Genomic DNA, 55,529 nt, shown 5'->3' with positions numbered 1-55,529 from the left:
GACGGGCCGGCGCCGCCACGGCGGCTGGGCGCGCCGGCGCCGGGGTCAAGCAGCCGCAGGCCGTGCGACTGCAGCTGGGTCATCAACGCGCGGGTCTCGGCCGAGGGCGTGTTCATCGGGGCTCCTGTTCACGGGCAAGGGGGCGAGGTCGCCGTCCATCGGCACCACCGGCTGCGCCGGGCGGCGGTTGATGGCCAGGCTCAGCAGCTCGGGCCGGGCGTAGTGGCCCACCGAGTCCATCATGCGTTTGCGCTTGGTGACCAGCGCCAGGTCGAGGTCGGCGACCACCAGGCCCTCGCCCGCGGTCAGCGGCTCGGCCAGGTAGCGGCCCTCGGGCGAGACGATGGCGCTGTGGCAGCCGCCGCGCAGCGCCGCCTGCAGCTTCGGGTCGTCGGTGACCGAGCGCACCTGCGCCTCGTTCAGCCAGGCGGTGGCGTTGACCACGAAGCAGGCCGCCTCCAGCGCGTGGTGGCGGATGGTCACCGCCATCTGGTCGGCGAAGATCTGGCCGACCAGCGAGCCGGGGAACTGCGCGCAGTGGATCTGCTCGTGCTGCGCCATCAGCGCATAACGCGCCAGCGGGTTGTAGTGCTCCCAGCAGGCCAGCGCGCCGACGCGGCCGACGGCGGTGGCCACCACCTGCAGGCCGGCGGCGTCGCCCTGCCCCCAGACCATGCGCTCGTGGTACGTCGGGGTGAGCTTGCGGCGCTTGAGCTTCACGCTGCCGTCGGCGTCGAACAGCAGCTGCGTGTTGTACAGGCTGCCGTGGTCGCGCTCGTTGACGCCCAGCAGCACCACCATGCAATGGCGGCGCGCCTGCTCAGCCACGGCCTGCGTCACCGGACCCGGCACCACCACCGCGTGCTCGTACAGCGCCAGGTGCGGCGCGCCCTGCTGGCAAGGCGGCAGCACGAAGCTGAAGTACGGGTAGTAGGGCAGCACCGTCTCGGGAAAGACGGCCAGCTGCACGCCGCGGCCGGCGGCCTCGTCCAGCGCCGAGCACACCCGGTCCAGCGTGCGCTCGGGCCGCTCCAGGTCGGGTGCGATCTGGACGGCGGCCGCGCGCACCACGGCGGGCATGGTCACAGCGTCCAGGTGTCGAGGATGAAGGCGTTGGACTTGCGGTGCAGCAGGATGATGTCCAGCACGTCCAGCGGGCTGATGGGCTTGACGCCCTCGATCAGCGATCCCTCGCCATGGCCGTACAGCGCCTGCAGCGCGAAGCGGCAGGCGTAGACCTTGCCGCCTTCGGCGATGAACTTGGTGATCTGGTTGTTGAAGTTCTGGTGGCCGGGAAAGGCCTCGTCGCCCAGCGTGGGGAAGCCGCGCTGCACGCCCAGCGTGACGCCGGGGCCGTACAGCAGCACCGAGGTGTCGAACCCCTTGCGCTGCAGCCGGGTGGCCTGCAGCAGGTTGACGAAGCCGATGGAACCCTCGAAGGCCACGGTGTGGAAGGTGACGAGGGCCTTCTCGCCGGGCTCGGCCTTGACGTCCTCGAAGACCTTCTCCTCGTAGTCGACGAGGAAGTCTCCCTTGCGGTTGGCGGGCTTGGTGACCTTGGGCATGGCGGGCTCCTGGGTGGTTGCGATGCCCGTTCACCCTCGCATCGCATGTGCCACCGGCCGGCGCCCGATGCGATCAAGCGGCCGATCAACCACCTGCTGTCAGAGGCGGGCCCGCCACACGCCTGCGCACCGCACCGGCGACGGTGTGACCACACGGGCTCACCACCGGCACCAGCGCAGGGCGCCGGCCTGCTATCAATGCACCCGATCAATGGGCCGGCCGCACCGCCGCGGCGTGCCGCCCGGGCCCTGCGTCGGGTCCGGCGCGGCATGCAACATGCGATCAATCCGCCCATGCCGCAACTTGCCACCCGCTGGCGCCGCCGCCTGGAGGCCTCCGACCAGCCGGCCTATGTCGTCATCCCCGAGCTGATTGCCGAGGACCTGCGCGACGGGCGCCTGGCCGAGCGCGACCGGCTGCCCACGCTGCGCGAGCTGGCGCGCGACCTCGACCTGCACTACACCACGGTGGCCCGTGCCTTCGCCGAGGCGCGCAAGCGCGGGCTGATCGACTCGCGCTCGGGCAGCGGCAGCTGGGTGCGGCGCCAGGCCGCGGGCCTGCCGCTGCGCAACGGCACCGCCGCGGCGATGACCATGAACATGCCGCCGGAGCCCACCGACCCCGCCCTGCTGGCCCGGCTGCGCGAGGGCGCGGCCGCCGCGCTGCAGGGCGCCGACATGGCCGAGCTGCTGCGCTACCACGACTTCGGCGGCTCGCCGCGCGACCGCGACGCCGCCATGGCCTGGCTCAAGCGCCGGCTGTCGGGCATCACCGCCGGCCAGGTGCTGGTCTGCCCGGGCATCCACAGCGTGTTGACGGCGCTGATCTCGCAGCTCGCCCGGCCGGGCGAATCGATCTGCGTCGACGCGCTGGTCTACCCCGGCCTGAAGGCCATCGCCACCCAGCTCGGCGTGCAGCTGCACCCGCTGCCGATGGACGACGAGGGGCCCGACCTGGACGCCTTCGAGCATGCCTGCCGCACGCTGGCGCCGAAGGCGGTCTACTGCAACCCCACCTTCCTCAACCCGACCACGCTGACCATGTCGGCGCGGCGGCGCGAAGGGCTGGCCGACGTGGCGCTGCGCTACAGCGTGCCCATCATCGAGGACGACGCCTACGCCATGCTGCCGCGCCGGCGCCTGCCGCCGGTGGCCACCTTCGCGCCGGAGCTGACCTACTACATCACCGGCTTCTCCAAGTGCCTGGGCGCCGGGCTGCGCAGCGCCTACGTCTGCGCGCCGTCGGAACGCCTGGCGCAGCGGCTGGCCGGCGCCATGCGGTCGCTGCACGTCATGGCCTCGCCGATCACCAGCGGCCTGGCCACCCGGTGGGTGGAGGACGGCACGGCCGAAGCGGTGCTGGACGCGGTGCGCGCCGAGTCGATCGCCCGCCACGCCCTGGCGCAGCAGCACCTGGGCGCGCACGGCCTCGTCAGCCAGCCGGAGGCCTTCCACCTGTGGCTGCCGCTGGCCTCGTCGTGGAGCGTGGTGGAGTTCGCCTCCTACCTGCGCACCCAGGGCGCGGCGGTGGTGGCCAGCGCCGCCTTCAGCACCGACGGCAGCCCGCCCGACGCGGTGCGCATCTGCCTCGGCGGGCCGCTGTCGCGCGAGGATTGCGACGGCATGCTGCGCCTGATCGCGCAGACGCTGGAGCACCCCAGCATCCGCACGCGACGGTGATGTAGCGGCGAGGGCCGTCGATCAGGGCCGCCGCAGCGCGGGCAGCACCTCTCGGCCGAAGGCCTCGATGAACGCCGCCTGCGACAGGCCGACCTGGTGCAGGTCGATCGACGCCGGGCCCAGCGCCATCAGCTCGCGCAGCCGGTCGGCGTGGGCGCGCAGGTCCGCGCTGACGAAGACATGCCGACGGATGTCGGCCACGGGCATCCCGCGGGTGGCGGCGTCGAAGTCCTCGGGCTGGTGCCATTCGGCGGCGCTGACGCGGTCCACCGCGTTGAAGCGCCATTGCGCATGCGCCTGCCGTTCGGCCTCGTCTTCGCTGGGCGCCCAGCTAAGGTCGAACTTGAAGTGCACCGGCTTGTCCTCGCCCCCGCCTTCGCGGAAGGCGGTGACGAGGGCGCGCAACGATTCGACGTCGGGCGCCAGGGTGAGCAGCCCGTCGGCCCAGCCGCCCAGCCAGCGAGCGGTGGCCTCGCTGGTGGCGGCGCCGACGAGCGCCAGCGGCGCCGGCGGCCGCACCCAGAGCCGCGCGTGCGACACCGTCGGCGGCCCGGCCTGGTGCACGCGCTCGCCGGCCAGCAGTGCGCGCATCGCCCGCGCGCCGCGCTCGAGCCGGCGGTTGCGCTCGGCCTTGTCCGGCCAGGGTCCGACGACGGCCTCGTTGACCGCCTCGCCGCTGCCGAGCGCGATCCAGGGCAGGCGGCCGGGATGGAGCTCGGCCAGCGTGGCCGCCGCCTGCGCCAGCAGCACCGGCGAGTAGCGCCAGCCGCCCGGCACGGTGATGGTGGAGAACTGCAGCCGCCGGGTGGCCTGCAGCGCCGCTCCCAGCCAGGCCCAGCTGAAGCCGGAGTGGCCCTGCTGCGGGCCCCAGGGCTGCAGGTGGTCGGAGCTGAACGCGGCGTCGAAGCCGGCCGCCTCGGCCTGCTGCACGAAGCGCAGCAGCGCCGAGGGCGCGAACTGCTCGTGCGAGACGTGGTAACTGAAGCGCGTCATGCCCTGCCGCGGCAAGGCGCGCGCCGCCCAGCCCGAACACCGGTACCGCACCTCGGACCCGGCCACAGGCCGCGCCCGGGAGGAACCCCAATTGCCTCTGGCTGCGCCATGCCCCCGCCCCTTCGTGCTGCGGCGTCCACCGGCCCGGACCCCCGCCGCCGGACCGACGCCTTGACCACCAACCCGCCCGCGGTCGCCTCCGGCGCGCCGCGCTGGCCGGGGCCCGACGCCGGTGCCGCACCGGTGCCGGCGCCGGCCCCCACCCCCGACCTGCCCGACCGCGCCCTGCCCTTCCTGCTCGGCTACGTGCGGCGGCGGCCGTGGCAGTTCGCGGTGCTGGCGGCCATCATCGTCGGCGGGGCCAGCTGCTCGGTGGGCGTGCAGTACGGCATGAAGCTGATCATCGACGCCATGGCCGAGGGCAACCACCGGGCGGGCGAGGTGTGGCGCTGGCTGGCGCTGTTCATCGGCCTGATCGCGCTGGAGAGCGCGCTGTGGCGGCTGGGCGGCTGGCTGGGCTGCCGCACGGTGGTGGCCACCGGAGTGGACCTGCGGCTGGACCTGTTCGCCCGGCTGACGCGCCACCCGATGCGCTTCTTCGCCGACCAGATGTCGGGTGCGCTGGGCAGCCGGGTGACGCAGACCGCCGGCGCCGCGGCCGGCCTCTTCGGCATCGCCATCTGGCACGTGCTGCCGCCCATCGTCGACTTCCTCGGCGCGGTGGTGGTGCTGGTCAGCGTGGACCCGCGCATGGCGCTGGCGCTGCTCGGTTTCGTGGCCATCGTCGGCACGCTGATCACCCGCTTCGGCCGCCGCGGCCGGCCGCACCACCAGGCCTATGCCGAACAGGCGTCGCGCGTCGGCGGCGAGCTGGTCGACGTGATGGCCAACATCTGGACGGTGAAGGCCTTCTCCGCCCGCCAGCGCGAGTACGAGCGGCTGCAGCGCGAGTTCGGCCTCGAGGCCCGTGCCCACCGCAAGAGCTGGCTGCACATGGAGAAGACGCGGGTGCTGCACGACATCTGCCTGTGGCTGATGGCCGGCGGCATGCTGTACTGGTCCATCCGCGCCTGGACGGTGGGCGCCGGCACCGCCGGCGACGTGGTGGTCATCAGCGCCCTGACCTTTCGCATCCTCCACGGCTCGCGCGACCTGGCGCTGTCGCTGGTCGACGCCTCGCAGCACCTGGGCCTGATCGACGAGACGCTCAGGCTGGTCGCCCGGCCGCAGCCGGTGGCCGACGTGCCCGGGGCGTCGCCGCTGCAGGCGCCGGCGGGCGACATCCGGCTGCAGGGCGTGCACTTCACCTACGAGGGCGGGCAGCCGGTCTTCCAGGGCCTGGACCTGCACATCGGCGCCGGCCAGCGGGTGGGCATCGTCGGGCCGTCGGGCGCCGGCAAGTCGACCCTGGTCGGCCTGCTGCAGCGGCTGGAGGACGTCCAGGCCGGCCGCATCCTCGTCGACGGGCAGGACATCGCCTTCGTGCAGCAGGACAGCCTGCGCCAGGCCATCGGTGTGGTGCCGCAGGAGATCGCGCTGCTGCACCGCTCCGTCCGCGAGAACATCCGCTACGGCCGGCCCGACGCCGACGACGCCGCGGTGGAGGCCGCCGCCCGCGCCGCCCACTGCGACGACTTCATCCGCGGCCTGCCCGAGGGCTACGACAGCCTGGTCGGCGAGCGCGGCGCGCGGCTGTCCGGTGGCCAGCGGCAGCGCATCGGCATCGCCCGCGCCTTCCTCAAGGACGCGCCCATCCTGCTGCTGGACGAGGCCACCTCGGCGCTGGACAGCGAGAGCGAGCGCGCCATCCAGGCCGCCCTCGGCCGGCTGATGCACGGGCGCACCGTCATCGCCGTGGCCCACCGGCTGGCCACCGTGGCCACCTTCGACCGCGTGGTGGTGATCGTGCAGGGCCGGGTCGTCGAGGACGGCCCGCCCGAGCGGCTGCGCCAGGCCGGCGGCCTCTACGCCCGGCTGTGGGCGCTTCAGGCGCAGGGGCTGGAGACGGAGTAGCGCCGCGCCGCCGCCCCCGCCGCGGTCAGTCGGGCTTGATCTTGGCGCGCGCGATCACCGGCTTCCAGCGCTGCTGCTCGAGCTCGATGAACTTGGCGAATTCGGCGGGGGTGCTGCCCACGGCGATGGCGGCCTCGCTTTCCAGCAGCTTCAGCGTCGCCGGCTCCTTGATCGCCCGCGCCGAGGCCGCGGCCAGCCTGTCGACGTTGGCCCGGGCCATGGTCGAGGGGGGCGAGCAGGCCGTACCACTGGGTCATCTCGAAGCCGGGGAAGCCCTGCTCGGCCACGGTGGGCACCTCGGGCAGCTGGGCCAACCGCTGCGTGGTGCCGGTGGCGATGCAGCGCAGCTTGCCGGTCTTGATGAACTGCATCACCGCCGGCGCGCCCACCGCGGCCGCGTCCAGCCGGCCGCCCATCAGGTCGGTGAGCTGTGGCCCGGTGCCGCGGTAGGGCACGTGCACGACGAAGGTCCCGGTCGCCATCTTCAGGTACTCGAAGGCCAGGTGGCCGGCGCTGCCGTTGCCCGCCGAGCCGTAGTTCAACTGGCCCGGCTTGCTCTTGGCCAGCGCGATGAACTCTTTGAGGTTCTTCACCGGCAGCTCGGGCCGCACCACGTACAGGCTGGGCACCTTGGCCAGCAGCGACACCGGCACGAAGGCCTTGGCCGCGTCGTAGGGCAGCTTGTCGAAGATGTACGGGTTCACCGCCAGCGTGCCGATGTGGCCGAGGATGACGGTGTGCTCGTCGTCCGCCCGCGCCACCTCGCCCATGGCGACGTTGCCGGCGCCGCCCGGCTTGTTGTCGACGAAGACGCTCTGGCCGAGCAGCTTGGTCAGCTCGGCGGCCGCCCCGCGGGCGACGATCTCGCTGCTGCCGCCGGGGGCGAACGGCACGACCAGGCGGATGGACTTGTTCGGCCAGGCGGCCTGCGCCCCGGCGAGCGACGGCAGCGTGCCGGCCACGGGGCCGAGCACGGCCAGGCGCAGCGCATGGCGCCGGGTGATGAAGGTCGGCATGGCGTTCTCCTCTAGCGGTAGATCGATGGCGGACGGCCGCGCAGCGCCCGCGCGGCCCCGGGGCCCAGGGCGTCGACGACGGGCTGCCAGCCCTGGGCGTAGGGCGGCATGGCCTCGGGGGCGAAGGTGGTGTGCGGCCAGTCGGAGCCCCAGACCATGCGCTCACCGAACCACGCGGCCAGGCGGCGGATGCGCGGCACCAGGCCGGCGTAGGGCGCCTGCGCACCCAGCCGGTACCAGCCCGAGAGCTTGAGCCAGGCGCCGCCGGCGGCCAGCGCCTCGGCGGCCCGCCAGGCCGGGTGGTCGTCGGGCACGGCCAGGCCGAAGCCGGCCAGGTGGTCGAGCACGCAGGTGACGCCGCTGTCGCGGTGCAGCGCGGCGATGGCGGGCAGCTGCGCGGCGTCGGTGTACCACTGCAAGTGCCAGCCCCGCGGCCGCAGCCGTGGCGCCAGCGCGTCGAAGCGCCGCGCCGGATCGGCCCCGTCGCCCACCGGCGAGACCCGGTTCAACCGCACGCCGCGAACCCCGGCGGCGTGCATGGCGTCGAGTTCGGCGTCGGTGACGGTGTCGTCCACCACCACCACGCCGCGGTGGCGGCCGGGCTCGGTGGCCAGGGCGTCGAGCAGCAGCGTGTTGTCGCTGCCGTAGACGCTGGGCTGCACCAGCACGAGGTGGCGCACACCGTGGGCCTCGGCCGTGGCCTCGATCTGCGCCAGCGGCCGGTCGACCGGCCGGTAGTGCCCGTCCCGCACCGGTGCCGACGCCGCGAAGACGTGCACATGGCAGTCCCAGCCGGCGGGCGCCGGTTCAGTCACGGCTGATCCCCCGTTCCTTGACCACGCGCGCCCACAGCGCCTGCTGGGCGCCGATGAACTGCGCGGGATGGCCGGTGAAGACGTCGCCGCCGAGCGCCCGCACGCGGCCCAGCACCTCGGGGTCCGCCATCGTGCGGGCCACCGCCGACTGCAGCCTGTCGCGCACCGCCGGCGCAAGGCCGGCGGGCGCGAGGACCGGGTTCCACTCCAGCACCTCGTGGCCGGCCACACCGGCCTGCGCCATCGTCGGCACGTCGGGCAGCGCCCGGCAGCGCACCGCCGCGGTGACGGCCAGCGGCCGCAGCCGACCGGCCTGGATCTGGCCCAGGCTGGACGCCACGTTGGCGAAGAACAGCGGCACCTGGCCGCCCATCACGTCGTTCATGGCCGGGCCGCCGCCGCGATAGGGCACGTGCGAGAGCTCCACCTTGGCCAGCTGCTCGAACAGCGCGCCGGCCAAGTGCTGCGCCGAGCCGTTGCCGGACGAGGCGTACATGACGCCCTTCGGCCTGGCGCGGGCCAGCTTCACCACGTCGGCCACGGTCTTCGCCTCGAAGCCGGGGGGTGCACACCAGCACGTTGGGGAACAGCGCCAGCACCGCGATCGGCACGAAGGCCTTGTCGCTGTCGTACGGCAGCTTGGGGAACAGCGCCGGGTTGACCGCGAAGGACGAGGCGTCCAGCAGCAGCGTGGTGCCGTCCGGCGCGGCGCGGGCGACCTGCTGCGCGGCGATGGTGCCGCTGCCGCCGGGCTTGTTGTCGACGACCACCGGCTGGCCCAGGGCCTCGGCCAGCTTCGGGCCGATGAGGCGCGCCATGGCGTCGGCACCGCCGCCGGCCGGGTAGGACACCACCAGCGTGATCGGCTTGCCGCCGCCGATGTCGGCCGCGGCACGGACCGGCAGGGCTAGCGCGGCGGCGGACGACGCGGAAGCGGCGAGGAACTGTCTTCGGGTCGTGGGCATGGACGGCATGGAGCGGCCTCCTCAGGTGATCGTGACGGCGTAATGGAAGGCGAAGGCATCGGCGCGCGTGGTGCGCAGCTCGACACAGCGGCCGGTCAGGTCGTAGGCCTGGCGGGTCACCGTCACGCCGGGGTGGCCGGGCGGCAGGTCGAGGTGGCGCGCCTGGGCGGCGGTGAGGGTGGCGAAGCCGATCTCGTCGGTGGCGCGGGTGACCGCGACGCCGCAGCGCTCGGCGAACGCCGGGTAGAGCAGGTCGCCCCAGTCGGCCAATGGCCAATCGAGCAGCGGCGCGAACAGCGGCAGCGGCAGCCAGATGTCTTCGAGCAGGCGGGGCTGCGCCTGCAGGGAGCGCAGCCGGTGCAGGCGAAGGACCGGGTCGCCGACCGCGACGCCGAGACGCCGCGCCACCTCGGCCGAGGCGACCACCGGCTGGCGGGAGAGCACGCGCGACCGCGGCACCTCCCCGTCGCCGCTGCCGAAGCGGAAGAAGCGCAGCATCGTCGCGCCGGCCAGGCCGCCCCGCACGAAGGTGCCCTTGCCGTGGCGGCGCTCGATCAGGCCCTGCTCGGCCAGCAGTTCGAGCGCCCGGCGCAGCGTGCCCAGCGCCACGCCGTGTTCGGCGGCGAGCCGGGTCTCGGCGGGCAGCGGGGTGCCCGCCGGCCATTCACCGGCCATGACGCGATGCCGCAGCGCCGCGGCCAGCGCGGCGTAGCGGCTCTGCCCGGGCTCGGGCTGCACGAGGGTGAGGCGGTTCGGGGCCATCCCCTCATGCTACTGGTCCTCTATAGGACTAGAGCTACGTAGTAACGCCGACGCGGGTGGTCGGACTGCGGCGGCCGCGGGCCGGGGCGGCCGGGCTCAGGATCGGCGGGACGGGCCCTGCGCGGCCGGATGGTGCGGGTCCAGTTCGTCCGGCACCGTCACCGTCGGCGTCGCCGGCATGGCGCCGCGGCCGGCCAGCGCGGTGCGCAGCTGGTAGACGTAGGCCAGCACCTGGGCCACGGCGCTGAACAGCGCGGCGGGGATTTCGCCATCGAGCTCGGCATGGGCGTAGAGGGCCCGGGCCAGCGGCGGGGCGTCGAGCACCGGCACCTTCGATTCCTTGGCCAGGTCGCGGATGCGCAGCGCCAGCAGGTCGGCGCCCTTGGCCACCACCCGCGGCGCGGCCATCGTGGCCTCGTCGTACTTCAACGCCACCGCGTAGTGGGTCGGGTTCATCACCACCAGGTCGGCGGTGGGCACGGCGGCCATCATCCGGCGGCGCACCACCTCGCGCATGCGGGCCTTGATCTTGGCCTTGACCTCGACGTTGCCCTCGGCGTCCTTCATCTCCTGCTTGACCTCCTGCACGCTCATGCGCAGGCGGCGCGCCAGCAGCTGGCGCTGCAGCGGCACGTCGACGGCGGCGAACAGCGCCATCGCCAGCAGCAGCAGCACCAGGCCCGACTGCAGCGAGGACAGCGCGTGCACGAAGGCCTGCGGCAGCGGCAGGGCGAGCGCGGCGGCGAAGTCGGCCAGGTGGCTCTTCAGCCACAGCGCGCCGATGGTGGCGAGCACGGTGGTCAGCAGCACCGCCTTCAGCGTCTCGGTCAGCTGGTGGGCGGAGAACAGGCGCTGCACGCCCGACAGCGGGTTGAGCTTGCCGAAGTTGGGCGCCAGCGGCTTGAGCGTGAAGTTCCAGCCGCCGGTGACCACCGCCGCCAGCACGGCGACCGCCGCCATCAGCGCGCCGATCGGCAGCACCACCAGCGCCATGCGGCCCAGCAGCGGCGGCAGCCGCTCGGTCATCGCCTGCGGGCTCTGCAGCACCTGCAGGTCGAAGCGCAGCCCGGCGGCCACCAGGTCCAGCAGCCAGCCGCCCAGCGGCGCCGCCGCGGCCACCAGCAGCGCCCCGCAGGCGGCCACCGCCGCGAAGTTGCCCAGTTCCCGCGACCGCGCGACCTGCCCCTCCTCCCGCGCCTTGCGCAGGCGCTTCTCGGTGGGCGGCAACCGCTTGTCGGCGTCGGACATGCACCGATCATCCGATCAGCGCGTCGTACGGCAAACGCAGAAAAGCCGGCCCACGGCCGGCTTCTCAACAACTGACTGGAGCCCCCGCTTGGGGGGCTCGGGGGAGCGAAACGTTCAGCCAGGCTGGCTTGCGCTTCTTCAGAAGCCCAAGCTGGCCAGGAGGTCATCGACCTCGCCCTGGTTCTGCACGACGTCCGTGCGCCCTTCCGGGTTCACCACCGGCCCGTTCAGCAGGGTGGACTCGACCTTCTGCGCCTGCTCGGGCGGGGCGGCCTGCACCAGCAGCTTGACCAGGCTGTCCTCCAGGTCGGTCGCCAGCGCGACGACCTTGGCCACCACCTGGCCGGTGAGGTCGTGGAAGTCCTGCGCCATCATGATGTCGGTCAGGTGCTGGTCGATGCGCGCGGTGGCGGCCTCGACGTCGCTGACGAAGTTCATCACCGCGCCGGAGGCCACGGCCTTGACCGGGTCCGAGGTGATGGCCTGCGCGATGCGCCGGGTCTCGTCGGCGATGTGCTGGTGGTCCGACTTGGCGCGGTCCACCGAGTTGAGCACCTTGTCGGCGGCGTCGCCGGTCTTCTTGGCGATGTAGGACAGGCGGCTGCGCGCGTCCGGCAGGCCGTCGGCGGCCTGCTGCAGCTTGGGCATCACGCCCAGCTGCTGCAGCGTGTCGTGCAGCTGGCGGGTGATGTGACCCAGCTGCTGGAAGATTTCGGGCGAGGCCTGCGCGGCCATTTGCGGTGCCAGGGTGGCGAGGTCGTCCATTTTCATTTTCCGGCGCTCCAGGGCGGGGGTGGTGGGCCTCGGCCCTGTCAGGCGGGAGTCGCCAGCTTCTGCAGGATCTTCTGCACCTTCTCTTCGAGGGTCGCCTTGGTGAACGGCTTGACGATGTAGCCCGCCGCGCCGGTCTGCGCCGCCAGCACGATGTCCTCCTTGCGCGCCTCGGCCGTGACCATCAGCACCGGGATGTGCTTCAGGCTGTCGTCGGCCTTGATGGCCTTGAGCAGGTCGAAGCCGTTCATGTTCGGCATGTTGATGTCGCTGACGACGAAGTCGAACTTCTGGCTGCGCAACAGGTTCAGCGCGATGGCGCCGTCCTCGGCCTCGTCGGCGTTGTTGCAGCCCATCTCCTTGAGCAGGCCGCGCACGATGCGCCGCATGGTGGAGAAGTCGTCGACGATCAGGAACTTCAGGTCGGTGGGGTTCATGGCAAGGCGGTCCGGTGGGGGACGGGGCAGGCAGGCAGCGGATGCGTGGGTTGTCTATCGTCAGCGCGGCGGCGGACTTGAGGGTGCCGCGGGCTCGGCCGGCGCGGCGCCGGTCAGCGCCTCGGCAATCTCTGGCGCGGTGCGGAAGAAGCGGTCCTCGGCGTCGCGGTTCATCACGATGATGGAGATGCGGCGGTTGGTGGCGGCGTTGGGATCGTCCTTGACCAGCGGGCTGGACGCGGCCAGGCCCTGCACCCGCAGCACCCGGTCCTCCGGCAGGCCGCCGGCGATGAGCTCGCGGCGCGAGGCGTTGGCCCGGTCGGACGACAGCTCCCAGTTGCTGTAGCCGCGCTCGCCGGCGCTGAAGGGCTGGGCGTCGGTGTGGCCCTCCAGCGTCAGCCGGTTCGGCACCTCGACCAGCACGCCGCCGATCTCGCGCAGCAGCTCGCGCATGGTGGGTTGCACCACCGCGCTGCCGCTGGCGAACATCGGCCGGTTCTGTTCGTCGACGATCTGGATGCGCAGGCCGTCGCGGGTCATGTCCAGGCGGAGCTGGGACATCATGGAACTGAGTCGGGCCGAGGCGCGCAACCGCTCCTCGACCTTGCGCTTCAGGTCCTCCAGGCGGGCGACCTCGGCACGGGTCTGCTCGGCCTTGAGCGCCTGCAGGTTGATGGTCGACTTGGTCGCCGAGACCTCGCCGCGCTTGACCTGGCCGCTGGTGCGGGTGAAGTCCTGGCCGCCGCCCTTGATGACGTGCGAGGCGTCGCCGGAGCCGGAGCCGCCGCCCATCAGCGACACCTTCAGCGGCGACTGGAAGTAGTCGGCGATGCCCTTCTTGTCGCCGTCGGTGGTGCTGCCCAGCAGCCACATCAGCAGGAAGAAGGCCATCATCGCGGTCACGAAGTCGGCGTACGCGATCTTCCAGGCGCCGCCATGGTGGCCGTGGCCGCCCTTCTTGATGCGCTTGACGATGATGGGCTGGAGCTTTTTCGCGTCACCCGCCATGTGACGCTCCCATGCTCACGGGTGCGTTCGCTGCCCGCCGAGGGGGCTGGCTGACGTCGGGAGCGGCCCGGCGCTCAGCCATCACTTCTTCCCTTTGACGTGGCCCTCGAGCTCCGAGAAGCTCGGGCGCTCGGTGGAGTACAGCACCTTGCGGCCGAACTCGATGGCCACCTGGGGGGCGTAGCCCTGCATCGAAGCCAGCAGCGTGGTCTTGATGCACTGCAGTTCCTTGGTGCCCTCGTCGATCTTCTGCTCGAGCAGGCCGGCCAGCGGCTCGAAGATGCCGTAGGCCAGCAGGATGCCGAGGAAGGTGCCGACCAGCGCCGAGCCGATCATGCCGCCCAGCACCGCCGGCGGCTGGCCCACCGAGCCCATGGTGTTCACCACCCCCAGCACCGCGGCCACGATGCCGAAGGCGGGCAGGCCGCCGGCCAGGCGCTGGATGGCGGCCGCCGGCGCGTGCGCCTCGTGGTGGTGGGTGTCGATCTCGCTGTCCATCAGCGACTCGATCTCGTGCGCGTTCAGGTTGCCCGAGACCATCATGCGCAGGTAGTCGGTGACGAACTCGACGACGTGGTGGTCGCTGCCCACCGTCGGGTACTTCTGGAACAGCGGCGACTTGTCCGGCTCCTCGACGTCCTTCTCGATCGACATCAGGCCTTCCTTGCGGGCCTTCTGCAGGATGTCGTAGAGCAGCGCCATCAGCTCCATGTAGCGCGCCTTGGTGTACTTGCTGCCCTTGAAGCACGCGGCGAAGCCGCCCAGCGTGGCCTTGAGCACCCGCGGCTGGTTGTTGGCGATGAAGGCGCCGATGGCCGCGCCCATGATGGTGATCATCTCGAAGGGCAACGCCTTCATCACCACGCCGATGTTGCCGCCGTGGACGATGAACACGCCGAAGATGCAGCCGAGGGCGACGACCCAACCGATGATGACGAACATGGTGTGGAGACAGGTGACCGTTCGCGCCCTGAAAGGCGCTTTGCCAGCCATATCGGCCGGGGCGGCGGGTCACTTGAGTGTGGTCGGGGGGCGCGCGGCCGGGTGCTGCGGACAAGGGGGCGAAGCGCCGGCCATCTCTGCGTTTGTGCGCACCGGCACCAAGAAAAAGGCCCTCCGCGAGGGAGGGCCCGGCAACGACACCGGATGGGCGCCGAGGAGGAGACACGCAACGAAACACGGGAGTGCTCGACGGGTTCTTCGTCCGCGCGAGCGCCGGCTTGAGGCCGGGGTTGAAACGGGTTGTTCAGTGCAGGCAGAGGGCGCCGGCGGCCTTGCCCTTGCCGGCGCGCGCCGGCGGGTTGCACAGGCCGCAGACGAAGTGCTTGGCGATCTCGTGCGGATGCGTCACGAAGTGGCCGCCGCACTTGGAGCACTTGGTCATCGTCAGCATGCCGTTGTCGACGAACTTGACCAGGCGCCAGGCGCGGGTCACCGACAGCAGCGGCTCCAGGCCCTGGGCGGTGGTCTGCTCCAGGTACAGCTGGTAGGCCTTGATGACGACGTCGATCTCGTCGAGCTCGGCCGTCTTGTTCAGGTACTCGTGCACGTTGAGGAACAGGCTGGCGTGGATGTTCGGCTGCCAGGTCATGAACCAGTCGGTGGAGAACGGCAGCTGGCCCTTGGACGGGCTCTTGCCCGCGACCTCCTTGTACAGGCGCAGCAGGCGCTCGTAGGACAGGTCGGTCTCCGACTCCAGCACCTGCAGGCGGGCGCCCAGCTTGATCAGCAGGACCGCGCGGTCGATCTGCTTGGCTTCGGTGAGGATGCTCTTGGTGCGGGCCATGGTCGTCTCCGGCAACGTGCGGTGTGGTGCTTCAGGCGGCTTCTTGATGGCGGCCGGCCATCAGGATCGACGCATGCAGGCGGCTCACCGCGTCGTTGGCGGCGCTCTTGCCGTGGTTGGTCAGCAGGCCCCAGACCAGGTCGTCGTCCATGCGGAAGCGGCACAGCAGGGTGTTGCCGGAGGCGATCTTCATCATCTGCGCCGGGGTCAGCGCGGCGATCATCTGCGCGGTGTCCTCGCTCACGCCCAGGCGGTACAGCGCCTGCTCGAGGTCCGACCGGATGAGGCTCTGCGCCAGCATCAGGTACGACAGGTTGGCTTCACGGATCTCGGCAAGGATTTGATCGGTGTTCATGCGGCGTCTCTCTTCGTGTCGGTTGGCGTGATCGGTTGTCGTCCTGCTGCTGCCCGGTGTTGTCGTGTGCATCAGCGTGGAATGGATTCTGAAGAGCCGATCAGGCCCGAAACATCGGAGCAGTTCCGTCGCTTGAGTCCAGGTTCTTCTGCCGGCCGTGTAGGAAAAAATCTGACACGGCTGTCTGCCAGGGTGGCCGCGGGGCCGGGCGGACCCGGCCTCAGGGCGGCGCCAGCCGGCCCACCACCCGCAGCCGGCCGCCGTCGGGCCTCACCACCACGCCCTCGGCCGAATCGGCGCCGGCGTCGGTCAGGGCGCTGAGGTTGACCTGGTGGCTCACCACCACCAGCGCACCGGGGCCGCGCCAGCCCAGCAGCAGCGCCCGCGCCTCGGCCACCTGCCGCTCGCGCCGCGCGGCGTCGGCGCCGAAGAAGGAGTCGAAGGCGGGCTCGGGCGTCACCGGGCCGACGTCCATCAGCCGCGCCGTCTCCTGCGCCCGGCACCAGCGCGAGGCCCACACCGCGCCGACGGCGACGCGCTGCTCGCGCAGCCGCCGCCCCAGCGTGCGCGCCTGGGCACGGCCGGTGTCGTCCAGGTTGCGCTGGGTGGCGCAGTCGTCGAGCCGGAAGCCGGGCGGGTCGCCGACGCCGGGCGCGCGGGCATGGCGCAGCAGCAGCACCGCGCCGTCGCGCAGCGCCGCCCAGGCCGCCGCCTCGCCCTGGGCCTGGGCCAACGCAGGGACCGCCGGCAGCCCCATGCAGCCGAGGCCGGCCAGCCACAGCGTGCGCCGCCTCACGCCGCCGGCGCCCGTGCCAGCGCGGCGAGCAGCGCCGCCAGGACCACCGGCTTGACCAGGTGGGCGACGAAGCCGGCGGCCGCGGTGGCCGCCCGGTCCTCGGCGCTGCCGAAGGCCGACAGCACCAGGGCGGGCGGCCGCTCCCGGCCCGGGTGTTCCTGCAGGGCACGCAGCAGCTCGAAGCCGGTACGGCCGGCGTCCAGCTGCAGGTCGGTCAGCAGCAGGTCGAAGCCGCCGGCGCGCACGGCGGGCAGCGCCTCGTCGAAGCGGTGCAGCACCGTCAGCCCGCCGAGGCGCGGCACCAGCGCCTCGCGCAGCGGCTCGGCGATGTCGGGCTCGTCCTCGACGTAGAGCACGCGCAGCCGGCGCAGACGCGCCTCCTCGTCGGCGGACAGCGGGGGAGCCCCCGCAGACCCCGCCGGCGCATCCGTCGGCGCCGCCAGCGGCAGCGTGACGGTGAACCGGGCGCCGCGGCCGGGGCCCTCGCTCTCGGCCGTCACCTCGCCGCCCAGCTGCTGCACGATGCCGCGGGTGATGGCCAGGCCGAGGCCCAGCCCGCGGTCGCCCTCGCGCGGCCGGGTGGACTGGCGGAAGGGTTCGAACAGCGACGGCAGCTCGGCCCGTTCGATGCCGTGGCCCTGGTCCGCCACCGCCACCCGCAGCCGGGGCGACGCGGCGGCGGTGGCCGGCAGCACGGCGGCCGTGACCGTCACCGTCTGGCCCGGGCCGCTGGCCTGGACGGCGTTGCCCACCAGGTTCCACACCACCTGCTCGAAGCGGGTCGGGTCGGCCTGCAGCGGCGGCAGGTCGGGCGGCAGGTCCACCACCACCGGCACCTGGCGGCGTTCGGCCGTGGTGGCCAGCATGTCGACCGCGGTGCGGATGCGCTGCGCCGGCTCCACCGGCTGCAGCTCCATGGACAGCTTGCCGCTCAGGATGCGTGAGACGTCGAGCAGATCGTCGATCAGCCGCGCCTGGGCGTGCACGTTGTGCAGCGCCCGCTGCACCGCGAGCTGCACCCGCTCCGGCGGCAGGCCGCCGCGTTCGAGGATCTGCAGCCAGCCCATCATCCCCTGCAGCGGCGTGCGCAGCTCGTGCGACACCTTGGCCAGGAACTGGTCCTTCAGCCGGTTGGCGCGCTCGGCCTCGGCACGGGCGGCCTCGGCCTCGGCGGTGGCGGCCTGCAGGTCGCGGGTGCGCGCCTCCACCCGCTCGGCGAGGGCGCCGCGCTCCTCGCGCAGCGCCTGCTCCACCGCCTGTCGGGCGACGATCTCGGCTTCCAGGGCGGCCTTGGCCTGCTGCAGCTGCGCGGTGGTGGGGATGGCGAGCAGCTTGGGCACCAGCATCACCAGCGCGGCGGCGGTGAACACCGACGCGCCGGCGGTGACCACCTTCACCCCGCCGGCCAGCCAGTAGTCCGGGTTCCACACCGTCCACACGTCCACCCAGTGCGTCATGCCGCAGCTGACGATGAAGACCGCGAACAGCACGAAGATCCAGTGGAACGGCAGGTCGCGGCGCCGGCGCACGAAGTACAGCAGCGTGACCGGGATGGAGACGTAGGCCAGGCCGATGAGCAGGTCGCTCACCACATGGGTCCACAGCAGCCCCGGCACCCAGGTGAAACAGTAGCCGTGCGGCAGGAGCAGGCCGGGCGCCATCTGGCGGCCGGCCCACCAGCTGGCCCCGATGAGGCCGGCGCACAGCAGCAGGGCGGTGATGCTGCCGGCGTTGGTTCGGTCGATTTTCAAGCGCAAGCCTCCGGTCCCGAGCGTTCCCCTGTGGCGCCATTGTGGCCACGCGGAGCCGGCGGCGGCGCCGTCACCCCCATCGTTCTCAGGGCAGGAACGCAGGGGTCAGCAGGCGCAGCCCCATCGACACCCAACGGTCGCGGCGATCGCTGCCGCCCCAGCGATCGCCCAGGGTGGCGTCGACCTGCACCCGGTCGGGCACCAGCCAGATGCGCAGGCCGAGGTGCCACAGCGGCTTGCCGACCGCGGTCTTGAAGCTCTCGGCGACCAGGGTGAGGCGCGGGTGGAGCACCGTCTCGCTGCCCAGGCCGCCCGTCAGGCGGGTGCCACCGTGGTGGCCGCGGGCGTGCAGCAGGCCGACGTTGGCATGCAGCACGACGCGGTCGCCGCCGAACGCCACGCTGGCGGGCAGGTTGAGCGCCAGGTCGCCGGGCGGGCCGCCGCCGGTGGGCCGGTGCTGCACGTTGCCCAGCATCACGGCCAGGCCCCAGCCGTCGGCGGTCAGCGGCCGCAGCACCGTCTTGGCCTGGACCACCACGTCGGTCTGCGAGGGCTCGCCGTCGCTGCGCAGGCGGCCGGCGCCGACGGTCAGTTCCAGGTTGTCGGCCACGGTGCAGGCCGGCAGCGCCCAGACCTCGTGGCCGTCGTCGTTGCGGCGGCCCCAGGTCTCCAGCTGGCAGGCCTTCGGGTCCACGATGCGGGCATCGTCCACGATCATCGGCCGCGCCGCCTGGGCCGCACCGGGACCGAGGCCGCTGCACAGCCACAGCGCGGCCCATGCCAGGCGAAGGGCGGTGCGGTGGCTGGCGGCGGGGCGGGGCATCGGCGTGTCTCGGCAAGCAAGGTGCCGGCGGGTCCGGCGGGCGGGCGAGCCTACCTCCGCCGCACGAAGCCTCCATGACACGACCGGATTGGCCGGCCGCGACCCCGCTAATCCGGGCATCGCCGACCGCGCCGCCTGCCAGAGTGCCGGCATGATCCCGAAGACCCTGCACTTCATCTGGGTCGGCGACGAAAGCAAGCGTCCCGACAACTGCATCGCCACCTGGGTGAAGCACCACCCGGACTGGACCATCAAGGTCTGGGGCAACGACGACCTGGCCGAGGCCGGGTGGGTCAACGCCGCGCACATGCGGCAGATGGCCGGCCGCGAGCTCAACGGCGTGGCCGACATGATGCGCTGGGAGATCCTCTACAACGAAGGCGGCATCGTGCTCGACGCCGACAGCGTCTGCGTGCGGCCGCTGCCCGAGTGGATGCTCGAGACCGAGGCCTTCGCCTGCTGGGAGAACGAACTCGCCCGGCCGCGGCTGATCGCCGCCGGCTACTTCGGCTCCATCCCCGAGAACCCCTTCGTCGGCCAGCTCATCCTGGACATCCAGGCCAAGCCGACGGTGGTCCACGACATGGCCTGGAAGACGGTCGGCCCGCTGCTGCTGACCGAGGCGTACCACAAGTACAAGTACGCCAACCTGACCATCCTGCCCAGCCACTTCTTCATCCCGGAGCACTTCACCGGCCAGCGCTACGACGGCCCCGGCCCGGTGTACGCCCACCAGGAATGGGGCAGCACCAAGCGCAGCTACGACACGCTCCATTTGAAGGACGTGGCCGATGCGGAGCGGGACGAGCGCCGGGCCGCTCCCAAGCCGGCCCACATTCCCACGGGGGATCGGGCGACGTACTCGGCGCACGAGGGGCAGACAGCATGAGCGCGCTGCCCGTGAACGCCGGCTCGCGGCTGGCGGCGCGCCATGCGCCCTACTTCGTGCAGACCGTCGACGTCGGCCGCGAACTGCAGGGCCGCCCGCGGCTGGACGTCTTCGCGCAGATGTGCGCCGGCCAGCGGGTGCTGCACGTCGGCTGCGTCGACTGGCCGATCACCAACCTGCAGCACAGCCTGCACCTGCAGCTGCAGCCGCACTGCGCCAGCCTGGACGGCTTCGACATCCACACCGAGGCCTTCGCCCAGATGCAGCCCCACCTGACGGGACGGCTGTACAGCGACTGGTCGCAGGTGACCGGCACCTACGACATCGTGCTGGTGCCCGAGGTGCTGGAGCACGTGCCCGACGTGCAGGGGTTCCTGCAGCAGCTCGACCGGCTGGACGCTCGGCACTACGTCATCACCGTGCCCGACGCCTTCTCCTGCTTCCACGGCCACTTCGAGGCGCTGCCCGAGCAGGAGCAGTTCGTCGAGGTGGTGCACCCGGACCACAACTGCTGGTACACGCCCTACACCTTCGCCAACGTGGTGCGCAAGTACACGCCGTGGACGCTGAAGGGCCTGTGGTTCTTCAACCGGATCTCGCTGCTGGCCATCGCCAGCAAATCGGCCAGCAAATCGGCGGGCGAACCGGCCAGCGACCCGGCCTGAAGGCCCCGGCCGTGATGTCGTCGACGGCGCCCTGCCCGCCTCCCGAGGCACCCGACCGCCGCGCCGCCGGCCCGCGCGCGGACGCCTCGCGCGAGCGGCGGCTGGCGCTGTGCGGCCTGACCGCGGCCACGCTGCTGCTGGCGGCCTGCGGCGGCGGCGACGGCGGCACCGATGCGACGGCCACGCCCTCCGCGGCGGCACCGCCGCCGGCGGCCTCCTCGCCGTCCTCGGCGGCATCGTCGCCCTCACCGGCCGCGTCCGCGCCATCGCCGGCGGCCTCCGCGCCGTCGCCGGCCGCGTCGTCGCCCTCCCCGGCGGCCTCCGCACCGTCGCCGGCGGCTTCGGCACCCTCGCCGCCGCCGCCACCACCCCCGCCACCGTCCGCCCCGGCGCCGGCACCGGCGCCGGCGTCCAACTTCACCGGTTCCTTCGCCGGCTTCCCGCTCAACGGCAGCGCGGACGCCTGGAACCGGCTGGTGTCGGTGGACGTGACCACGGGCAACACCACCGTCGGCGGCATCGCCTACCGCTATGCCTACCCGCTGACCGGCGGCAACGGCTGCGCCGTCTCCGGCGGCAGCGGTGCCACCGCACTCTTCGCCTGCTCGGAACTGGCGTTGGGCGAACTGGTGCAGCTGTGCGGCAGCGCCAGCGACACCAACGCCCGCCTGGCGATGCTGCGCATCGGCGGCGGCGTGCTGAACAGCGCCACCCTGACCCACCTGCTGGCGGCCGCGGCCGGCGGCAGCGTGCAATGGAACGGTCTGGCCTGCGACGGCACCGCCGCCACCGGCGAACGCTTCGTGCTGCGGCCCGACGGCAGCGCCGACTGGACGCTTGGCGGCGTCCTCAGGACGCTCAGCGCGGCCGAGGTGACCGCCCTGTTCGACACCAACGGCCTGACCACCGCCGGCACCGACCGCCGGGCGCTGCGCGCCTACCGCCAGACGGTGTCCGGCGTGGACCGCTTCCACCTGCTGGGCTATGGGGCACCGCTGCCCGGCAGTTCGCTGAGCACCGTGTCGCCGCGGCTGTACCCGGCCCCTTGACCCCTCCTCCCCGACCGCTTCCCATGAAGACCGCCTGCGCCCTGATGGCCGTGTACAACGAGGCCGACGTGATCCGCGAATCGGTGACCAAGCTGATCGAGCAGGGCGTCGACGTCTACCTCGTCGACAACGCCTCCACCGACGGCACCGCCGATCGCGTGGCCGACCTGGTCGGCCACGGCGTGGTCGACATCGAGTGCGTGCGCTTCGAGGAGAACGGCCGCGAGGTCTACGACTGGACCGCGCTGCTGAAGCTGAAGGAGCGGCTGTCGCTGCGGCTGGGCTACGACTGGTACCTGCACGTCGACGCCGACGAGGTGCGTCATGCGCCCTGGCCCGGCGTGTCGCTGCGCGAGGGCCTGGACCGGGTCGATGCCGCCGGCTACAACCTGGTCAACTTCAAGCTCTTCAACTTCCGCCTCACCGCCGACACGGTGGTGGACCCGGCGGACTTCGAGGGCTCGATGACGCACTACTCCGGCACCGAGCGCTTCAACCAGCGCCAGGTCAAGGCCTGGAAGTCGCTGGGCGCGGTGGACATCGCCAGCCTCGGCGGCCACCACGTCCAGGTCCCCGGCGCCCGCGTCTACCCCACCCGCTTCATCCACAAGCACTACCCGGTGCGCAGCCTGGAACACGGCCGCCGCAAGATCCTGGCCGAGCGCAAGGCCCGCTTCTCGCACGCCGAGAAGGCCCGCGGCTGGCACGTGCAGTACGACAACCTGCAGGACGTGGCGGCCTCCGACGTGTTCTGGGACCCCGCGCAGCTCACCCGCTTCGACTTCGCCGCCGAGAGCCATGCCCTCTTCGTCGAATCCAGCGGCGTGCTGACCGAGGCGCTGAGCGAAGGCGGCACCCCCGCCGACGAGGCCGGCTTCGGCGCCACCTGGGTCCAGCGGCTGCTCGGCCAGGGCGTGCAGGACGAGCGCGCCCGCCAGCTGATCGGCGTGGCCGGCCGCATCGCGCAGCTGCTGACACAGCAGGACCTGCCGCCGATCGCCGCCAGCCCCGACGACGCCGTCGCCCTGCGCCGCATCGTCGCCTCGCTGGCGCGCAGCCGCTACCTGGTGGGCGATCCGCTGCTGTACGGCCGGCTGCCGCTGCTCCGGTTCTGCTGAGCCGACACGGGCGCCACCATGACGAAGGGGACCGCGAGGTCCCCTTCTTCGTTGGCCTTCGGCCTCAGGCCCTGCGCCTCACGCCCGCTTGCGGAACAGGAAGCAGCCGCAGGCGTAGCGCTGGCCGTCGGCGGCTTCGGGCGCGACGTGCTCGGTGAAGCGGCCGAAGTCGTCGACCAGCGAGAACTCGACCAGGTCGAGGTCGGCGAAGCGGCGCACGATGTCCGACGCGCGGAAGATGCGGTGGGCGTTGAAGACCACGCAGGGCTCGCCCACCGGCACGACGAAGTACAGCAGGCCGCCGGGGGCCAGCACGCGCTGCAGCGCGTCCATGGCCTTGTCCGCGCCGTGGAAGTCGATCGGGTCGCCGTAGCGGCCGAGGCCGATGTGCTCGACCACGTGCATGCAGGACAGGCTTTGCAGGCTGTCGTCGGGAATGTCGAGGGCCAGCAGGTTGGCATGGCCGCTGACCAGGTTGGACAGCGACACCTCGCAGGGCCGGTAGTCGAGGAAGCGCATCGGCTGGAACGCCGAGGCGATGGTGGTGAAGCGGTGGTCGCTGCCGATGTCGACGTGCTCGGCCACCGGGTTGGCCAGCAGACGGCGCGCGGCCCAGGCCGTGTGGTAGACGTAGTGGGCGTCGATGCCGGTGGTCTTGGTGGCGTCGTCCAGGCAGGGCCGCTGCTGCACCGTCCAGCCGGACGGCACGCCCTGGGCGAAGAAGGCCTGGAAGTCGACGCGGAACTGCTCGCGGTCCAGCGCATCGCGGTGCGCCGGCGCCGCGGCCGGGCGCTCCAGCGCCTCGTCCAGGCGCTTCCAGCGCGGCGGCAGCAGCTCGGCGGACGGCGTGTGCTGCAGCGACCAGGGCGCCGGGCAGATGACCTCGTCGCTGCCCGACAGCATCGCCCCCCACCAGGAGAAGCTGGAGTTGGAGATGACGTGGCGGCCGCACAGCGACATCAGGTGCAGGTCGGCCAGGTCGTCGCCGGAGCGCACCAGCGTGTGCGCGATGCCGGCGGCCTGCAGCAGGTGGGCACTGGCGTTGGGCTCGTCGGAGAAGACGAACACGTCGAGCGGGCCGTGGCGGGCGGCCAGCCAGCGCAGGGCGTCCAGGTAGTAGGCCTCGCTGCACAGGCCGTGGTGGCGGTAGTCGTGGCGGCGGATGTGCAGCGCGGTGGGCCGCTGCGCGGCGCGAAGGCGCGCGGCCCAGGGCTGCACCGCCGGCTCCACCGTGGCGGTGAGGTGGGCGCGCAGCGCGGCGACGCCGGCGGCGTCGACGAAGCGCCGGTCCTGCCAGTAGCCGTCGAGCACCAGGTGGCGGATGCCGGCCGGCAGGCCGTAGCGCTCGGGCAGCGGGCCGGTGGGCGGCAGCCTGAAGTCCTGTTCGCGCAGCAGGCGCAGGCCGGCCGTGTCGAGCGTGCCGATGTCCAGCACCTGCGCGTCGGGCGCCACCCGCTGCAGCACCGGCCCGCGGCCGTAGCCGTCGCGCTGGAAGCCCTGCAGGTCGAAGGCCACCGGGCTGCCGCTGACCCGGCCGAGCCAGCGCGCGAAGAAGAGCTGGAACAGCTGGTTGCCGATGCCGCCCTGCAGCCGCTGCACCAGCGTGGTGGCGGGGTCGGCGGTGGCGGCCGGGGCGTCGGGCAGGAGGGTGTCGTGCGGCATCGTCATGAGGGCTTGAAGCGTCAGGCGGCGGCCAGGCCGTAGGTCATCGCGTCGTAGTTGACGTCGCACTGCTCGATGTCCGAGAACGACGGCCGCTGGCGGCCGAAGGCCGGCGAGAAGATGTACCAGCGGTCGCGCCGCTGCAGCGCCTTCCAGGCCTGGTCGATGGCGAAGCGGGCGGTCACCGCGGCCCGCGGCTGCAGGCCGCGCAGCGACTCCAGGTGCGGGACGCAGTCGGCGAAGCAGGCCAGCACGGTGGCGGCGTAGCGGCGGCTCACCAGGTAGGCGGCGGCCGACTGGGCCTCCAGCAGCTTGGCCACGCCGGGGGCGCGCGGCGGCGGCGCCAGCACCGCGGTGCCCATCAGCAGCAGCGCGTCCCAGTCGATGCGTTCGGCGGCCAGGCCGTTGAAGGCTTCGACGAACTCGCCCCAGGGCCGCAGCAGCTCGAAGTCGTCCTCCAGCACCAGGCAGTAGGGCGCGTGGTCCTGCGACAGGAAGTGCGACAGCACCGCCAGGTGCGACTTGGCGCAGCCCAGCGCGCCGAAGTCGGCGTCGGCCACCGCCGGCCAGCGGCGGATGGCGGCCGGGTCCAGGCCCTTGGCCCGCGACGAGGCCTGCAGCGCCGACCAGCGGTCGGTGCGGTGGTCGAGGTTGATGGCGTAGATGCTGAGCACCGCGTCAGCCCCGCGCCGGTCCGCCGGCGACGAAGCGGTCGCGCAGCGTGGAGAAGGCCTGCAGGTAGTGGCCGAAGCCCTGCTGCCGGTAGGCCAGCTTGAGGGCGTCGCTCATCACCGCCTCCATCGGGTGCTCGCGCAGGCGCGACATCGACCAGCCCATGGTGAAGGGGTTGGCCGCGTGGCTCTTCCACCGCGGCTGCACGGTCAGCAGCAGCGAGGCCGCCCGCTCCTGCAGGAAGACCTTGCGCTGGGCGCTGCCCGGGTAGGTGGTCGGTTTCGTCAGCGCCTGGCGCAGCGGCGTGTCGGGGCCCTCGCAGACGGCGAACAGCGCCTCGTTGAGGGTGAGCCATTCGCGCCAGAACGCCGGGCGCGCGACGAAGTAGTTGGAGAACACCACCTGGCGCGAGTCCATCACCAGCTGGCGCAGCGGGGCTGTGCGGCCGATGTGGTCGAGGAAGGCGGAGTAGGCGTCGATCAGGCCGGGGTCGAAGGTCTCGCCCTGCTCGAAGACGTTGAGGAAGAAGGCGCCCATGTCGGGCTGCGGCGAGAACAGCACCACGTCGGCCTCGGCCGCCTGCACGGTGGCGCGCACGTCGGCGGCGGTGAGCAGCGTCTTGGCGCCGAACTTGGGCGAGAAGAAACCGTAGAAGGCCGCCTCGTCCAGCGGGTGGTTGAGCAGGAAGCGGCGCAGCGGCCAATACTCGTACCAGTCCGGCCGCGGGTTGGCCAGGTTGTCGAGCACCTCGTAGCCGGGCTCGATGGCGGCCAGCGTGGCGGGCGAGTAGGCGATCTGGTACAGGTGGACGGCAGGCGTGGGTCCCATGCCCCGATTGGGCCGCGACGGGCCCGGCGGCGATCGGCCGAACAGGGCGCGCTCCGCCCTGCAGATCCGCCGCCGCCGCACGGCGGACGGGCACGCCGGCACAGCCGCGGTGCCCGCGGCGCACCGGCTTCGCGCAATCCGGCGGGTGGCCCCGGCCCTGTCCGAGGGAGCGGACGCTGGCACGGCTCCTGCAATGCATTCCAACATGTATACCAGTTGGTGCACGTTGCCATGACGCCGCTTCGGCCGCTCACGCTTGCCGACTGGCGCGCCGCCTACGCGGCCGGTGCGCGGCCGGCCTCGCTGCTGGCCGACCGCCTGGCGTCGTTGCGCCTGCACAGCCCGCGCGAGGCGTGGATCCACCTGGCCACCGACGCCGAGCTGGCCACCCAGCTGCAGGCGCTGGCCGCGCGCGCCGACGGGCTGGACGCCGCGGCCCGCGCCGCCGCGCTGCCGCTGTACGGCGTGCCCTTCGCGGTGAAGGACAACATCCACATCGAGGGCGTCGTCACCACCGCGGCCTGCCCGGCCTTCGCCGAGGTGGCGCCGCGCACCGCCGCCGCCGTGCAGAAGCTGGTCGACGCCGGTGCGGTGTGGCTGGGCAAGACCAACCTCGACCAGTTCGCCACCGGCCTGGTCGGCGCGCGCAGCCCCTACGGCCGGCCGTCCAGCACCTTCGATGCCACGCGGGTGAGCGGCGGGTCCAGCTCCGGCTCGGCGGTGGTGGTGGCGCGCGGCGACGTGCCGTTCGCGCTCGGCACCGACACCGCCGGCTCCGGCCGCGTGCCGGCCGGCTTCAACAACCTGGTCGGCGTGAAGCCGACGCCGGGCCGCGTCAGCACCGCCGGCGTGGTGCCGGCCTGCCGCAGCCTGGACTGCGTCTCCATCTTCGCGCTGACGGTGGCCGACGGTGCCGAGCTGCTGGCGCTGATGGAAGGCGACGACGCGGCCGACCCCTTCACCGGCGACGTGCCGGCCGGGCCCGCGCGCTGGCCGCAGCGGCTGACCCTCGGCGTGCCGCGCGAGGTGCTGCTCACCGGCCCGGGCTACGACGCCGCCTGGGGCCGCGCCTGCGCGCAGGCCGAGGCGCTCGGCCACCGCCTGCTGCCGCTGGACTTCACCCCGCTGTACGACGTGGCCGCCCTGCTGTACGACGGCCCCTGGGTGGCCGAGCGCCATGCGGTGGTGCAGCCGCTGCTGGACGAGCGTCCCGAGACGCTGGACCCCGCAGTGCGCGCGGTGGTGGCGCAGGCCGCCCGCTTCTCGGCCACCGACGCCTTCCGCGGCCGCTACCGCCTGCAGGCGCTGGCCCGGCAGGCCGCCACGCTGTGGCAGCAGGTCGATGCGCTGCTGGTGCCCACCGCGCCGGCCCACCCGACCCACGCCGAGGTCGACGCCGACCCGCTGGGGGCCAACGCCCAGCTCGGCCGCTGGACCAACTTCGTCAACCTGCTGGGCTGGTGCGCGCTGGCGCTGCCCGCAGGCTTCAACGAGGCCGAGTTGCCCTTCGGCATCACCGTCATCGGACCGGGTGGACACGACGCGGCGCTCGCTCGTTTCGGCAGCACCTGGCAGGCGGCGCTGGCGCTGCCGCTGGGCGCCACCGGCCGCGCCTGCGACGCCACCGTGCCGGCGCGCTGGCCGCAGGCCGCGCCGACCATGCCGATCGCCGTCGTCGGCGCCCACCTCGCCGGCCTGCCGCTGAACGGCCAGCTCATCGAACGCGGCGCCACGCTGGCCGAGGCCACCACCACCGCGCCGCACTACCGCCTCTACGCCCTGCCCGGCACCGTGCCGCCCAAGCCCGGGCTGCAGCTGGTGGCCGACGGCGGCGCCGCCGTCGCCGTCGAGGTGTGGGACATGCCGGTCGACGCGGTCGGCAGCTTCCTCGCGCTGATCCCGCCGCCGCTGGGCCTGGGCAGCCTGCAGCTGGCCGACGGCCGCTGGGTGCATGGCTTCGTCTGCGAAGCGCATGCGCTGGCCGGCGCCGAGGACATCACCCGCCATGGCGGCTGGCGCGCCTACCTGGCCGCGCGCAGCGCCGCCGCCTGACCCCACCCCGCACAACGAACGAGAGGGACCCCATGGACCGACGCGACTTCCTCCAACACAGCGCCGCCCTGTCCGGTGCCACCGGCCTGGGCACGCTCGCCACCGTCGCGCAGGCCCAGCCGGCGCGGCCGCAGGACGTGCTGGTGGTGGCCAACGAGTTCGGCCCCAACTCGCTGGACATCCACACCGTCGGTGCCAACCGGGCCAGCTACGGCGTGAGCTGGCTGGTCTACGACCGCCTGATGACCTACGGCAAGAAGAAGCTGCCCGACGGCCGCACCGTCTACGACATCAACAAGCTGGAGCCCGAACTGGCCGAGAGCTGGCAGATGGCACCGGACGGCAACTCGGTGACCTTCAAGCTGCGCAAGAACGCCAAGTTCCACGACGGCACGCCGGTGACGGCCAAGGACGTGAAGTGGAGCTTCGACCGCGCGGTCACGGTCGGCGGCTTTCCCACCTTCCAGATGGCCGCCGGCTCGCTGGAGCAGCCCGACCAGTTCGAGGTGGTCGACGACCACACCTTCCGCGTCAAGTTCCTGCGCCGCGACAAGCTGACCATGAACGACCTGGCGGTGCCGGTGCCCTGCGTCTTCAACAGCGAGCTGGTGAAGAAGAACGCCACCCCGCAGGACCCCTGGGGCCTGGCCTGGACGCGCAACAACACCGCGGGCGGCGGCGCCTACAAGCTGGAAGCCTGGCGCCCCGGCCAGGAAATCATCTACGTGCGCAACGAGGACTGGAAGAGCGGCAAGCTGCCGGCGCTGCGCCGCATCGTGCAGCGCGAGGTGCCGAACGCCGGCAACCGCCGGGCGCTGCTGGTCAAGGGCGACATCGACATGACCTACGACCTGCCGCCGAAGGACTTCGCCGAGCTGGCGAAGGACGGCGGCAACATCGCGGTCAGCTCCATGCCCATCGAGAACTCGATGATCTACCTGGGCATGAACGTCACCAAGCCGCCCTTCAACAACGAGAAGGTGCGCCAGGCGGTGGCCTACGTGCTGCCCTACGACAAGCTGTACGACACGGCGCTCTACGGCCGCGGCGCCAAGCTCTACGGCGCGCCTTCGCCGACGGTGAAGACCACCGCCTGGCCGCAGCCCACCGGCTACGCGACCAGCGTCGAGAAGGCCAAGGCGCTCATGGCCGAGGCCGGCGCCGCCGCCGGCTTCGAGACCACGCTGTCCTACGACCTGGGCGGGGCCACCATCAACGAGCCGATGGCCGTGCTGATCCAGGAGTCGCTGGCCCAGATCGGCATCAAGGTGCAGCTCAACAAGATCCCCGGGGCGACCTGGCGCGGCGCGCTGCTGAAGAAGGACATGCCGCTGATCATCAACCGCTTCGGCGGCTGGCTGAACTACCCCGAGTACTTCTTCTTCTGGTGCTACCACGGCCAGAACGCGGTGTTCAACACCATGAGCTACCAGAACCCGCGGCTGGACCGGGTGGTGGGCAACGCCCGCTTCGCCGAGAGCAAGCCCATCTACGAGGCGGCGGTGAAGGAAATGATCCAGATCGCCTGGAACGAGGTGCCGCGCGTGCCGCTGTTCCAGCCGACCATGGACGTGGCGATGCAGAAGAACGTGAAGGGCTACACCTACTGGTTCCACCTGCAGCCCGACTACCGCGACCTGTCGAAGGCCTGACGCCATGGGCCTGACGAACGACGACATCGCCGCCCTGGTCGCGGCCACCGCCCGGGCCATCGACCTGCCGATCAAGCCCGATCACCTGCCGGGCGTGAAGCAGTACGTGCGCCTGGCGGCGTCGATGGCCGAGCAGGTCAACGGCTTCCCGCTCGCGCCGCACGACGAACCGGCGACGGTGTTCACCCCCCGCGACCTCGACGCGCCGAAATGACGCCCCCACGCTCACCCGCGTTCGCTGCCCCCCGAGGGGGCGCCCAGGGCCTTCGGGCGGCCGGGCGGCACTGACATGCCAGCCTCCACCGCCCAACAGATGGTGCTCGCCCAGCGCGAGGGCCACACCACCGCCGCCGCGCTGGTCGAGGACGCGCTGGCGCGCATCGCGGCCACCGACGGCCAGGTCAACGCCTTCACCGACCTCACCGCCGAGCGCGCCCGCCGCCGCGCCGAGGCGCTGGACTCGCTGCCGCCCGACGCCGACCTGCCGCTGCGCGGCGTGCCCTTCGCGGTGAAGAACCTGTTCGACATCGCCGGCCTGACGACGCTGGCCGGCTCGAAGATCGAGCGCGGGGCGCCGCCGGCCACCGCCGACGCGGTGCTGGTGCAGCGGCTGGAGGCCGCCGGCGCGGTGCTGGTCGGGGCGCTCAACATGGACGAGTACGCCTACGGCTTCTCGACCGAGAACAGCCACGAGGGCCCGACCCGCAACCCGCACGACCTCTCGCGCGTGGCCGGCGGCTCGTCCGGCGGTTCGGCCGCCGCGGTGGCGGCCGGCCAGGTGCCGCTGACGCTGGGCTCCGACACCAACGGCAGCATCCGCGTGCCGTCGTCGCTGTGCGGCATCTTCGGCCTGAAGCCGACCTTCGGGCGCCTCACCCGCCGCGGCAGCTACCCCTTCGTCGCCAGCCTGGACCACCTCGGCCCCTTCGCCGGCAGCGTGATGGACCTGGCGCTGGCCTACGACGCGATGCAGGGCCCCGACGCGGCGGACCCCGGCTGCGCGCAGCGTCCGATGGACCCGGTGGCCCAGCGCTTGGGCCAGGGCGTCCAGGGCCTTCGCATCGGCGTGCTCGGCGGCTGGTTCCGCGACATGGCCACCGACGATGCCCGTGCGGCCGTGGACCGCGTCGCCGACGCCCTGGGCACCAAGGTGGTGGTGGAGTGGCCCGAGGTGGCGCGCGCCCGCGCCGCGGCCTTCGTCATCACCAACGCCGAGGGCGCCAACGTCCACCTCGACGACCTGCGCCGCCGGCCCGACGACTTCGACCCGCTGACACGCGACCGCTTCCTCGCCGGTGCGCTGCTGCCCGCCAACTGGGTGGTGCAGGCCCAGCGCCTGCGCCGCTGGTTCGCCGAGGAGGTGAACCGCCGCTTCGCCGACGTCGACCTGCTGCTGGCGCCGGCCACGCCCTGCGCCGCGCCCGCCATCGGCACCGAATGGCTGGAGCTGGGCGGCCAGCGCCTGCCGGCGCGCGCCAGCCTGGGCCTGCTGACGCAGCCGGTGTCGTGCATCGGCCTGCCGGTGTGCACGGTGCCGGTGTGGGGCGCGACCCGCGGCGCGGACACCCACCTGCCGATCGGCGTGCAGCTCATCGCCGCGCCCTGGCGCGAGGACCGCGTGCTGCGCGCCGCCGCGGCGCTCGAAGCCGCCGGCGTGGTGCAGGTGCGCCCGCCCGCCATCGGCTGACCTCCGCCGCCGTCCACACCCGATTGCCGTTCCCCTCCCCGCCGTCCCCCTGCCCCGTTCCCCACAGGAGCCCGCCATGACCGATCCCCGCCTCGCCCTCGCCCTCAACCGCCGCCGCGTCCTGCAGGCCGGCGCCGCCCTCGGCACCACCGCCCTGCTGCCGGCCTGGCAGGAGGCCATGGCGCAGGGCACGCCGCTGGTCGTCGGCGTCATCTACGTCGGCCCGCGCACCGACTTCGGCTACAACCAGGCGCAGGCCCAGGCCGCCGCGCTGATCAAGAAGCTGCCCGGCGTGAAGGTGGTCGAGGAAGAGAACGTGCCCGAGACGGTGGCCGTGCAGAAGACGATGGAGGCCATGATCAACCAGGACAAGGCCACCCTGATCTTCCCGACCAGCTTCGGCTACTTCGACCCGCACATGATCAAGATGGCGGAGAAGTACCCCAAGGTGCGCTTCGCCCATTGCGGCGGCCTGTGGACCGAGGGCAAGCACCCGAAGAACACCAGCAGCTACTTCGGCTACATCGACGAGTGCCAGTTCCTGTCGGGCATCGTCGCGGCGCACGTCAGCAAGAGCAAGAAGCTGGGCTTCATCGCGGCCAAGCCCATCCCGCAGGTGCTGCGCAACATCAACGCCTTCACGCTCGGCGCCAAGAGCATCGACCCGGCCTTCACGACCCGCGTGATCTTCACCGGCGACTGGTCGATGCCGGTCAAGGAGGCCGAGGCCACGACCAGCCTGATCGACCAGGGCGTGGACGTGCTGACCTGCCACGTCGACAGCCCGAAGGTGGTGGTCGAGACCGCCGAGAAGCGCGGCGTCTTCAGCTGCGGCTACCACGCCAGCCAGGCCGCGCTGGCGCCCAAGGGCTACCTCACCGGCGCCGAATGGGACTGGGCCACGCCCTACACCGCGCAGATCAAGGCGGCGCAGAGCGGCGCGCCGATGCCCAACGTGCTGCGCGGCGGCCTCAAGGACGGCTACGTGAAGATGAGCCCCTACGGCACCGCGGTGCCGGCCGCCGCCAAGACCAAGGCCGACGCGGTGAAGGCCGAGATGATGAAGGGCACCTACGTCATCTTCAAGGGCGAGCTGAAGGACAACAAGGGCGCGGTGGTGATCCCCAAGGGCAGCAACCTCGACCAGTTCAACGGCGAGCTGGAAAAAATGAACTACTTGGTTGAGGGTGTGATCGGCAGCATCAGCTGACTGCGCCCGCTCCCCTTCCGGGGTTCGTTTCGCTCCCCCCTGCCCCCCTCCGGGAGGGGGGTTCCAGCATGAAGGACAAGCTGCCTGCGGCAGCTTCAACCAGGCGCTGTCATGAACGTGCGTGAGTTGCTGTCGTCGCTGATACCGGCCGGTGCGGCACTGGTGCTGACGGTGGTCGCCTTCTCGCTGGCCGTCGGCCTGGCCGGCTTTCCGCCGGTGGAGGTGTGGTCGCTCATCCTGCAGGGCGGCTTCGGCGATGCCTTCGCCTGGCAGAACACGCTGCAGCGCGCCGCGCCGCTGCTGCTGACCGGGCTGTCGGTCGCGCTGCCGGCGCAGGCCGGCCGGACGATCATCGGCAGCGAGGGCGCGCTGGGCCTGGGCGGCCTGGCCGCCGCGGCCCTCGGCCATGCGATGCAGGCGCAGCCGGCGGTGGTGGTCTGGCCGCTGATGGCGCTGGCCGGTGCGCTGGTCGGCGGGCTGTGGATCGGCCTCGTCGGCTGGCTGCGCGAGGCGCGCGAGGTCAACGAGACCATCGCCAGCCTGCTCATGAGCTTCATCGCGATCGCGGTGTTCAACCAGATGGTGGAGACGGTGCTGCGCGACCCGGCCAGCCTGAACAAGCCCTCGACCCACCCGCTGCCGGAGGCGCTGATGCTGCCGCCGCTGCCGGGGCTGGACGTGCACTGGGGCCTGGGCCTGGGGCTGATCGCCGCGGTCGTCGCCGGTGCGGTGCTGAAGTTCACGCCGCTGGGCCTGGCCCTGCGGGTGGCCGGCGGCAACCCGACCACCGGACTGGGCGTGGGCCTGAGGGTGTCGGCGCTGACCATCGGCGCCTGCGCCGCCGGCGGGGCCTGCGCCGGCCTCGCCGGCGCGGTCGAGGTGGCCGCGGTGCACGGCGCGGCCAACGCCTCGCTGCTGGCCGGCTACGGCACCACCGGCATCCTCATCGCCTTCGCCGCCCGCTTCTCGCCCTGGGGCGTGATCCCGGTGGCGGTGCTGGTCGGCGGCATCGCCGCCAGCGGCAGCCTGCTGCAGCGCCGCCTCGGCCTGCCCGACGCGGCGGTGCTGGTGCTGCTGGGCTTCGCCTTCGTCGCCCTCATCGGCTGCGAGACGCTGCGCGGCCGCCGCTGGCCGCAGCGGCAGCGCCGAGCCGCCGCACCGCCCGCCCCCACCGTGATCGCGGAGCCCGCCCATGGCTGACGTCGCCCAAGCCACCGCCGCCACCGTCACCGGCCTCGGTCTGTGGGGGTGCCGCTGGCCATCCTCGGCGGCGCCATCCGCGTCGGCACGCCGCTGCTGTGGGTCAGCCTCGGCGAGACGGTGACCGAGAAGGCCGGCCGCATCAACCTCGGCCTGGAGGGCACGCTGCTGATGGGCGCGATGACCGCCTTCGCGGTGTCGCTGGGCACCGGCCAGCCCTGGCTCGGGGTGCTGGCCGCGGCGCTGGTGGGCACGGTGCTCGGCCTGCTGCACGGCCTGTTGTGCGGGCTGCCCCGGGTCAACGACATCGCGCTCGGCATCGCGCTCATGCTGGCCGGCTCCGGCCTGGCCTTCTGGCTCGGCAAGCCGCTGATCCAGCCGAGCGCACCGCCGCTGCCCGCGGTGCCGATCGGCACCGCGCTGACCGACCAGCCCGCGCTGCGCGCCGCGCTGGACATCAACCCGCTGTTCGTGCTCGGCCTGGTCGGCGCGCTGGCGGTGCACCTGGTGCTGCAGCGAAGCCGCATCGGGCTGAAGCTGCGCGTGGTCGGCGACAGCGACCCCGCGGCGCGTGCCTTCGGCCTGGCGGTGGGCCGCTACCGCATGGGCGCCACCGCCTTCGGCGGCGCCTGCGCCGGCGTCGGCGGCGCGTCGCTGTCGCTGTTCTACCCCGGCGCCTGGAGCGAGGCGCTGTCCAGCGGCCAGGGCGTGATGGCGGTGGCGCTGGTCATCTTCGCGCGCTGGGACCCGCGGCGCTGCATCTGGGCGGCGCTGCTGTTCGGCGGTGCATCGGCCATCAGCCCGGCGCTGCAGGCGCTGGGCTACAGCCAGGGCTACTACCTGCTGGCCGCGCTGCCCTACGTGGTGACGCTGGCCATCCTGATCGGCATCGGCCGGCCGAGCGCCGAGGCCGGCGCGCCGGGCGAGCTGTCTCTCAACCGTTGAGGTCCGTCATGAGCTTGAACAAGGTCGACGCGAAGCCCTACGCCTGGCCCTACGACGACTGGACGCCGGCCGACACCGCGCTGGTCATCATCGACATGCAGACCGACTTCTGCGGCATCGGCGGCTACGTCGACAAGATGGGCTACGACCTGTCGCTCACCCGCGCGCCGATCGGCCCCATCCAGTCGCTGCTGGACGCGGCGCGCCGCGTCGGCCTGCACGTCATCCACACCCGCGAAGGCCACCGGCCCGACCTGGCCGACCTGCCCGCCAACAAGCGCTGGCGCTCGCGGCAGATCGGCGCCGGCATCGGCGACGAGGGGCCCTGCGGCCGCATCCTCGTCCGCGGCGAGCCGGGCTGGAACATCATCGACGAACTGGCCCCGCTGCCCGGCGAGGCCATCATCGACAAGCCGGGCAAGGGCTCGTTCTACGCCACCGACCTCGAGCTGCTGCTGCACACGCGCGGCATCCGGCACCTCATCCTCACCGGCATCACCACCGACGTGTGCGTGCACACGACCATGCGCGAGGCCAACGACCGCGGCCTCGAATGCGTGATCGTCAGCGACGGCACCGGCGCCACCGACCGCGGCAACCACGAGGCGGCGCTGAAGATGGTGACCATGCAGGGCGGCGTCTTCGGCGCCGTCGCCTCTTCCGCTGCCCTGCTGGCAGCGCTGGCCTGAACCATCCCAAGGAGTATCGAGATGACCACAGGACTGGGCGGACTCAACAAGTCCAAGCACGGTGTCGGCATCGGCCTGGTGCAGCTGCAGCTGCCGGTGGTCGAGACGCCGGCGCAACTGAAGGCGCAGGCGGCGCGCATCGTCGAGCTGGTCGGCAAGGCGCGGCGCAACCAGCCGGGCATGGACCTGGTCGTGTTCCCCGAATACGCGCTGCACGGCCTGTCGATGAGCACCGACCCGGCGCTCATGTGCACGCTCGACGGGCCGGAGGTGGCGGCGTTCAAGGCCGCCTGCGTCGAGCACCGCATCTGGGGCTGCTTCTCCATCATGGAGGCCAACCCGCACGGCAACCCGTACAACAGCGGCCTGATCATCGACGACCAGGGCGCGATCCAGCTGTACTACCGCAAGCTGCACCCCTGGGTTCCGGTGGAGCCCTGGGAGCCGGGCAACCTGGGCGTGCCGGTGTGCAAGGGCCCCAACGGCAGCACGCTGGCGCTGATCATCTGCCACGACGGCATGTTCCCCGAGATGGCCCGCGAGGCGGCCTACAAGGGCGCCGAGGTCATCCTGCGCACGGCGGGCTACACCGCGCCCATCCGCCACGCCTGGAAGATCACCAACCAGGCCAACGCCTTCCAGAACCTGGCGGTGACCGCCAGCGTGTGCCTGTGCGGCAGCGACGGCAGCTTCGACTCGATGGGCGAGGGCATGGTCTGCCAGTTCGACGGCACGGTGCTGGTCGAAGGCGGCGGGCGGCCGGACGAGATCATCACCTGCGAGGTGCGGCCCGACCTCGTGCGCGAGGCGCGCGCCGGCTGGGGCGTGGAGAACAACCCGTACCAGCTCTACCACCGCGGCTACGTGGCGGTGAAGGGCGGGGCGCAGGACTGCCCCTACACCTTCATGCAGGACATGGTGGCGGGGCGGTACGCGCTGCCCTGGTCGGTGGAGGTGACCGATGGCACCTCTTGCGGGTTCGATGCGCCGTCCCGGTCGTACCGGGGGCCGAGGTGAATCCGGTGGTGCCGCAGGCGTCGTTGCCGTGGGTGTTGCCGCGGTTGGGCAAGGCGGCTTGAGGTGATGGCCTCGCGGGCTCTGCTTTGCGGTGCAGCCCGTGGGCCTGCGCGGCCCACACCCGCGGTTCTTTCTTTTGGTGGCCCAAAAGAAAGCAACCAAAGAAAAGGGCCTCAACACAACATCCGATTTCGCTCCCTCACGGCCACCGGGGTCCGCTTGTCGCGGCGTCGCTGCGCTCGCCTACAGCAGCCAGTGGGCGCAGGAGGTGCCTTCGGGCTTGCAAGCGAGCGAAGCGAAGCGGCGCGGGACTCGACACGAGCGCTGCCGGAAGCTGCCGTTGGTGGAACGTCCACCTCACTCACTGACTGCGGCAGGGCCTGGTGGCAGGCAGGAACTGGAGCGATAAGCGGGCCCCGTCATCCAGTTCGAGAGCGCGATCGGATGTTGAGCGCCCTTTTCTTTGGTGACTTTCTTTTGGGCAAGACCAAAAGAAAGTTACCGCGGGCGTGGGCCGCGCAGGCCCACGGGCTCTAACCACAAAGACCCACACATGAGCCAGCTCATCCCTCCCCCAAGAAGCCAGAAGGCGCCGCCAGCGTCGCCATGCTCCGCATGAGCAAGCGCTTCGGCGCCTTCCAGGCGCTGACCGACGTCAGCATGACCGTCGAGAAGGGCAGCTTCCACGCCCTGCTCGGCGAGAACGGCGCCGGCAAGAGCACGCTGGTCAAGGCGCTGATCGGTTTCCAGCCCGCCGACGAGGGCGCGGTCACGGTCGATGGCCGCGAGCACGACATCAGGAGCCCGCGCGACGCGGCGCGGCTGGGCCTGGGCATGATCTTCCAGCACTTCACGCTGGCGCCCGGCATGACGGTGGCCGAGAACCTGGCGCTGGCCAGCGACACCCTGCCGGGCTGGATCGACTGGAAGGCCGAGCGGCGCAAGCTCGACGCCTTCATGGCCACCGCGCCCTTCCCCCTGCCGCTGGACCGGCGTTGCGCCGAGCTGTCGGCCGGCGAGAAGCAGAAGCTGGAGATCCTGAAGCAGCTCTACACCCAGCGCCGCTTCCTGGTGCTGGACGAGCCGACCTCGGTGCTGACGCCACAGGAGGCCGACGAGGTGCTGGGCCGCATGAAGGCGATGACGCAGTCGGGCGCGCTGTCGGTGCTCATCATCACGCACAAGTTCCGCGAGGTCTTCGGCTACTGCGACGCGGTGACGGTGCTGCGCCGCGGCCACCTGGCCGGCGAGGCCCGGGTGGCCGACATCGACCGCGACACCCTGGCCGGCTGGATGATGGGCGCCGACGCCGCCACCGCGGGCAGCGCCGTCGCCCTGCCCACCGGCCTGCCGGCGGCGCTGCAGGCCGAGCTCGATCCCACGGCCGCGCCGCCGGCCGCGGGCCGGCCGACGGCCGCCGCCGGCCAGGCGCCACGGCTGGCGCTGCAGGGCGTGTCGGTGGCCGATCCCGCATCCGGGCGCCTGGTGGTCGACGGCGTCAGCCTCGACGTGGCGCCGGGCGAGATCGTCGGCATCGCCGGCGTGTCGGGCAACGGCCAGCGCGAGCTGATGGCCGCGCTCACCGGCGTGCTGCCGCTGGCCGCCGGCCGGCTGCAGGTCGACGGCCAGCCCTACGCACCGACGCGCAAGGCCGCGCGGCAGGCCCGGGTGGCCAGCCTACCCGAAGAGCCGCTGCACAACGCCTGCGTCGGCCGGCTGTCGGTGGAAGAGAACCTGGCGCTGCGCAACTTCGACGTGGCGCCGCTCAAGGCGGCGGGGCTCTACCTCTCGCGCTCGGCCATGCGCGCGCAGGCGCTGCAGGGCATCGCCCACTTCAAGGTCAAGACCACCGGGCCGCAGGCGCCCATCGCCTCGCTGTCCGGCGGCAACGTGCAGCGCGCCGTGCTGGCGCGCGAGCTGTCGTCCAACCCGCGGCTGCTGCTGGTCGCCAATCCGTGCTTCGGTCTCGACTTCCAGGCCGCCGCCGAGATCCACGCCCGCCTGCGCGCCGCGCGGGCCGCCGGCTGCGGCGTGCTGCTGATCAGCGAGGACCTGGACGAACTCATCGCCCTGGCCGACCGGCTGCTGGTGATGTCGCACGGCCACATCGCGCTCGAGGTGCCGGTCGCCGACCGGGCGGCGGTGGACATCGCCGCGCTCGGCCGCGCGATGGCGGGCGAGACCTCGGCCGGCTCATCGCACGAGCCCCTGGCCCGCGCGGCCTAGCACGACCCCTGGAGGAGCCCACGCCATGCCCGACACCCTGCTCAGCGTCGACGCCCGCCCGGGCCCCTTCGCCTTCCGCCGCGGCCGCACCGCGCTGGTGGTGATCGACATGCAGCGCGACTTCCTGGAACCCGGCGGCTTCGGCGCGCTGCTGGGCAACGACGTGTCGCAGCTCGACGGCGTGGCCGCCCGCTGCGCCGAACTGCTGGGCTGGGCCCGGTCGCTCGGCCTGAAGATCGTGCACACGCAGGAGGCCCACCTGGCCGACCTGTCCGACTGCCCGCCGGCCAAGCGCGCCCGTGGCGGGCTGGCCTGCGGCATCGGCGATCCGGGGCCGCTGGGCCGGGTGCTAGTGGCCGGCGAGGCCGGCTCCGACTTCGTCGCCGAATGCCAGCCGCTGCCCGGCGAGACGGTGCTGCGCAAGCCGGGCAAGGGCGCCTTCTGGGCCACGCCGCTGGAAAGCGAACTGCGCTGGGCCGGCATCACCCACCTGCTGTTCGCCGGCGTGACCACCGAGGTCTGCGTGCAGACCTCGATGCGCGAGGCCAACGACCGCGGCTTCGACAGCCTGATCGTCACCGACTGCTGCGGCAGCTACTTCCCGCAGTTCCACGCCACCACGATCGAGATGGTGGTGGCGCAGGGCGGCATCGTCGGCTGGGCGGCACCGCTGTCCGCCCTGCAGGCGGCGACGCGCGCCGCGGCCCCGCTCGCCGCCTGAGGTCCCGCCATGCTCAAGCTCATCGGCAAGCGCCTGCTCGGCGCGCTGCCCAACCTGGTGGGGGTGGTGGTCATCACCTTCCTGCTCACCCGCGCGCTGCCGGGCGACCCGGCGGCCTTCTTCGCCGGTGGCGCCGCCACGCCGGAGGCCATCGAACAGGTGCGCAAGAGCCTGGGCCTGGACCGGCCGCTGCCCGAGCAGTTCCTGCGCTACCTGGGCGAGCTGGCGCGCGGCGACCTCGGCCAGTCGCTGACCACCGGCCAGCCGGTGCTGGCCGAACTGCTGGCGCGGCTGCCGGCGTCGCTGGAGCTGGTGCTGCTGGCGCTGGTGCTGGCCTGCACCATCGCGCTGCCGCTGGGCGTGGCCGCCGCCGTCAGGCCGGGCAGCTGGATCGACCAGCTCTGCCGGGTGCTGACCACGGCCGGCGTGTCGCTGCCCATCTTCTTCACCGGGCTGCTGCTGTCGTACGTCTTCTACTTCCTGCTCGGCTGGGCGCCGTCGCCGCTGGGCCGGCTGGACCCGCTGTACTCGCCGCCGGCGCCGGTCACCGGCTTCTACCTCGTCGATGCCGCGCTGGCCGGCGACCCGGCGCTGTGGTGGGCGTGCTTCACCCAGCTGCTGCTGCCGGTCATCACGATGGCGCTGTTCGTGCTGGCGCCGATCGCCCGCATGACACGCGGCTCCATGCTGGCGGTGCTGTCGTCCGACTTCGTGCGCACCGCGCGCGCCAGCGGGCTGGGGCCGGTGACGGTCCTGGTGCGCTACGCGCTGCGCAACGCGCTGCTGCCGGTGGTCACCACGCTCGGCATGGTGTTCGGCTTCATGCTGGGCTCCAGCGTGGTGGTCGAGAAGGTGTTCGGCTGGCCGGGCGTGGGCAGCTACGCCATCGACGCGCTGACCGCCAGCGACTACGCGCCCATCCAGGGCTTCGTGCTCACCATGGGGGTGCTGTTCGTGCTGCTCAACCTGCTGGTCGACCTGCTGTACACGCTGATCGACCCGCGCGTGACCGTGGAGGGCTGAGGCCATGTCGTCCGTGCCGATCACCACCGCGGTCGAGGTGCCGCCGCCGACATCCGCCTGGCGCCACGTGCGCCACGTGCTGGGCGAGAACCCGGTGACGCTGCTGGCCACCGGCCTGCTGCTGCTGTTCGTGCTGGCCGGCGTGCTGGGGCCGACGCTGGCACCCTACGACCCGCTGGCCAGCGACGCCGCCGCCGCGCTGCAGGCGCCGTCGGCGGCGCACTGGTTCGGCACCGACGCGCTGGGCCGCGACATCTTCTCGCGGGTGCTGGTGGCCACCCGGCTGGACCTGCTGCTGGCCCTGGGCGCGGTGGTGCTGAGCTGCGGCATCGGCCTGTCGCTGGGCCTGGCGGCGGGCTTCTTCGGCGGCACCTGGGACCGGGTGGTCAGCCGGCTCGCCGACACCATCATGGCCTTCCCGCTGTTCGTGCTGGCCATGGGCATCGTGGCGGCCATGGGCAACACGGTGGGCAACATCGTGCTGGCCACGGCGGTCATCAACCTGCCCTTCTACATCCGGGTGGCGCGGGCCGAGGCCAACGTGCGCCGCAACGCCGGCTTCATCGAGGCCGCCCGCCTGGCCGGCAACAGCGAGACCCGGCTGCTGTGGGTGCACGTGTTCCCCAACATCCTGCCGCCGGCGGCGGTGCAGGTCAGCCTGAACATGGGCTGGGCCATCCTCAACGCCGCGGGCCTGAGCTTCATCGGCCTGGGCGTGCGCCCGCCCACGCCCGAGTGGGGCATCCTCGTCGCCGAGGGCGCGCAGTACATCGTCAGCGGCGAATGGTGGGTGGCCCTCTTCCCCGGCCTGGTGCTGATGCTGGCGGTGTTCACCTTCAACCTGCTGGGCGACGCGCTGCGCGACCTGCTCGACCCGAGGCGGAGGACATGAGGATGCTGCCACGCTCATGTCGTGCTGGGACCGAGCGTCGCGGCAGGCGGCACCCGGCGGCGGCTCCGGCGGGGACGGTCGCCGCTTCGCGCCGACTTCGCTGTGCTGCTCGGTTGGCCGTCGCGCCGCGAAACTCGCTCCGCCCGCTGCGCGGGCTGCGCTCAGACAGCCGCGGCGAGTTGGCCCTTGAAGCGCGCTGCGCGCGCCGACGGCCAACCTGCGCTGCTCGCCGCCCCGCAAGTCGCCTCCACCGGGTGCCGCCTGCCGCGATGGGCACCAAAGGTGTCGTGCCGACGATCAAACACCACGAGCGTTGCCGCGAAGGCGCGGGCGGGAAGCCGGCGACGCGCGTTGAGCGCAGCCGAGCAGCGCAGGGCTTGCGGCCCAGCGCGCAGCGCGGTTCCACCTCTGACTCGGCGCGACTGTCTGAGCGAAGCTGGCGCAGCCAGCGCAGCGAGTTCCGCGACGGGGCCGCAAGACCGAGCAGCGCAGGGCACCCTCGCGCAGCGAGGGCCAGCGATCGCGCGGCGACGGCTTTCCGCCCGCGCCTTGGCCGCACCACCGTCGGCACGAACGGAAGGCTCACGACATGACCGTCGCCACGCTCACCCCCACCGAGCCGTCGAACACAACGACCCAGCCCCCGCTGCTGGCCGTCGACGACCTGTCGCTCGACTTCCGCACGCGCGACGGCACGGTCAAGGCGCTCGACCATGTGAGCCTCACCCTGCGCAAGGGCGAAATCGTCGGCCTGGTGGGGGAAAGCGGCTCCGGCAAGTCGGTGCTGAGCTACGCGCTGCTGGGCATCAGCGACCGCGCCGCGCGCATCACCGGCGGCACCGCGGTGTTCGGCGGCATGGACCTGATCGGCGCCGGCGAACGCGAGCTGGCCGACCTGCGCGGCCGCGAGATCGGCATGATCTTCCAGAGCCCGCGCACCGCCCTCAACCCCATCCGCACCGTCGGCCTGCAGATCGAGGACGTGCTGCGCCGCCATGCCGCCGTGCGGCCCGAGGACCTGCGCCAGCGCGCGGTGCAGGCGCTGCGCGAGGTGGCCATCGCGGACCCCGAGGCACGGCACGGCGTCTACCCCTTCGAGATGTCGGGCGGCATGTGCCAGCGGGTGATGATCGCGCTGGCCCTGGCCTGCCGGCCGCAGCTGCTGATCGCCGACGAGCCCACCACCGGGCTGGACGTCACCACCCAGGCCGGCGTGCTGGACCTCGTCACCGCGCTGGCGCGCGAGCGGCAGATGGCCACGCTGCTCATCACCCACGACCTGGGCCTGGCCGCCGACCACTGCGACCGCATCACCGTGATGCACGCCGGCCAGGTGGTGGAAAGCGCGCCCACCGCGGCGCTGTTCAGCGCGCCGCGGCACCCCTACACCGCGCGGCTGATGTCGTCCACGCCGACGGCCGACGCGGCGCTGCAGACCTTGCAGCCGGTGCCCGGCAACCTGCCCGACCTGCGCCGCGCCCAGCTGCCCGCCTGCCGTTTCGCCGAGCGCTGCGAGCGCGCCGACGAACGCTGCCACCGCGAGCGCCCGCCGCTGGCGTCGGTCGGCGGCGACGCCGACGCCGCCGCCGGCCACCGCGTGGCCTGCTGGCACCCGCTGCCGCCGCCCGGGCCGGCGGCGCCGGTGCTGCCGCTGCAACCCCCTGCCGGAGTGGCCCATGGCTGACGCGCTGCCCACGATGCCCGACCTGTCGGACCTGCAGGCCCCCGGCCCCGCCCGGGCGGCCACCCCCCACCGAGCCGCTGCTGGTCGTCGACCGGCTGAGCAAGCGGTTCCCGGTGGGCAAGGACCGGCTGCTGCACGCGGTCGACGACGTGAGCCTGAGCCTGGCGCCCGGCGAGAGCCTGGGCCTGGTCGGCGAATCGGGCTGCGGCAAGTCGACCCTGGTGCGGCTGCTGGCCCGCCTGCTCGACCCCAGCGAGGGCCGCATCGTCTTCGACGGCGAGGACCTGGCGGCGCAACCGGCCAAGCGCTTCGCCCGGTCGCCCCTGCGGCGCGAGGTGCAGATGGTCTTCCAGGACCCCACCGACAGCCTGAACCCGCGCTTCACCGCGCTGGACACCATCGCCGAACCCTGCCGGCTGCTGGCCGGCATGGGCCGCGCCGAGGCCGAGGCCCGGGCGCGGGAGATCGCCGACCACGTCGGCCTGCCGCAGGTGCTGCTGCCGCGGTTTCCGCACCAGCTGTCGGGCGGGCAGAAGGCGCGGGTGGGCATCGCGCGGGCGCTGGCCGTCAAGCCGCGGCTGCTGATCCTGGACGAGCCCACCGCCGCGCTGGACGTGTCGGTGCAGGCGGTGGTGCTGCAGCTGCTCGACCGGCTGCGCCGCGAGCTCGGCCTGTCGGTGCTCTTCGTCAGCCACGACCTCAACGTGGTGCGGCTGCTCACCGACCGGGTGGCGGTGATGTACCTGGGCAAGGTGGTCGAGTGCGGCCCGTCGCAGCAGGTGTTCCGCGCGCCCGCCCATCCCTACACCCGGGCGCTGGTGTCGGCGGTGCCGGGCAGCGGCGCGCAGCGCGTCGTGCTGCAGGGCGAGATCTCCAGCCCGATCAACCCGCCCAAGGAGGTGTGCCGCTTCGCCAGCCGCTGCCCGCAGGCCGACGCGCTGTGCAGCCGGCAGGCGCCGCCCGCGGTGGCGGTGGGCGGCGGCCACGAGGCGCTGTGCCATTTCGCCGCGGCGCGCGCGCCGCTGGCCGCCTGACGGCCGGCTCGATGGCCCACGCCGCCTACCATCGGCCTCGATGACGTCGTCCGCCAACTCCGCCCCCTCCGTCCTCGACGGCGGCCCGCCGTTGCCGGTGCTGCCGCTGGTCACCGGCGGCAGCCGCGCCAGCCTGGCCGAGCAGGTGTACGCGGCGCTGAAGCGCGAGCTGCACGACTTCCGCCTCATCCCCGGCGACCGCTTCAGCGAGGCGGAGGTCGGCCAGCGCCTGGGCGTCAGCCGCACGCCGGTGCGCGAGGCGCTGTTCCGGCTGCGCAACGAGGGCCTGCTGGAGGTGGAGAGCAAGTCCGGCTGGTACGTTCGGCCGCTGGACTTCAACCGCCTGGACCAGCTGTACGACCTGCGCGTGGTGCTGGAGACGGCCAGCGTGGTCAAGCTGTGCGGCCGCCGCGAGGACGAACCCGCCGCGCTGGCCGAGTTGAAGGCCGCCTGGCTGGTGCCCGTGGCCGAGCGGCTGACCGAGGCCGACGCGGTGGGCGCGCTGGACGAGCGCTTCCACGCCTGCCTGGTGACCGCCGCCGGCAACGAGGAGATCGCCCGCGTGCACCGCGAGGTCACCGACAAGATCCGCGTCGTGCGTCGGCTCGACTTCACCCGCGTCGACCGCATCGACGCCACCTACGCCGAGCACGGCAAGATCCTGCGCGCCGTCATCCAGCGCAAGGCCGACCAGGCGGTGCTGCTGCTGAAGACCCACGTCGAGCAGAGCAAGTCCGAGGTGCGCAAGATCACCCTTGCGACCCTGCACGAGGCGCGCGCACGGGGGCGCGGCTGAAGGGAAGCACCTTTTCAGGGCACTGAAGGCCTGTGCACAATCGCCGCAGCCGACGTTCCGATCGGCCGCCGAGAACACAGGAGACACCATGGTCCAGCCCCGCAGGACGCTTCTCGCCGTTGCCTGGTGCCTGGCACTGGCCGGCGGCGCCGCCGTCGCGCAGTCCTACCCCACGCGCGCCCTCACCTTCGTCGTGCCCAACCCGCCGGGCGGCGTGGTCGACACCTCGGCCCGGCTGACCGGCGACGCGCTGTCGCGGGTCATCGGCCAGCCGGTGGTGATCGAGAACAAGGGCGGGGCCAGCGGCAACATCGCCTACCAGCAGGTCGCGATGGCGCCCAAGGACGGCCACACGCTGCTCATCTCCTACTCGGCCTACCACGTCGGCAACCCGGCGATGTTCTCCAAGCTGCCGTGGGCACAGAAGGACTTCGTGCCGGTGGCGCTGCTGACCGCCGCCACCAACGTCATCACGGCCCACCCGTCGGTGCCGGCGAACACGCTGCGCGAGTTCATCGACTACGTGAAGGCCAACCCCGGCAAGGTGAACTTCGCCTCGCAGGGCAACGGCTCGCTGTCGCACGTGGGCACCGCGCTGCTGGAGCAGACCACCGCCATGACCATGACGCACGTGCCCTACAAGGGCTCGGGGCCGGCCATGCAGGACGTGCTGGCCGGCCAGGTGCAGGTGTTCATGACCACGCCGCCCAGCGTGATGCAGCACGTGCAGGCGGGCAAGCTCAAGGCCTTCGCCGTCACCGGCAAGAGCCGACACCCCGGCCTGCCCAACGTGCCGACCACCGCCGAGGCCGGCCTGCCCGGCTTCGAGCTGGAGGCCTGGGTCGGCCTCTTCGCGCCGGCCGGCACGCCGCCCGCGGCGGTGCAGGCGCTGACCGAGAAGGTCCGGCAGGCACTGGCCACGCCCGAGGCCCGCGGCGCCGCCGAGAAGGCGGGCATCGAGCTGCGCTACCTGGGGCCCGACGCGCTGGCCGCGCTGGTGCAGCGCGACACGGCCTACTGGGGCGACGTCATCCGCGCGAAGAACATCCGCGCCGACTGACATCCGACTTCCGCGCCGACTGACACCCCCCGCCGTGCAGGCGGGTGCACACTCAAGCAACCCCGGGCCCGTCCCGGGCCCCGGTCTTGCAAGACCTGCCGCTTTGAGCTGTGCCCGCCATGCGCCCCACGTCGTCCGAGTCGCCCCCGTCGCCCGAGCAGGCCACCCCGTCGGCGCGGGTCACCCGCAGCTTCGAGGTCGACTGCCGCCTGGCTTACACCATCGACGAGCCGGCCCACTTCCTCTTCCAGCTGCACGCGCTGGACGGCATGGACCAGAGCGTGGTGAGCGAGTCGCTGCGCATCACGCCGACGGTGCCGCACCATGTCTTCGAGGACCGGCGCGTCGGCAACCGCTTCCTGCGGCTGCGCGCGGAGCCCGGCCCCCTGTCGCTGCGCTACAAGGCGCGGGTGGAGGTGGTGCGGCCGGTGCAGGCGCGCCAGCGCGCGCGCGAACTGTCCATCGACGAACTGCCCGACGAGGTGCTGCGCTACCTCATGCCCACCCGCTACTGCGAGTCCGACCTCATGGGCTCGGCGGCGCAGCGCATCTTCGGCCAGCACGCGCCCGGCTGGCGGCGGGTCAAGGCCATCAGCGACTGGATTCACGAGCACGTGGACTACCGCATCGGCAGCACCGACGCCACCAGCACCGCGCGCGACGTGTTCGTGCAGCGCGCCGGCGTCTGCCGCGACTTCGCGCACCTGGGCGTCACCTTCTGCCGCGCCCTCAACATCCCCGCCCGCCTGGCCGTGGGCTACGCCCGCTTCGACAAACCCCCGCCCGACTTCCACGCCGTGTTCGAGGCCTACCTCGACGGCGGCTGGCAACTCTTCGACCCCACCCGCATGAGCCCCGTCGAAGACCTCGTCCGCATCGCCGTCGGCCGTGATGCGAAGGACGTGGCCTTCGCGACGATCTTCGGGGCGGTGACGACTAGGAAGATCTGGCCTTGTGTGGAGGGGGTGGAGGGGTAGCGCATACGCGGCTGGGGGCGGTGGCCGCGATGCCGGACTTTTTAGTCCGTGTATTGACGGGAGAGGAAGACCCGAAACGATCGGCCGTCCGAGGGATGCCAAGGGTGGCGGTACGACTCGATACTGAGCCTTAGGCCGAAGGGTTCGGCCTATTGTGATCGGTCCATCTAACGTAAGCCGCGTCACTTCATTACATGCCAATGCTCGCTGCCCATAACACCGCTCGCGGACTGCGCATCGTGCCGCAGGGCAGCGGCTGTTCGCTGCAGCGCGGCTTAAGTCCACGCCGCTGGCCATCGCCGCGTGTGGCGTCGGCTGCACACGTTGGCGCCCTCGCTGGCGTTTGGTCCGCCGCTCGCGGTGCGCTCAACGGTCCACGGGTCGGGCGCTCCCGGGCACCAGCCAGGGGTGGTGTCGGCTCGGCTAACCCCGTCTTCCAGCGGACTGCCTTCGGCAGCCGCTGAAGTGCACGTTAGACGCTTAGAGGACGATCAACGAATGAACGCAATCTTTGAGCGTCTTACCCACTTCGCGGAGCATGCACTCGCTCGGCTGAAGGTAAGCAGCGCGCTGAATCCGTGCCTATGGTTATGCGCGTTAGCCTTCCCCTTTGGGCTCGCTGGCGCGATCTTCTCAGCCGGTGCAGTACAGATGGCGTGCCTCGCTCTCATGTTCATTCCGATGCTGATTTTTTCCATCGCGTATCTGTACTTCATGGTGGTGAGCCCCGACAAATTGCGGTCAGAGGAGTACGAACTTAAGAAGATCGCGCTGAATCTCATCGAAGAAAAGGGCGGTGCCATCCCAATCGCTGAGTCCTCAGTTGAAGCAATTGCGAACTACGACTACAAGCCTCTGCCGAAGCTGACACACGGGAGCGCCGCGGAATGAGCACGTGGCCTTACATCATCGTATTCAACGACAAGCTCGGAACGCGAGACGAAGTCACCGGGTTCCTGGATACGCTGCCGGAGGTGACATATTGGTACGCGTGTCTCCCCAGTGCAGTGTTCTGCACTGCGACGGTGAGTGCAGGGTACCTTTCGGACAAGATCAAGGCACGTTTTGGGACGGACGACGGGCAACGCTTCTTCGTGACAGAGGTCCCAGACGACAGACAAGGCTGGCTGCCCAAGAACGTTTGGCACATGCTTCAGAACCCGAAGAATCCGCGATTGCCCAAGTGATGCGCGCCTTGAACAGGTCGGTCGACTCGGACACGTCACGGCAAGGAGCCGCACAGTGCCATTTGAAATCCTGCACGGCGCCGCCCCTTGCCGCAACGTGCCGGTCACCTTTGCGTTAGACCGCACGATCGGTGGCATAGAGCGCACAGCAGAAAAATCAAACGTCCAATGACTTCAAGCGTTAGCCGCTAGAGGAGAACCCCATGAAACTCATCGGCATGCTCGACTCCCCCTACGTCCGGCGCGTCGCCATCTCCCTTCAGCTGCTCGGCGTGGACTTCGAGCACCACTCGCTCTCCGTCTTCCGGACCTTCGACGAGTTCAGCCGGATCAACCCGGTCGTCAAGGCGCCCACGCTGGTGTGCGACGACGGCGAGGTGCTGATGGACTCCACACTCATCCTCGACTACGCCGAGGCGCTGGCGCGGCCGCGGACGCTCATGCCGCAGGGGCTGGACGAGCTCCAGCGCTCGTTGCAGCTGATCGGCCTGGCGCTTGCGGCGACGGAGAAGTGCGTGCAGGTCGTCTACGAACATGGCGTTCGGCCGGCCGAGAAGCTCCATCGGCCGTGGCTGGACCGGGTCATCGGCCAGGCACTGGCGGCCTATGACGAGCTGGAGCGCCGGCTGGCGGCGCGGCCGTTGGTGGTCGACAGCGCGCGCATCGACCAGGCGGGCGTCACCGTCGCCGTGGCCTGGCACTTCACGCAGCGGATGACGCCCGAGGCGGTGCCCGCCGAGCGGTTCCCTCACCTGGTCGCGCTCTCCGCTGCCGCGGAATCGCTGCCCGAGTTCCAGGCCACGCCGCACGGCGACAGCACCTACCGCCGCCACGGCTGACGCCTCGCGCGCTCGCGGCACCACCCGCCTTGGTAGCCCTCATGAACGAAGCCCTCGATCGCCTCGCCAAGCAACTGGACCTTGGGGCCCCCAGCCAGGAGCGGCTGCGCCTCGCGTTCGGCCATGCCTGCACGCTGCGGGTGAAGCACCTGCTCGAAGAACCCGCGGTGCTGGCGTGCCTGGCGGCGCTGGGCCAGTACCTCGACGGCACCCTCCCCCGCGCGGAGCTGGAGGCCACCGCCACCACGGCCATGCGGCTGGCCAACCACCACCAGGGCTCGAAGTCCATCGACGGCTGCGGTCACGCCGCGGTGTCGGCCACGTACGCCGTGGCCAACGCGTTGTGTGGCAAGGCCGTTCAGGCGGCCGAGTACGCGGCGTACGCCTCGGTCTATGGCCAGGGCGGTTATGGCGCGGTCGCGGACCCGGCGTCGTTCCAGCCCGAATTCGCTTGGCAGGTCGACTGCCTCGCCCGGCTGGCCGCTCAGCACGCGCCCGCGTGACGTCGGCCGGGAGGGGCCCCATGAGCGCGCCGCGCTTCAACGTCTTCGGCCGCATCTACGAACTGCGCCGCGAAGCGGGCCGCTGGCGCGCACTGTCGGTCGGCAACGATGGCAAGCTCGGCCCTGCCGGCTTCGAAGTGCCGTCGTTCATCGAGGACGCCGAGCTGGAACAGTTCCTCTTCGACCTCTTCCACGAGAGCGCCACCCCGGGCAACGGCGACGTGCGGCGGCTCCCGAGACGACACGACCCTCAGCGCCTGCCCATGCCCCAGCCCTTCGCCGTCCAGACCCTGACGCCGCAGGACCTCCCGGTCATGCGCCAGCTGCTGGACCTGTTCGGCGAGGTCTTCGAAGACCGGCCGACGTACTCCCACCACCAGCCGGACGACACCTACCTGGCCCAGCTGCTCGGCAGCCCCACCTTCATCGCCATGGCCGCGACGCGGGGCGATGAGGTGGTCGGGGCGCTGGCCGGCTACGTGCTGCCGAAGTTCGAGCAGCGGCGCTCCGAGTTCTACCTCTACGACCTGGCCGTGGCCGAAGCGCACCGGCGCCAGGGCATCGCCACCGCCCTGATCCGCGAACTGCAGCGCCTGGCCGCGGCGCGCGGCGTCTACGTCATCCTCGTGCAGGCCGACCACGGCGACGACCCGGCGATCGCGCTGTACAGCCGGCTCGGCGTGCGTGAGGACGTGCTGCACTTCGACATCCCGCCGTCTGCCGACGGCGGCTGACCGCGGGCCCGCGACCGCATGATGTCGCCGCCCAACCCCTGGGTGCACCCCCTCACCCGCACCGAATGGCGCGAGTGGCTGCGGCTGAACCACGAACGCGCCACTGGCGTGTGGCTGGTGTCGCACAAGAAGGCGACCGGCCGGCCCCGCGTGGAGTACGACGCGGCGGTGGAGGAGGCGCTGTGCTTCGGCTGGTCGCGGCCGAACAAGCAGCGGGTGGAGCGTCTGCTGCAGGCCGGCCTGATGGCCGAGGCCGGGCTGCGCAAGGTGGAACAGGCCCGGCGTGACGGCTCGTGGACGAAGCTCGACGCCATCGAGGAGCTGCAGGTGCCTGACGACTTGGCCCAGGCGCTGGCCGGCCAGCCCGACGCCGCCCGGCACTTCGACGCCTTTCCGCGCTCGGCCAAGCGCGGCATCCTGGAATGGATCGCCAGCGCGAAGACGGCCGAGACGCGGGCCCGGCGCATCTACGAGACCGCCCGCCTGGCCAGCCGCAACGAGCGGGCCAACCAGTGGCGGCCGAAGCGATCAGTCTGACCGTTTGAAACGTGCAGCGGCAACCGAACGTCCGTGCCACTTCATGCCAGTTCCAACCGATGCAGGACCGGCGCCCAATGCTTCTCAACGACCTTACGAAAGCCTTTCGGCGTGGGATGCAGTTCGTTGGCCCAGTCGGCTGGAGAAAGGGCGGAGCGGCTGTCGACTAGTTCCACGCGGCCGGCAGAGCCGGCAACCAGTCTGGACAGCACTGAATGGAAGTGATCGAGCAGAAACACTAAGCACCGGGCCTGAAGCGGCAGCGGTACCTGTGCTGCATCCAGCGCGGGTTTGATCCAGCCTGCTCCGCCGTTCACACCCTTCCCGGTTGGCAGTGAGTAGGCGTAGGTGTGGACAATTATCCGGGCGTGCCCCGGCATGACGAAGAGCGCCCTGGTGATGAGGGTTGCGTAGTTCTCATACACCTTTTGGAAGAGCCACTCGACGGTACCTTCTTCCGCCCCGGGCTTGAAGCATTCCGCCGCACTGGTTGCGGCAGAACAGTCAGCTCGCAGCAGAGGCCGCAGATCGTTGAATCCAGCAAAGTCGTTGCCGCCCGCGCTGATCAGAAATGCGCTCGCTCCGCTCCCATAAAGCCGCAGCATCTCGTTGACCTGGCGCTTGTACTTGCCCTTGACCAGGTCGTACGCCTCGACCCCGTTGCTTCCCTCCACGAGAATATTGTGGCCCTTGTGGGCCACCAACGCGCCAATGCCGGTGATCAGCGATCCACCTGGAAACGGGTACCAGAACCAGGAATCACCAGCAGCAAGAATGTCGGCCGTCTCGTTGGCGTTCTCCAACGCCTGCTTATCCCAAAAAACATTGCCGTCTCGCATGACCGACGCCCCTCGCAACCACTTCAAGCTTGAGGCGTCATGAAACGCCCTTGTCGCCAGCAGTCTGCCGGCAGCTTAGTGAGTTGTCGTCGTCATCGCGTCCTCCGTTTTGGGGAGGACTGACGGTGGAATCTGAGCCAGGATAGTGGCTGGTGCCGTGTCATGGAGCGAACATGCCAAGGGCCGATCTCCTCACACCCGTGGTGCTGGTATTTCTCGCCACGCTGTTCTTTGCAGCGCTGCGCAAAGCCACCGTGCATCCGACGTCACTACAGGGCGCCCTTTCCACACTGGACAGCATCCAAGACTGGACGAAATGGATGGCGGGGGTTCAGACCGCGGCGATTGCCGGGCTCACCTATTTCGTCTTTGAGGAGAAGACAACCAAACTGCACCAACTCTCCGACTGGGGATTCACCTTCCTGCTCGCAACCTACCTGCACCTGGGCGCAGCGCTGTTGGTCGGCGCCTGGGTGCTGTCATCAATGCCATCACAGACCCTTCGCGCGCACACGCACGCTGCTATTGCATTGAGCTCTGCCAACATCGGTCCATCGCACGACGGTGGCACATCACCCTCAACAGCAACTCCACTGATGAAGGAATTCGATGTGTATGAGCAACCCATCTACGTCTGGACCGAAGCGCCCAGGCTTGGGTACCTGCTCGCGCTTCAGCATTGGCTTTGGGTAGAAGGGTTGCTCGCGGCCGCAGGTCTCTTCGCGACACTGCTCTTCTAAAGCAGAGCCAGGCGAAAACGGCCGCCTTCAGTCCCCCTTGAACCCGCTCGCCTTCACGATCTGGCCCCACTTCTGCGCGTCGGCGCGCACCATCTTCAGGGTGTCGGCGGTGGAGGTGCCGGAGACGCTGAAGCCGGACTCGATCAGCTTGGCGCGGGTGTCGGCGGCCTGCACGGTGGCGACGAGCTGGCGGTTCAGCGCGTCGACGATGGGCTGCGGCGTGCCGGCGGGGGCGAAGATGGCGAACCACGCCGAGACGTCCATCTTCGGCATGCCGGCCTCGGTGAAGGTGGGCACGTCGGGCGCCAGCGGCGAGCGCTGGGCGGCGGTGGTGGCCAGCGCTCGCATCTTGCCGCCCTTGACCTGCGCCACGCCCAGCGCGGTGGAGACGAAGGCGCCGGCCACGTCGCCGGCCACGATGGCGGTCACCGCGTCGCCGGTGGCGCGGTAGTGGATGGGCTCGACCTTGAAGCCGGCCATCTCGCCGAACACGGTGGCCGCGAAGTGGCCCGGCGTGCCGGCGCCGAAGGTGGCGAAGTCGGCGCGGTCGCGGGCCTTCTGCGCCTGCACGAACTCGGCCACGGTGCGCGCCGGTGAGTTGGCCGGCACCACCAGCAGGAAGTCGGAGCGGGCCACCTCGGCCACCGGCAGCAGTTCCTTGGCCGGGTCGTACGGCAGCTTGCTGAAAGCGGCCGGCGCGATGGAGATGGCCGACACGTCGCCCAGCAGCAGGCTGTAGCCGTCGGCCGGGCTCTTGGCCACGTTCTGCGCCGCGATCTGGCCGCCGGCCCCGGTGCGGTTGTCCACCGTCACCTGCTGCTTGAGCAGGCCGCCCAGGCCGTTGGCGATGTGGCGGGCCAGCACGTCGGGGCCGGTGCCGGGGGCGAAGCCGACGACCAGGCGCACCGGCTTGTCGGGGTAGGCGCCCTGGGCGCTCAAGCCCAGCGGCAGCGGGGCCAGGCCCAGGGCGGCGGTGGTGGCCAGCCAGCGGCGGCGGTCGAACAGGGTCGTCATGGGGCGAGTCTCCTCTTGTGGATGGTGGGGCACATCGAAATCAACGGGCCGGGCCGTCGCCGGTGGTCAGGGTGAACGGCAGCGCGAACGGCGTCATGAGCTGGCGCAGCGCCGGCTCGTCGGCGGCGTCGGCCAGGGTGAAGTGCAGCGCCACGCCGCCGGCCGTCTCGCGCGCCTGCACCGCCACCCCCGGCGTCAGGCCGGCGCCTTGCAGCAGCGCGTCCATCACCTGTTGCGCCGCCAGCACGCGCAGTGCGGGCTTGTAGACCTTGCCCACCGCGGTGACCGGGATCTGCGGCAGCAGCTCGATGCGCCGGGGCACCGCCGGCCGCTCGGCGATGTGCGGCGTGGCGAAAGCCAGCAGCGCGGCCGGGTCCACCGTCGCGCCGGGCTTCAGCGAGACGAAGGCCATCGGCACCTCGCCGGCGTGCGCGTCGGGCTGGCCGACAGCGGCGGCCATCAGCACGTCGGGGTGGCGCAGCAGCACCGACTCGATCAGCTGCGGGTCGATGTTGTGCGAGCCGCGGATGATCACGTCCTTCTGCCGGCCGGTGACGAAGACGCGGCCCTCGGCGTCGACATGGCCGATGTCGCCGCTGACCAGCCAGACGCCGCCTTCTCCTTCGTCGTGCTCGAAGGTGCCGGCGTTGCGTTGCGGCTCGGTGTAGCCGGGGCTGACCTGCGGGCCGCGCACGCGCAGCACGCCGGGCTCGCCCGCGGCGGCGGGCCGGCCGTCGGGCCGCACCGCCTGCACCTCGGTGAAGGGCAGCGGCAGGCCGCAGGAGCCGGCCACCCGCGGCGCGGCGACCGGCTCGATGCTGATGACGCCGGCCGACTCCGTCATGCCCAGGATGTTGCGCACCGGGATGCCGTGGCGCCGCTCGAAGGCGGTGGCCAGTTCGGCCGGCAGCGGCGAGCCGCCGGTCAGCGCCGCGCGCACCGAGCGCAGCCGCGCCGCGTCCAGGTCCAGCGCCAGCAGGCTGGCCAGCACGGTGGGCACCACCGCCAGCAGCGTCACGCCGTGCGCTTGCACCACCTCGCCGTAGCGGCGCATGAAGTGGCCGTCGCGCAGGCCCAGCCGCGGCGCGAGCACCAGCTCCGCCCCGGCGATGAGCGTGGACAGCCCGTAGACGAAGGCACCGGCGACGTGAAAGATCGGGAAGCCGTTGAGCAGCACATCGCGCTCGGTCAGGCCGAACATCAGCGCGGCGCCGGCGGCGGCGTGCAGCTGGTTGCGCTGCAGGTGGCGCGCCATCTTCGGCGCGCCGGTGGTGCCGCCGGTGTGGAACAGCGCGGCGTCGGCGGTGTCCTCGCGGGCGAAGGCCAGGCGGTCGGCCGGCTGCGCCTGCAGCGCCTCGGTGAACGGGTCGGTGCCGGCGGGCGCCTTGCCGTCGCCCGGCACCGGCTCGACCACCAGCACGTGGCGCAGCGCGGGGCAGGCCGCCCGCACGGTGGCGATGCGCTCGGCGATGTCCAGCTCGGCGCAGGGCCCGTAGGCGACCAGGATGTCGGCCTCGCAGGCCCGGACCAGCGCGGCGATGTGCTCGGCGTTGAGCTGGTGGTTGATCGGGCAGGCGATGCCGGCGGCCTCGGCGCCCCACAGCGCGACGTAGGCCTCGGGCACCGGCGGCAGCAGCAGCGCGATGCGCGGCGGGCGTCCCGGCACCAGCCCGGCGAACAGGTTGGCCGCCTGGTTCACCCGGCCCAGCAGTTCGGCGTAGGTCCAGCGACGCACCGCCAGCGCTGTCGTGGCGGCGTCGTCGACGGAGGTCAGCGCCCAGCGGCCGGGGTGGCGCGCAGCGGCGGCCGCCAGCGCCGCGTGCACCGTGGCGTGCGGCATGAAGGCGGCGTAGGGCGCCTGCTCGATGCGGCGCAGGTCGGCCAGGGAGGCGGGGGAAGCAGTAGGCAAGGGGCGGCGGTTCGTCGCGCGGCAGGCGGGGCGACACGGGGTATGCGATGCCCGGCATCGGGCCGCCGAAGGCTAAGCTGCCGGGCCCCGGCGCGCAGTCCTCCCGGAAGAGGACAGCGCGGCAAGCCTTGCCACACCATGCAACTGATCGACATCGACCCGACCGACCGCGTGCCCGCCGCCACCCAGGCCACCGGGGGGAGGCGGCACTGGCCGGCCTCATCGCCAGCCTGTCCAGCGACCGCTTCGCGCACGAGGGCCTGGCTCAGCTCAACCGCTGGCTGCCGGCCTGCTGGTGGTCGGTCTACCAGCTGTTCCACGACGCGCCGCCGCACCTGCACCTCAACGCCGCATTCACCGGCGAGGACGGCAGCGACGACGCCTGGCAGGTGTACCGCCGCTCGCTGTACCGGGTGGACGAGACCTTCGACGCCGCGCGGGACCACCTGCAGGCCGAGGGGCACCCGATGGTGCTGACGCACTGGCACGCCAACGAGATGCCGCGCCGCCACCGCGCCGCCATCTACCAGCGCCATGCGCTGCGCGAGCGGCTGTCGCTGGTGGCGCCGGCCGACGGCGGCGCGCTGCTGGCGCTGAACCTGTACCGGCACGACCAGCAGCCGGCCTTCAGCGACGACGAGATCGACGCGGTGCGCCGCCTGGCGCGGCCGCTGCTGGCCTGCGCCGAGCAGCAC

Annotated in this window: 53 protein-coding genes and 3 pseudogenes (2 of these 56 running past the window's edge); 32 read left to right on the top strand and 24 right to left on the bottom strand. The window is 71.9% G+C overall.

The genetic code is table 11. The features are described 5' to 3' along the window. The 3 genes in view from LRS07_RS07020 to LRS07_RS07010 are tightly spaced (at most 2 nt apart) and all read right to left on the bottom strand, a layout consistent with a single transcriptional unit that may run on beyond the window. Nucleotides 1-83, bottom strand: the start of a protein-coding gene (locus LRS07_RS07020) for an MSMEG_0568 family radical SAM protein (RefSeq protein WP_260502061.1). It extends 1,012 nt beyond the left edge of the window; only the first 83 of its 1,095 coding nucleotides appear in the window; it begins with the start codon at nt 81-83; its stop codon lies beyond the left edge, outside the window. Then, nucleotides 46-1,080, bottom strand: a complete 1,035-nt coding sequence (locus tag LRS07_RS07015; RefSeq protein WP_260501237.1) for a Nit6803 family nitrilase — start codon at nt 1,078-1,080, stop codon at nt 46-48. The genes LRS07_RS07020 and LRS07_RS07015 overlap by 38 nt, the downstream gene beginning before the upstream one ends. A 2-nt stretch (nt 1,081-1,082) precedes the next feature. Then, the gene (locus tag LRS07_RS07010) at nt 1,083-1,565 is read right to left on the bottom strand and encodes an MSMEG_0572/Sll0783 family nitrogen starvation response protein (protein WP_260501236.1); all 483 of its coding nucleotides are present in this window, start codon (nt 1,563-1,565) and stop codon (nt 1,083-1,085) included. Nucleotides 1,566-1,859: 294 nt separating this feature from the next. Here LRS07_RS07010 and LRS07_RS07005 point away from each other — a divergent pair, with 294 nt between their 5' ends. Beyond that, nucleotides 1,860-3,245: an aminotransferase-like domain-containing protein gene (locus LRS07_RS07005; RefSeq protein WP_409450605.1), complete on the top strand. Its 1,386-nt coding sequence runs from the start codon at nt 1,860-1,862 to the stop codon at nt 3,243-3,245. 21 nt (nt 3,246-3,266) lie between these two features. Here LRS07_RS07005 and LRS07_RS07000 read toward each other — a convergent pair whose 3' ends face one another. Then, a complete protein-coding gene (locus LRS07_RS07000) occupies nt 3,267-4,238 on the bottom strand; it encodes a TIGR03885 family FMN-dependent LLM class oxidoreductase (protein ID WP_260501235.1) in 972 nt (323 codons plus the stop codon). A 171-nt stretch (nt 4,239-4,409) separates the two neighbouring features. Between LRS07_RS07000 and LRS07_RS06995 the strand changes: the two genes are divergently transcribed. Then, nucleotides 4,410-6,251, top strand: a complete 1,842-nt coding sequence (locus tag LRS07_RS06995; RefSeq protein ID WP_260501234.1) for an ABC transporter ATP-binding protein — start codon at nt 4,410-4,412, stop codon at nt 6,249-6,251. A gap of 25 nt (nt 6,252-6,276) precedes the next feature. Here LRS07_RS06995 and LRS07_RS06990 read toward each other — a convergent pair. From LRS07_RS06990 to LRS07_RS06925, 14 genes and pseudogenes are all read right to left on the bottom strand, one after another. Then, nucleotides 6,277-7,267 (bottom strand): annotated as a pseudogene (locus tag LRS07_RS06990) (Bug family tripartite tricarboxylate transporter substrate binding protein). A gap of 11 nt (nt 7,268-7,278) precedes the next feature. Then, nucleotides 7,279-8,082, bottom strand: a complete 804-nt coding sequence (locus LRS07_RS06985) for an amidohydrolase family protein (protein ID WP_260501233.1) — start codon at nt 8,080-8,082, stop codon at nt 7,279-7,281. Then, a pseudogene (locus LRS07_RS06980) lies at nt 8,075-9,056 on the bottom strand (tripartite tricarboxylate transporter substrate binding protein). Before LRS07_RS06980 ends, LRS07_RS06985 begins: the two are co-directional and overlap by 8 nt. Before the next feature lie 12 nt (nt 9,057-9,068). Beyond that, the gene (locus LRS07_RS06975; protein WP_260501232.1) at nt 9,069-9,809 is read right to left on the bottom strand and encodes a GntR family transcriptional regulator; all 741 of its coding nucleotides are present in this window, start codon (nt 9,807-9,809) and stop codon (nt 9,069-9,071) included. 96 nt (nt 9,810-9,905) lie between these two features. Beyond that, nucleotides 9,906-11,057: a flagellar biosynthesis protein FlhB gene (gene flhB, locus LRS07_RS06970; protein WP_260501231.1), complete on the bottom strand. Its 1,152-nt coding sequence runs from the start codon at nt 11,055-11,057 to the stop codon at nt 9,906-9,908. Nucleotides 11,058-11,195: 138 nt separating this feature from the next. Continuing rightward, nucleotides 11,196-11,828: a protein phosphatase CheZ gene (locus LRS07_RS06965; RefSeq protein WP_260501230.1), complete on the bottom strand. Its 633-nt coding sequence runs from the start codon at nt 11,826-11,828 to the stop codon at nt 11,196-11,198. A gap of 41 nt (nt 11,829-11,869) precedes the next feature. Further along, on the bottom strand, nt 11,870-12,265 hold the full coding sequence (gene cheY, locus LRS07_RS06960; protein WP_260501229.1) for a chemotaxis response regulator CheY: 396 nt from the start codon (nt 12,263-12,265) through the stop codon (nt 11,870-11,872). 60 nt (nt 12,266-12,325) lie between these two features. Then, nucleotides 12,326-13,273: a flagellar motor protein MotB gene (gene motB / locus LRS07_RS06955; protein WP_260501228.1), complete on the bottom strand. Its 948-nt coding sequence runs from the start codon at nt 13,271-13,273 to the stop codon at nt 12,326-12,328. An 81-nt stretch (nt 13,274-13,354) separates the two neighbouring features. Further along, nucleotides 13,355-14,215: a flagellar motor stator protein MotA gene (motA, locus tag LRS07_RS06950; protein ID WP_260501227.1), complete on the bottom strand. Its 861-nt coding sequence runs from the start codon at nt 14,213-14,215 to the stop codon at nt 13,355-13,357. Between the two features lie 304 nt (nt 14,216-14,519). Then, entirely contained in the window at nt 14,520-15,059 is a 540-nt protein-coding gene (gene flhC / locus LRS07_RS06945) for a flagellar transcriptional regulator FlhC (RefSeq protein WP_260501226.1), read from the bottom strand. 31 nt (nt 15,060-15,090) lie between these two features. Continuing rightward, nucleotides 15,091-15,414 (bottom strand): flagellar transcriptional regulator FlhD, encoded by a 324-nt coding sequence (flhD, locus tag LRS07_RS06940; protein WP_260501225.1) that lies wholly within the window; start codon nt 15,412-15,414, stop codon nt 15,091-15,093. Between the two features lie 220 nt (nt 15,415-15,634). Then, nucleotides 15,635-16,210: a histidine phosphatase family protein gene (locus LRS07_RS06935; RefSeq protein ID WP_260501224.1), complete on the bottom strand. Its 576-nt coding sequence runs from the start codon at nt 16,208-16,210 to the stop codon at nt 15,635-15,637. Next, complete coding sequence (locus LRS07_RS06930; RefSeq protein WP_260501223.1) at nt 16,207-17,961, bottom strand: hybrid sensor histidine kinase/response regulator; 1,755 nt, start codon at nt 17,959-17,961, stop codon at nt 16,207-16,209. Before LRS07_RS06930 ends, LRS07_RS06935 begins: the two co-directional genes overlap by 4 nt. An 85-nt stretch (nt 17,962-18,046) precedes the next feature. Beyond that, nucleotides 18,047-18,784 carry a PA4824 family protein gene (locus LRS07_RS06925; protein WP_260501222.1) on the bottom strand — a complete coding sequence of 246 codons (738 nt, stop codon included), beginning with the start codon at nt 18,782-18,784 and terminating at the stop codon, nt 18,047-18,049. A gap of 151 nt (nt 18,785-18,935) precedes the next feature. Here LRS07_RS06925 and LRS07_RS06920 point away from each other — a divergent pair, with 151 nt between their 5' ends. The 4 genes from LRS07_RS06920 to LRS07_RS06905 are packed head-to-tail and all read left to right on the top strand — an operon-like array spanning nt 18,936 to nt 22,505. Then, on the top strand, nt 18,936-19,673 hold the full coding sequence (locus LRS07_RS06920; protein WP_260501221.1) for a glycosyltransferase family 32 protein: 738 nt from the start codon (nt 18,936-18,938) through the stop codon (nt 19,671-19,673). Further along, the gene (locus tag LRS07_RS06915; protein WP_260501220.1) at nt 19,670-20,338 is read left to right on the top strand and encodes a class I SAM-dependent methyltransferase; all 669 of its coding nucleotides are present in this window, start codon (nt 19,670-19,672) and stop codon (nt 20,336-20,338) included. Before LRS07_RS06920 ends, LRS07_RS06915 begins: the two co-directional genes overlap by 4 nt. A gap of 14 nt (nt 20,339-20,352) precedes the next feature. Next, a complete protein-coding gene (locus LRS07_RS06910; protein WP_260501219.1) occupies nt 20,353-21,387 on the top strand; it encodes a hypothetical protein in 1,035 nt (344 codons plus the stop codon). 23 nt (nt 21,388-21,410) lie between these two features. Then, the gene (locus tag LRS07_RS06905) at nt 21,411-22,505 is read left to right on the top strand and encodes a glycosyltransferase family 2 protein (protein WP_260501218.1); all 1,095 of its coding nucleotides are present in this window, start codon (nt 21,411-21,413) and stop codon (nt 22,503-22,505) included. Between the two features lie 78 nt (nt 22,506-22,583). Here the strand turns inward: LRS07_RS06905 and LRS07_RS06900 are convergent, their stop codons facing one another. The 3 genes from LRS07_RS06900 to LRS07_RS06890 are packed head-to-tail and all read right to left on the bottom strand — an operon-like array spanning nt 22,584 to nt 25,667. Then, on the bottom strand, nt 22,584-24,167 hold the full coding sequence (locus LRS07_RS06900) for a DUF268 domain-containing protein (RefSeq protein ID WP_260501217.1): 1,584 nt from the start codon (nt 24,165-24,167) through the stop codon (nt 22,584-22,586). A gap of 20 nt (nt 24,168-24,187) precedes the next feature. Continuing rightward, nucleotides 24,188-24,841: a glycosyltransferase family protein gene (locus tag LRS07_RS06895; RefSeq protein ID WP_260501216.1), complete on the bottom strand. Its 654-nt coding sequence runs from the start codon at nt 24,839-24,841 to the stop codon at nt 24,188-24,190. Nucleotides 24,842-24,845: 4 nt separating this feature from the next. Beyond that, the gene (locus LRS07_RS06890; RefSeq protein WP_260501215.1) at nt 24,846-25,667 is read right to left on the bottom strand and encodes a hypothetical protein; all 822 of its coding nucleotides are present in this window, start codon (nt 25,665-25,667) and stop codon (nt 24,846-24,848) included. 231 nt (nt 25,668-25,898) lie between these two features. Between LRS07_RS06890 and atzF the strand changes: the two genes are divergently transcribed. The 24 genes and pseudogenes from atzF (at nt 25,899) to LRS07_RS06775 (ending at nt 50,332) form a co-directional block, all read left to right on the top strand. Further along, nucleotides 25,899-27,719, top strand: coding sequence for an allophanate hydrolase (atzF, locus tag LRS07_RS06885; RefSeq protein WP_260501214.1), 1,821 nt, complete (start codon nt 25,899-25,901; stop codon nt 27,717-27,719). Between the two features lie 32 nt (nt 27,720-27,751). Next, nucleotides 27,752-29,371 carry an ABC transporter substrate-binding protein gene (locus LRS07_RS06880; RefSeq protein ID WP_260501213.1) on the top strand — a complete coding sequence of 540 codons (1,620 nt, stop codon included), beginning with the start codon at nt 27,752-27,754 and terminating at the stop codon, nt 29,369-29,371. Nucleotides 29,372-29,375: 4 nt separating this feature from the next. Then, nucleotides 29,376-29,585, top strand: coding sequence for a DUF4089 domain-containing protein (locus LRS07_RS06875; protein ID WP_260501212.1), 210 nt, complete (start codon nt 29,376-29,378; stop codon nt 29,583-29,585). Nucleotides 29,586-29,660: 75 nt separating this feature from the next. Further along, a complete protein-coding gene (locus tag LRS07_RS06870) occupies nt 29,661-31,058 on the top strand; it encodes an AtzE family amidohydrolase (protein WP_260501211.1) in 1,398 nt (465 codons plus the stop codon). A gap of 76 nt (nt 31,059-31,134) precedes the next feature. After that, nucleotides 31,135-32,268: a BMP family ABC transporter substrate-binding protein gene (locus LRS07_RS06865; RefSeq protein ID WP_260501210.1), complete on the top strand. Its 1,134-nt coding sequence runs from the start codon at nt 31,135-31,137 to the stop codon at nt 32,266-32,268. 111 nt (nt 32,269-32,379) lie between these two features. Next, on the top strand, nt 32,380-33,468 hold the full coding sequence (locus LRS07_RS06860; RefSeq protein ID WP_260501209.1) for an ABC transporter permease: 1,089 nt from the start codon (nt 32,380-32,382) through the stop codon (nt 33,466-33,468). A gap of 42 nt (nt 33,469-33,510) precedes the next feature. Continuing rightward, nucleotides 33,511-34,413 (top strand): ABC transporter permease, encoded by a 903-nt coding sequence (locus tag LRS07_RS06855; protein WP_260501208.1) that lies wholly within the window; start codon nt 33,511-33,513, stop codon nt 34,411-34,413. An 8-nt stretch (nt 34,414-34,421) separates the two neighbouring features. Next, nucleotides 34,422-35,102: a biuret amidohydrolase gene (biuH, locus tag LRS07_RS06850; protein ID WP_260501207.1), complete on the top strand. Its 681-nt coding sequence runs from the start codon at nt 34,422-34,424 to the stop codon at nt 35,100-35,102. 21 nt (nt 35,103-35,123) lie between these two features. Continuing rightward, nucleotides 35,124-36,119: a formamidase gene (locus LRS07_RS06845; protein WP_260501206.1), complete on the top strand. Its 996-nt coding sequence runs from the start codon at nt 35,124-35,126 to the stop codon at nt 36,117-36,119. Between the two features lie 615 nt (nt 36,120-36,734). Continuing rightward, nucleotides 36,735-38,345 (top strand): ABC transporter ATP-binding protein, encoded by a 1,611-nt coding sequence (locus LRS07_RS06840; protein WP_260501205.1) that lies wholly within the window; start codon nt 36,735-36,737, stop codon nt 38,343-38,345. A gap of 25 nt (nt 38,346-38,370) precedes the next feature. Beyond that, nucleotides 38,371-39,066, top strand: a complete 696-nt coding sequence (locus LRS07_RS06835; protein ID WP_260501204.1) for a cysteine hydrolase family protein — start codon at nt 38,371-38,373, stop codon at nt 39,064-39,066. A 9-nt stretch (nt 39,067-39,075) separates the two neighbouring features. Continuing rightward, the gene (locus LRS07_RS06830; RefSeq protein WP_260501203.1) at nt 39,076-40,089 is read left to right on the top strand and encodes an ABC transporter permease; all 1,014 of its coding nucleotides are present in this window, start codon (nt 39,076-39,078) and stop codon (nt 40,087-40,089) included. A 4-nt stretch (nt 40,090-40,093) separates the two neighbouring features. Further along, nucleotides 40,094-40,981: an ABC transporter permease gene (locus LRS07_RS06825; protein ID WP_260501202.1), complete on the top strand. Its 888-nt coding sequence runs from the start codon at nt 40,094-40,096 to the stop codon at nt 40,979-40,981. 589 nt (nt 40,982-41,570) lie between these two features. Then, nucleotides 41,571-42,665 carry an ABC transporter ATP-binding protein gene (locus LRS07_RS06820; RefSeq protein ID WP_260501201.1) on the top strand — a complete coding sequence of 365 codons (1,095 nt, stop codon included), beginning with the start codon at nt 41,571-41,573 and terminating at the stop codon, nt 42,663-42,665. A 113-nt stretch (nt 42,666-42,778) separates the two neighbouring features. After that, complete coding sequence (locus LRS07_RS06815) at nt 42,779-43,699, top strand: oligopeptide/dipeptide ABC transporter ATP-binding protein (protein WP_260501200.1); 921 nt, start codon at nt 42,779-42,781, stop codon at nt 43,697-43,699. Nucleotides 43,700-43,739: 40 nt separating this feature from the next. Then, nucleotides 43,740-44,495 carry a GntR family transcriptional regulator gene (locus LRS07_RS06810; RefSeq protein WP_260501199.1) on the top strand — a complete coding sequence of 252 codons (756 nt, stop codon included), beginning with the start codon at nt 43,740-43,742 and terminating at the stop codon, nt 44,493-44,495. A gap of 88 nt (nt 44,496-44,583) precedes the next feature. Then, nucleotides 44,584-45,555 (top strand): Bug family tripartite tricarboxylate transporter substrate binding protein, encoded by a 972-nt coding sequence (locus tag LRS07_RS06805; RefSeq protein WP_260501198.1) that lies wholly within the window; start codon nt 44,584-44,586, stop codon nt 45,553-45,555. A gap of 119 nt (nt 45,556-45,674) precedes the next feature. Beyond that, nucleotides 45,675-46,532 (top strand): transglutaminase-like domain-containing protein, encoded by an 858-nt coding sequence (locus LRS07_RS06800; RefSeq protein ID WP_260501197.1) that lies wholly within the window; start codon nt 45,675-45,677, stop codon nt 46,530-46,532. A gap of 498 nt (nt 46,533-47,030) precedes the next feature. After that, entirely contained in the window at nt 47,031-47,423 is a 393-nt protein-coding gene (locus tag LRS07_RS06795) for a hypothetical protein (protein WP_260501196.1), read from the top strand. Nucleotides 47,424-47,922: 499 nt separating this feature from the next. Beyond that, nucleotides 47,923-48,558 carry a glutathione S-transferase gene (locus tag LRS07_RS06790; protein WP_260501195.1) on the top strand — a complete coding sequence of 212 codons (636 nt, stop codon included), beginning with the start codon at nt 47,923-47,925 and terminating at the stop codon, nt 48,556-48,558. 41 nt (nt 48,559-48,599) lie between these two features. Beyond that, nucleotides 48,600-49,061 carry a hypothetical protein gene (locus LRS07_RS06785; RefSeq protein ID WP_260501194.1) on the top strand — a complete coding sequence of 154 codons (462 nt, stop codon included), beginning with the start codon at nt 48,600-48,602 and terminating at the stop codon, nt 49,059-49,061. A 20-nt stretch (nt 49,062-49,081) separates the two neighbouring features. Beyond that, nucleotides 49,082-49,282 (top strand): annotated as a pseudogene (locus tag LRS07_RS22430) (DUF7661 family protein); the annotation flags it as partial. Nucleotides 49,283-49,324: 42 nt separating this feature from the next. Then, a complete protein-coding gene (locus LRS07_RS06780) occupies nt 49,325-49,795 on the top strand; it encodes an AAC(3)-I family aminoglycoside N-acetyltransferase (RefSeq protein ID WP_260502060.1) in 471 nt (156 codons plus the stop codon). An 18-nt stretch (nt 49,796-49,813) separates the two neighbouring features. Further along, complete coding sequence (locus LRS07_RS06775; RefSeq protein WP_260501193.1) at nt 49,814-50,332, top strand: YdeI/OmpD-associated family protein; 519 nt, start codon at nt 49,814-49,816, stop codon at nt 50,330-50,332. 41 nt (nt 50,333-50,373) lie between these two features. Here LRS07_RS06775 and LRS07_RS06770 read toward each other — a convergent pair whose 3' ends face one another. Continuing rightward, nucleotides 50,374-51,171, bottom strand: a complete 798-nt coding sequence (locus LRS07_RS06770; protein WP_260501192.1) for an SGNH/GDSL hydrolase family protein — start codon at nt 51,169-51,171, stop codon at nt 50,374-50,376. A gap of 173 nt (nt 51,172-51,344) precedes the next feature. On the opposite strand from LRS07_RS06770, the gene LRS07_RS06765 reads away from it, so the two are divergent. Continuing rightward, nucleotides 51,345-51,911, top strand: a complete 567-nt coding sequence (locus LRS07_RS06765; protein ID WP_260501191.1) for a hypothetical protein — start codon at nt 51,345-51,347, stop codon at nt 51,909-51,911. A gap of 27 nt (nt 51,912-51,938) precedes the next feature. Here LRS07_RS06765 and LRS07_RS06760 read toward each other — a convergent pair whose 3' ends face one another. Both LRS07_RS06760 and LRS07_RS06755 read right to left on the bottom strand, forming a co-directional pair. Next, a complete protein-coding gene (locus LRS07_RS06760) occupies nt 51,939-52,925 on the bottom strand; it encodes a Bug family tripartite tricarboxylate transporter substrate binding protein (protein ID WP_260501190.1) in 987 nt (328 codons plus the stop codon). 40 nt (nt 52,926-52,965) lie between these two features. After that, nucleotides 52,966-54,834, bottom strand: a complete 1,869-nt coding sequence (locus tag LRS07_RS06755) for an AMP-binding protein (RefSeq protein ID WP_260501189.1) — start codon at nt 54,832-54,834, stop codon at nt 52,966-52,968. 128 nt (nt 54,835-54,962) lie between these two features. Between LRS07_RS06755 and LRS07_RS06750 the strand changes: the two genes are divergently transcribed. Further along, on the top strand, nt 54,963-55,529 hold the 5' portion of the coding sequence (locus LRS07_RS06750; RefSeq protein ID WP_260501188.1) for a LuxR C-terminal-related transcriptional regulator. 231 nt of this gene lie beyond the right edge of the window; 567 of the gene's 798 nt are visible here — the first part of the coding sequence; it begins with the start codon at nt 54,963-54,965; its stop codon lies off the right edge, out of view.

It is taken from the genome of Aquabacterium sp. J223 (assembly GCF_024666615.1).
Lineage (GTDB): Bacteria > Pseudomonadota > Gammaproteobacteria > Burkholderiales > Burkholderiaceae_C > J223.
The sequence above is the reverse complement of the archived record's forward strand: the minus strand, read 5'-3'. Positions and strand labels throughout refer to the sequence as shown.

Excerpts from the sequence above, each read along its gene's own strand:
- motB (WP_260501228.1), bottom strand. The coding sequence starts at position 13,273 with ATGGCGGGTGACGCGAAAAAGCTCCAGCCCATCATCGTCAAGCGCATC.
- LRS07_RS06965 (WP_260501230.1), bottom strand. The coding sequence starts at position 11,828 with ATGAAAATGGACGACCTCGCCACCCTGGCACCGCAAATGGCCGCGCAG.
- LRS07_RS06840 (WP_260501205.1), top strand. The coding sequence starts at position 36,735 with ATGAGCAAGCGCTTCGGCGCCTTCCAGGCGCTGACCGACGTCAGCATG.
- LRS07_RS06765 (WP_260501191.1), top strand. The coding sequence starts at position 51,345 with ATGCCAAGGGCCGATCTCCTCACACCCGTGGTGCTGGTATTTCTCGCC.
- LRS07_RS06795 (WP_260501196.1), top strand. The coding sequence starts at position 47,031 with ATGAACGCAATCTTTGAGCGTCTTACCCACTTCGCGGAGCATGCACTC.
- LRS07_RS06925 (WP_260501222.1), bottom strand. The coding sequence starts at position 18,784 with ATGCCCCGCCCCGCCGCCAGCCACCGCACCGCCCTTCGCCTGGCATGG.
- LRS07_RS06775 (WP_260501193.1), top strand. The coding sequence starts at position 49,814 with ATGATGTCGCCGCCCAACCCCTGGGTGCACCCCCTCACCCGCACCGAA.
- LRS07_RS06875 (WP_260501212.1), top strand. The coding sequence starts at position 29,376 with ATGGGCCTGACGAACGACGACATCGCCGCCCTGGTCGCGGCCACCGCC.
- flhB (WP_260501231.1), bottom strand. The coding sequence starts at position 11,057 with ATGTCCGACGCCGACAAGCGGTTGCCGCCCACCGAGAAGCGCCTGCGC.
- LRS07_RS06890 (WP_260501215.1), bottom strand. The coding sequence starts at position 25,667 with ATGGGACCCACGCCTGCCGTCCACCTGTACCAGATCGCCTACTCGCCC.
- LRS07_RS06805 (WP_260501198.1), top strand. The coding sequence starts at position 44,584 with ATGGTCCAGCCCCGCAGGACGCTTCTCGCCGTTGCCTGGTGCCTGGCA.
- flhC (WP_260501226.1), bottom strand. The coding sequence starts at position 15,059 with ATGGCCCGCACCAAGAGCATCCTCACCGAAGCCAAGCAGATCGACCGC.
- LRS07_RS06820 (WP_260501201.1), top strand. The coding sequence starts at position 41,571 with ATGACCGTCGCCACGCTCACCCCCACCGAGCCGTCGAACACAACGACC.
- LRS07_RS06760 (WP_260501190.1), bottom strand. The coding sequence starts at position 52,925 with ATGACGACCCTGTTCGACCGCCGCCGCTGGCTGGCCACCACCGCCGCC.
- LRS07_RS06845 (WP_260501206.1), top strand. The coding sequence starts at position 35,124 with ATGACCACAGGACTGGGCGGACTCAACAAGTCCAAGCACGGTGTCGGC.
- LRS07_RS07010 (WP_260501236.1), bottom strand. The coding sequence starts at position 1,565 with ATGCCCAAGGTCACCAAGCCCGCCAACCGCAAGGGAGACTTCCTCGTC.
- LRS07_RS06870 (WP_260501211.1), top strand. The coding sequence starts at position 29,661 with ATGCCAGCCTCCACCGCCCAACAGATGGTGCTCGCCCAGCGCGAGGGC.
- LRS07_RS06785 (WP_260501194.1), top strand. The coding sequence starts at position 48,600 with ATGAACGAAGCCCTCGATCGCCTCGCCAAGCAACTGGACCTTGGGGCC.
- LRS07_RS06905 (WP_260501218.1), top strand. The coding sequence starts at position 21,411 with ATGAAGACCGCCTGCGCCCTGATGGCCGTGTACAACGAGGCCGACGTG.
- cheY (WP_260501229.1), bottom strand. The coding sequence starts at position 12,265 with ATGAACCCCACCGACCTGAAGTTCCTGATCGTCGACGACTTCTCCACC.
- LRS07_RS06770 (WP_260501192.1), bottom strand. The coding sequence starts at position 51,171 with ATGCGAGACGGCAATGTTTTTTGGGATAAGCAGGCGTTGGAGAACGCC.
- LRS07_RS06920 (WP_260501221.1), top strand. The coding sequence starts at position 18,936 with ATGATCCCGAAGACCCTGCACTTCATCTGGGTCGGCGACGAAAGCAAG.
- biuH (WP_260501207.1), top strand. The coding sequence starts at position 34,422 with ATGAGCTTGAACAAGGTCGACGCGAAGCCCTACGCCTGGCCCTACGAC.
- motA (WP_260501227.1), bottom strand. The coding sequence starts at position 14,215 with ATGTTCGTCATCATCGGTTGGGTCGTCGCCCTCGGCTGCATCTTCGGC.
- LRS07_RS06900 (WP_260501217.1), bottom strand. The coding sequence starts at position 24,167 with ATGCCGCACGACACCCTCCTGCCCGACGCCCCGGCCGCCACCGCCGAC.
- LRS07_RS06835 (WP_260501204.1), top strand. The coding sequence starts at position 38,371 with ATGCCCGACACCCTGCTCAGCGTCGACGCCCGCCCGGGCCCCTTCGCC.
- LRS07_RS06790 (WP_260501195.1), top strand. The coding sequence starts at position 47,923 with ATGAAACTCATCGGCATGCTCGACTCCCCCTACGTCCGGCGCGTCGCC.
- LRS07_RS07015 (WP_260501237.1), bottom strand. The coding sequence starts at position 1,080 with ATGCCCGCCGTGGTGCGCGCGGCCGCCGTCCAGATCGCACCCGACCTG.
- LRS07_RS06860 (WP_260501209.1), top strand. The coding sequence starts at position 32,380 with ATGAACGTGCGTGAGTTGCTGTCGTCGCTGATACCGGCCGGTGCGGCA.
- flhD (WP_260501225.1), bottom strand. The coding sequence starts at position 15,414 with ATGAACACCGATCAAATCCTTGCCGAGATCCGTGAAGCCAACCTGTCG.
- LRS07_RS06825 (WP_260501202.1), top strand. The coding sequence starts at position 40,094 with ATGTCGTCCGTGCCGATCACCACCGCGGTCGAGGTGCCGCCGCCGACA.
- LRS07_RS06810 (WP_260501199.1), top strand. The coding sequence starts at position 43,740 with ATGACGTCGTCCGCCAACTCCGCCCCCTCCGTCCTCGACGGCGGCCCG.
- LRS07_RS06830 (WP_260501203.1), top strand. The coding sequence starts at position 39,076 with ATGCTCAAGCTCATCGGCAAGCGCCTGCTCGGCGCGCTGCCCAACCTG.
- LRS07_RS06880 (WP_260501213.1), top strand. The coding sequence starts at position 27,752 with ATGGACCGACGCGACTTCCTCCAACACAGCGCCGCCCTGTCCGGTGCC.
- LRS07_RS06910 (WP_260501219.1), top strand. The coding sequence starts at position 20,353 with ATGTCGTCGACGGCGCCCTGCCCGCCTCCCGAGGCACCCGACCGCCGC.
- LRS07_RS06975 (WP_260501232.1), bottom strand. The coding sequence starts at position 9,809 with ATGGCCCCGAACCGCCTCACCCTCGTGCAGCCCGAGCCCGGGCAGAGC.
- LRS07_RS07005 (WP_409450605.1), top strand. The coding sequence starts at position 1,860 with ATGCCGCAACTTGCCACCCGCTGGCGCCGCCGCCTGGAGGCCTCCGAC.
- LRS07_RS06915 (WP_260501220.1), top strand. The coding sequence starts at position 19,670 with ATGAGCGCGCTGCCCGTGAACGCCGGCTCGCGGCTGGCGGCGCGCCAT.
- LRS07_RS06780 (WP_260502060.1), top strand. The coding sequence starts at position 49,325 with ATGCCCCAGCCCTTCGCCGTCCAGACCCTGACGCCGCAGGACCTCCCG.
- LRS07_RS07000 (WP_260501235.1), bottom strand. The coding sequence starts at position 4,238 with ATGACGCGCTTCAGTTACCACGTCTCGCACGAGCAGTTCGCGCCCTCG.
- LRS07_RS06800 (WP_260501197.1), top strand. The coding sequence starts at position 45,675 with ATGCGCCCCACGTCGTCCGAGTCGCCCCCGTCGCCCGAGCAGGCCACC.
- atzF (WP_260501214.1), top strand. The coding sequence starts at position 25,899 with ATGACGCCGCTTCGGCCGCTCACGCTTGCCGACTGGCGCGCCGCCTAC.
- LRS07_RS06865 (WP_260501210.1), top strand. The coding sequence starts at position 31,135 with ATGACCGATCCCCGCCTCGCCCTCGCCCTCAACCGCCGCCGCGTCCTG.